This is a genomic window from Streptomyces albus subsp. albus, assembly GCF_000725885.1.
Classification (GTDB): domain Bacteria; phylum Actinomycetota; class Actinomycetes; order Streptomycetales; family Streptomycetaceae; genus Streptomyces; species Streptomyces albus.
Genome location: NZ_JODR01000010.1, coordinates 115,344 through 170,853 on the forward strand (window position 1 = coordinate 115,344; position 55,510 = coordinate 170,853).

Genomic DNA, 55,510 nt, shown 5'->3' on the forward strand with positions numbered 1-55,510 from the left:
GCACTTCGAGGTCGAGCTGGCCGGCGCCTTCCGCTTCCTGGCCGCGGAGCGCGAAGCACTGGTGCGTGAGCGCGAGTTCGCCCGGATGCGACGGCTGGTGACCGGCCACCGCGACGACGGTTTCTGGCCCCGCCTGCCCCCGCTCCAGCGGCTGCGCTGCCATCTGACGCACCACGGCTGCCTGGAGGAGCTGCTGGCGCTGGCGCACGCCGCCGAGGACCACATGCCCTTCCGTATCCGGCTGCACGGCGACCGCGCCCTGGCCCACTATCCCGGGCCGCCCGCAGCCGTGAGCCGGGCTCCCGCGGCGCGGTTCGACGTGACCGAACACCTCTCGCCGGTCCACCACATCTCGGCCTTCTCCCTCACCGGCACCCGCCTCCATGTGGCCGGGCGGGTACGGCTGCCGCACACCGACGAGGCCGGCAGTCCGGCGACCGAGGTGTTCCTGCGGCACCGGAGCGCCGGGGCCCACGAGCGCCACGCCCTCGTACGGCAGGAGGACGGCGGCTTCACCGCCGACTGGGACCTGCACGGCACCCCGCTCGCCGACGGCTTCTGGGACCTGTACGTCCGGGTGCGGCTGGGCGGCCTGGTCAAGACCGTACGGCTGGGAAACCGGCGCGACCCGCGGGCCGGCACCTGTCCGGTGACCCGGCTGGCCGGTGACGGCCGGGGCGGGATACGGGCGGCGAAGCTGTACGCCACCGCGTTCGGCAACCTCAGCCTGCGGCTGGAGGCGGGGGCCCGGGCCCTGCGCGAAGCCCTGTGGTGCGAGACCGACGCCGCCGACTGGTGCGGTCAGATGCTGCACATCCGCGGCAGGACGAACCTGACCGCCCCTCCCCCGGGCGCCGTCACCCTGCGCCTGGCCGGCGCCGGGCACCGCGACTTCCCCGCGACCGCCCTCGCGGACGGCCGCTTCGACGCGGAGATACCCGTGGATCTGCTGCCGCCCGGGCGGTGGCGGGCCGCGCTGCGGATAGCGGCGGCGAATCTCGACTGCGTCCGGCCGCTGCCGCGCCCGGCGGGGCTGGAGGCCGCGCGGTGGGGCGGCCGGCTGCGGACGCGGTACGCCAGGCCGCTGGACGAGCCGCAGCTGACGCTGCGCATCGACCGGGTACGCCTGCTGCGGGGCGCCCGGCACCGGCTGCCCGGGACCGCCCGACGCTGAGCGCGGCCCGGCACCGGCCCTTCGGCCCACCCGCGCGGCGCGGGCCGTGTCCCGGCCGGGGTCCCGACCGTGTCGGCGAGCGCGGTGGGGGCCGCCACGTAGCCCAGGACGGGCCCGGCGGCCCCGGGCGCCGCCGACGCCAGGACAGCGGCTGCCTCTCGCCGCCGCGGACCGGCGCACGGGAGCCAAGTCGGTGCCGGGTGCCGGGCAGGAGGGGGACGGGGACGAACCGGGCGCCCTGGGGTGCGGATGGCACAGCTGAGCGGCCGGTTCGTGCCGATGACGCCCGCGCTCCTGGTCTTCGCCGGTGACGGCCGGCCGCGTCCGCGGCGCGCACCCGCCTCGTATCCCGGGCGGTGCCGTGGACGCACGGGGCGTGCGCGGGCGCGTGCGCCGTTTGCGGTGCCCGCCCCTGGCCTTCTTCGAAGTACCGCGCTGCTTCCGCCGTCCGTCCCCCGGCGGCCTGGTCCGGCCAGGTCGCGGCCCGCGCGCGGGCGCGAACGGCGGGGTGGCCGGGGCGCCGGCGGACCGCGGCGGCGCCCCGCTCGGGCCGATGGTGGCTCGCCAAGAGGCGGGCGCCACTTGCCGTCAGCGGATCGGCATGCCCGAGAGGGTGCGGGCGATCACCAGGCGCTGGATCTCGCTGGTGCCCTCGAAGATGGAGTAGATCGCGGCGTCGCGGTGCATCCGCTCCACCGGGTACTCGCGGGTGTAGCCGTTGCCGCCGAGGATCTGGATGGCCTGGGCGGTGACCTTCTTGGCCGTCTCGCTGGCGAACAGCTTGGACATGGAGCCCTCGGCGGACTCGAACTTCCTTCCGCTGACGGCCATCCAGGAAGCCCGCCACACCAGCAGCCGGGCGGCGTCCACGCTGGTGCGCATGTCGGCGAGCTGGAAGGCGACGCCCTGGTTGTCGATGATGGGGCGGCCGAACTGCTCGCGGGTCCTGGCGTAGTCGAGCGCCACCTCGTAGGCGGCGCGCGCGGTGCCCACGGCCATGGCGCCGACGGCCGGACGGGACGCCTCGAACGTCGCCATGGCCGCGTTCTTGACCCTCTCCCCGCCGCCGCTGCGGGCGCGTTCGCGGGCGCGGGCGAGCCGTTCGTCGAGTTTGTCCTTGCCGCCGAGCAGACAGTGGCCGGGCACGCGTACGTCGTCCAGGACGACCTCCGCCGTGTGCGAGGCGCGGATGCCGTGCTTCTTGAACTTCTGCCCCTGGGAGAGTCCGGGGGTGCCCGGCGGGACGATGAACGAGGCGTGCCCCTTGGAGCCCAGCTCGGGATCGACGCTGGCGACGACCACGTGGACGTTGGCGATACCGCCGTTGGTGGCCCAGGTCTTGGTGCCGTTGAGCACCCATTCGTCCCTTGCCTCGTCGTAGACGGCGCGGGTGCGCATGGAGGCGACGTCGGAGCCGGCGTCCGGCTCGGAGGAGCAGAAGGCGGCAACCTTCACATCGTCGGGGTCGCCGTACATCTGCGGCACCCAGGTGCCGATCTGCTCGTCGGTGCCGTTGGCGAGGACTCCGACGGCGGCCAGTCCGGTGCCGACGATGGACAGGGCGATCCCCGCGTCCCCCCAGAAGAGTTCCTCCATCGTCATGGGGATGCCCAGGCCGGTGGGGTCGAAGTACTGCTGGGCGTAGAAGTCGAGCGAGTAGATGCCGAGTTTCGCGGCCTCCTGGATGATCGGCCAGGGAGTCTCCTCGCGTTCGTCCCACTCGGCGGCGGCGGGACGCATCACGTCGGCGGCGAACCCGTGGAGCCAGTCCCGGACTTCCTTCTGGTCGTCGTTGAGGTCCAGTGCGAACTCGGTCTCGGCCATCCTCGGGGTCCTCCGCCAGTCTCAGCAGTTCGTTACCATCGGTAATACCCAGTCTGTTACCCGCCAGTAGCGACTGTCAACTCCCGCTCCCCCGCACATCCGCGCACGTGAGGCGGGCACAGGAGTGCTACGTTTCGGCGGGCGACCGAGAAACAAAGGGGGCGGGGAGACACAGATGGGGACCACACGCCAGGAGGACCGGACCTCCAGCACCGCACAGCGGCGCCGGGAACTGCTGGAGGCGGCCGACCGGGTCGTGCTGCGCGAGGGGCCGGGCGCCTCCATGAACGCGATCGCCGCCGAGGCCGGCATCACCAAGCCGATCCTCTACCGGCACTTCGGCGACAAGGGCGGTCTCTACCGGGCACTGGCCGTCCGCCACACCGACGCGCTGCTGGCCTCACTGCGCGCCGCCCTCGACGCACCCCGCGACCGGCGCGAGCGCGTCGAGGCGACCCTCGACACCTATCTGGCCGCCATCGAGGACCACCCGCAGGTATACCGCTTTTTGATGCACCCGGCCGAGAACAGCGACGGCGCGGCCGGCAACGACCGCGGGTTCGACGTGGGGCAGCACTCGGCGCCCCTGCTGCGGCGGCTCGGCGAGGAACTCGCCAAGGTCATCGCCGAACGGCTCGACCTGGGCCCGGAGAGCGAGGAGCTGGCCCGGGTGTGGGGACACGGAATCGTCGGCATGATGCACGCGGCCGGCGACTGGTGGCTGCGCGAACGGCCCTGCGAACGCAAGCAGTTGGTCACACACCTGGCCGATCTGCTGTGGGGCAGACTGGCGGCGGCGGGCGACCGCGTGGGCGGCCCCGGCTTCTGAGAGCGGGCCCGCCTTCCCCTCACGGAAGTGCGGGCCGGGGTTTTCCCGGGGGTGCGGAAAAGCCCGTCGGACGCAGGCGGAGAATCACGCACCGCGCATTCATACAGTAGGGAAAGAACCCTTTCCGCAACCGGCGATTCCCTGGGGCACCACGGCGCCGTTGTGGATGCGCTGCAACGTTCCTAACGTCGGAAATCGAGGCGATGCCCGGGCGACGCGCTCGCGTCCACACCTCCAGACGAACTCAGGGAAGTGCCATGCCTCCTCCGCAGCGAACGACGATCGTCAGCAGCGACTGCATCGAGGTCACCGGGACCGGCGACCCCGCCACTCCCTACCAGCTGGAGCCGGTCGTCGAACAGGACGAGTGCAATGCGCTCGCCTGCACGGAGAACGGACTCCGCGTCCCGCGCACGGAGCTCGCGGGAATCGACCGGGGCGCCAACATCGGCCCCGCCCGGTCCGTGGACATCGACGTCACCGAGAGCGGAACGGGGGACTGCCCGGACACATGGACCATCGGTGCCCGGCTCACGCCCGTGTACGGACGCGCCGGAGGCCAGGACCGAACGCTGCCGCTCAACGGCGAGTGGACGGCCACCGATTGCGTGGCGACGCTGCCGGAGCCGGGCGTGTACCAGGTGACAGCCATGGCGGTGGGCCAGATCTGCGCCACCGCCAGGTACAGCACCAACGTATGGATCACCTTCGGTGTCCAGCGCGACGGCACCGGTTTCCTCTTCGGTTCCGGCCTCGTCCAGCACCAGTACGGCTTCCCCGCAGCCGGTAACGGCTACCAGGCGTGCCACACCGGCCAAGGTTCCATCACGGCCTACGTCGTCGTGGGCGACCAGGCCAACGTGCGCGTCGTGGGCCGGGCGAACGGCCGTGTGGCCGCCGACAGCACGGTGCAGAGCCTCCGGCTGCGGGCGCCCCGCATCTCGTGGCACAAGATCTCCGACTAGGGGACGGCATGAGCGACGACACTCCTCGGGCCCCGGCTGCCCGGCCGCGAACCCGCTACTTCGCCAAGGCAGGCGGTGGCTTCCAGGCCGTGCACAATCTGCGCGACACCACCGCCTACTGGAAACTGGGCTACGAGGAGATCGACGAACCGACGTTCCTCGCGAGTCTTCCCGATCCCGCCGATGACGTCTGCACGGAACATCTGACGGATTGACGGAAAGCTGCGGCGGAGTCCTCGCCGCCCCGGACATGCTCGCCCCGCGGAAGGCTCCGGCGTCGGCCGGGTGCCCGGCGGGGCGGGTTGCGTCCGCGTCACGCGTCGGCGGGCCGCCGGGCCGGTGCGGGTGGTTCCTGGGACCAGGACGCCCGGCGGACCGCGCGCAGTGTGCGCCAGCGGGCGAGACCGCCGAGCCGGTCGGTGTAGAGACGGCCTTCCAGGTGGTCGCACTCGTGCTGGAGGCAGCGGGCGAAGAACCCGGTGCCCTCGACGCGCAGCGGGTTGCCGTGCACGTCCTCGCCCTCGACGATGGCCACGTCGGCGCGGGGCGTCGGCGCCTCCAGGCCGGGCAGCGACAGACAGCCTTCCGGGCCGCGCACCGTGACGCCCTCGGTGTGCACCAGGCGCGGGTTGACGATGTGGCCGCGGTGGCGCCGGTCCTCGTCGTCGGGGCAGTCGTAGACGAACATCCGCAGCGGGACGCCGATCTGGCAGGCGGCCAGTCCCACACCGTGTGCCGCGTACATCGAGGCGAACAGATCCTCCACCAGGTCCGCCGTCGGACGGTCGCCGTCCCCGACGGGGCGGCTGGGCGCGTGCAGCACCGGATCGCCGTACGTCCGCACAGGGCGTACGGCTCCGGCAGAGCCCGGGATACGGCCGCGTCGCATGGCCGCCACCCTACGTGGGGGGCCACGCCGGTGATCCGCGCAGGGTGGCGCGGTCAGCGGCCCCTCGGGATCTCGGTAGGCTTCTCTCCTACGCGAGGGGCAAGGAGGTTCAGACACGATGGCAGGCAATGCGGAGCCCCTGTCGGCACGGTCCCGGCTGGCCGTGACGGCAGGCAAGGCCGCCGCGGCGGTGTCGCGGGCCGCTGGCCGCGGCAGCGGCTCGGTGATCGGCGGCAAGGTGGCACTCAGGCTCGACCCTGACCTGCTGCAACGGCTGGCCCAGCACCTGGACGTGGTCCTGGTGTCCGCCACGAACGGCAAGACGACGACCACCCGGCTGATCGCCGAGGCACTGCGCGCCAACGGTGAGGTCGTCTCCAACGCACTGGGCGCCAACATGCCCGCCGGGATCACCTCGGCGCTGGCCGGCGGCTCGAACGCCCGCTACGGCGTGATCGAGGTGGACGAGAAGTACCTGGCGACCGTCGCCCGGGACACGACTCCGAAGGCCATCGCGCTGCTGAACCTCTCCCGTGACCAGCTCGACCGCGCGGCCGAGACCCGGATGCTGGCCGAGCGCTGGCGCGAGGGGCTCTCCGGGCAGAAGGCCGTCATCGTGGCCAACGCCGACGACCCGCTGGTCGTCTGGGCGGCGTCCTCCTCCCCCAACGTGGTGTGGGTGGCCGCCGGCCAGGAGTGGAAGGACGACGCCTGGTCCTGCCCCGCGTGCGGCGGTGTGATGCAGCGGCCGGGCGACGACTGGTTCTGCGCCGAGTGCGGATTCCGCCGGCCCACCCCGACCTGGGCGCTCTCGGGCGACCACGTGCTCGACCCGCACGGTTCGGCCTGGCCCATCCACCTCCAGCTCCCCGGCCGCGCCAACAGGGCGAACGCCGCGACCTCGGCCGCCGTGGCCGCCGCGTTCGGGGTGCCGCCGCAGACGGCGCTGGAGCGGATGTACTCCGTCAAGGCGGTGGCCGGCCGGTACGACGTGGTGCAGTACCAGGGCCGCGACGTGCGGCTGCTGCTGGCCAAGAACCCGGCCGGCTGGCTGGAGACGTTCTCCCTGATCGACCCGCCGCCCGCCCCGGTGATCCTGTCGGTGAACGCACGCAGCGCGGACGGCACCGACACCTCGTGGCTGTGGGACGTGGACTACGGCCGGCTGGCGGGGCACCCGATCTGTGTGCTCGGCGACCGCAAGCTGGACCTGGCCGTGCGGCTGGAGGTGGCCGGTGTCCAGTTCCAGGTGTGCGACAGCCCCGAGGACGCGGTGCGCCGGTGCCCGCCCGGCCGGATCGAGGCCATCGCGAACTACACCGCGTTCCAGGACCTGCGCCGCGCCGTCGGCAACTGATCACCCGTATCTTGGGAGGCCGGGCGGTCGCGCACCGTGCCGCCGCCCGCCCGACCCATCGATCCGCGCAAGGAGAACTGGCGGCATGAGTGACACGAGTCTGCGTCTGGTCTGGGTCTACCCCGACCTGCTGAGCACGTACGGCGACCAGGGCAACGCGCTCGTGGTGGAGCGGCGGGCGCGGCAGCGCGGGCTGGACGTCCAGCGGGTGGACGTCCGCTCCGACCAGCCGATTCCCACGTCCGGCGACATCTATCTGATCGGCGGCGGCGAGGACCGCCCGCAGCGGCTGGCGGCCGAGCGGCTGCTGCGCGACGGCGGGCTGAACCGCGCCGTGGACAACGGGGCGATCGTCTTCGCGGTCTGCGCCGGCTACCAGATCATGGGCCACGAGTTCGTCAACGACCTGGGCGAGCGCTCGGCCGGGCTCGGGCTGCTGGATGTGATCAGCACCCGCGGCGAGGGCGAGCGCTGCGTGGGCGACGTGCTCGGGGACTCCGACGAGTACCTGGGCCTGCCCCAGCTCACCGGCTTCGAGAACCACCAGGGCATCACACACCTGGGCCAGGGCGTCCGCCCTCTTGCGCGGGTACGGCTCGGGAACGGCAACGGCACCGGTGACGGCACCGAGGGCGCCTGGCGGGACACCGTCTTCGGGACGTATCTGCACGGCCCGGTGCTGGCCCGCAACCCGCTGATCGCGGACATGCTGATCAAGCTGTCGCTGGATGTGAACGCCCTCACCCCGGTCGACGACACCTGGTACGACGCGCTGCGCCAGGAGCGGATCGCCGCGGCTACACAGCCCGCCTGACCCGTCCGGCACGGTACGGCCGCGCGCATTCGTGCGACGCACACCGGTGAACCGCCCGTGGTGGGCGCCCCGCTGAAGGCGCCCACCACGGGCGGTTCTAGTCTGGTGCGGGCGTATCGGACGGTTGCGGGAGAGTTCGGATGGATCACGGCGGGCACGGCATGATGATGGATCTGCCGCCCTTCACGGTCGCGCGGGGCCTGGAGTTCACGGGCGAGCCGTTCTTCCTGGTGGGGTGCCTGCTGGCGCTCGCGCTGTACGGCTGGGGAGTGGCGCGGCTGCGGCGGCGCGGCGACGCGTGGCCCGTGGGGCGCACCGTCGGCTTCGTGATCGGTGTGCTGACCGTGGCCCTGGTGATGTGCACCGCGCTCAACGACTACGGCATGGTGCTGTTCAGCGTGCACATGGTGCAGCACATGGTCATCAGCATGCTGTCGCCGATCCTGCTGCTGCTGGGCGCCCCGGTGACGCTGACCCTGCGGGCGCTGCCCTCGGCGGGCCGGGGCCGCAAGGGGCCCCGCGAGCTGCTGGTGGCGCTGCTGCACAGCCGCTACATGCGGGTGATCACGCACCCGGCGTTCACCATCCCGCTGTTCATCGCGAGCCTGTACGCGCTGTACTTCACCCCGCTCTTCGACTTCCTGATGGGCTCCAAGGTCGGGCACATCGCGATGATGGTGCACTTCCTCGCCGTGGGACTGGTCTTCTTCTGGCCGATCATGGGCGTGGACCCCGGCCCGCACCGGCCCGGCTATGTGATGCGGATGCTGGAGCTGTTCGCGGGGATGCCGTTCCACGCGTTCTTCGGCATCGCACTGATGATGGCGTCCGCGCCGATGGTGGAGACCTACGCCGATCCGCCGGCCTCCTTGCAGGTCAGCGCATTGTCGGACCAGTCGGCCGCCGGTGGCATCGCATGGGCGTTCAGCGAGATCCCCTCGGTGATCGTGCTGGTGGCGCTGGTCTTCCAGTGGTACGTGAGCGAGCAGCGCACCGCCCGCCGCCGGGACCGCCGGGCGGACCGGGACGGGGACCAGGAGCTGGCCGCGTACAACGCCTACCTGGCATCCCTCCGCACCCGGGAGCAGTGAGCGGCATCCCTCTGGGCCGCCGGGGGGCGCATCCCGTAAAGGGGCGTGCGGGGCCGGGGACGGGGCGTGCGGAATGGCTTGCGGAGGCTTTGAGGGGCGCAGTGGCGCGCGGGGCCGCGGACGGGTGACCATAGGGACCTGGCCGCGGCCCTTGTGTGTGCGCGACCCGTACGCCCGGGGCCGCCGGGAGGAGGGCAGAGCTGTGAGGGCTGGACTGACGCGCGTACCGGCCTCCGCGAAGGCGATGACCGTGTGCACGGTCGTGGGCCTCGTGGTGGTCACGGCGTACACGGTGGCACTGGGCAGCAGCGGGTGGCTGTGGTTCTGCTGGGTCGTGCTGTGCCTGGTCACCCTGGGGGTGTTCGCCACCCGCCGGTGAGGGCGCGGGGAGTCGATCGGGTACCACGGTCATGAGAGCGCCGGGCCCCGGTGCCGCACCCTTCGGGGAGGGCACCGGGGCCCGGCGTTTCGCGGGGGACCGTCTCGGCGAGGCGTACGGGCCGGTCGCCCCAAGAGCCCACCGGTCAGCCGGTCAGCCGCCGGCACCGAACTCGGCGAGGAACGCCTTGTCGAACGCTTCCAGATCGTCCGGCTTGCGGCTGGTGATCAGCTTGTTGTTGCCGTGGTCGCAGACCTTGACCTGCTCGTCCACCCAGGTGCCGCCCGCGTTGCGGATGTCGGTGCGCAGGCTCGGGTACGAGGTCAGCACCCGGCCCCGCACCACATCGGCCTCCACCAGCGTCCACGGCGCGTGACAGATCGCCGCCACCGGGAGGCCCGCGTCGAAGAAGCCCTTGACGAACGCGACGGCCTTCTCGTCGGTGCGCAGGAAGTCCGGGTTGGCGACCCCGCCGGGCAGCACCAGACCGTCGAACTCGGAAGGCTGCGCCTGGGAGACCAGCCGGTCGACGGGGAAGGTGTCGGCCTTGTCCAGGTGGTTGAACGCCTGCACCGTGTCCCCGTCGGTGGACAGCAGGACGGGCGTGCCACCCGCGTCCTTGACGGCGTTCCACGGGTCGGTCAGCTCGATCTGTTCGGCGCCTTCCGGCGCGACGAGAAAGGCAACACGCACGTACCTCACGTCCTTTCCGTCGTCTCGCGTGCGCCCGACGGGTAGCCGCTGTCCGCCCTTTCATGCACCGTGCGGCCCGCGCGGTGGCGCCGGCCGCACGGTGCCGCTCATGCCGCAGTGCCGTGCGGCCTGCGGTGGAGACGGGCGGCCCCCGCCAGGCAGAGGGCGGCGAGGGCGATGGTGACCACCGAGCCGACGGCGACGGTGTGGGTGGCGAAGTCGCCGCGGAAGACGTCGCGTACCGCCTCGACGGTGTAGCGGAAGGGCACGACGCGGGAGACTCCGTCGAGCCAGTCGGGGGCCAGGTCCATGGGCAGCAGCAGCCCGGAGAGCAGCATCAGCGGCAGCACCGTGGTGTTGGCGACGGCGGCGAACTCGGTGGTGCTGCGCATCCGCATGCCGAGCCCGTGGGACAGGGCGGCGAGCGCGGCGGACAGTACGGCGACGAAGGCGAGGCCCAGCACGATCCCGCCCACCGGGGCGCGCAGGCCGAGGGCGACACCGAGCAGCACGAGCAGCACCGACTGCGCCACCAGTTGCACGACGTCGCGCAGGGTGCGGCCGAGCAGCAGGGCGAGCGGGGCCACGGGGGTGACCCGCATCCGGTCGACGACCCCCGTGTTCCGTTCCACGAGCTGCCCCATGCCCACGTAGGACCCGCCCAGCAGGGCGAGTTGCACCAGGATGCCGGGCACCAGTGTCTGCCAGGACGAGCCCTGCCGTCCCAGGTCGAGGCCGGTCAGGAGCGGGCCGAAGAGGGCGAGGAAGAGCAGTGGCTGGAGCATGCCGAAGAACAGGCTCGTCTTCGAGCGGAGAGTGGCCCGCAGGCAGCGGCCGAAGACGAGAGCGGTGTCGGCCCACAGCCGGCCGCCGGGGTGCGGCAGGTCAGGGGCGGGGGCGGGGTGGACGGTGCTGGTGGTCATGGCGGTGTCGTTTCCGTAGCGGTGGCCGGCGGATGCCGGTGGGGTCGGCCGGGGTCGGTGGGGTGACTGCGGGGTAGGGGTGGGCCGGTGCCGGACCGGCCGCGCGGTCGGACAGCGCGGGAAGGCGGGGTGCCCGGACCGGCCGTGCGGTCAGACGGCCAGGGGCGCGTGGCGCGGGGCGCGGCCGGTGACGGCGAGGAACGCGTCCTGGAGGGTGGCGCCGGGCCCGTGGCCGTGGGTGCGCTTCAACTCCTCGGGGCTGCCCTCGGCGACGGTGCGGCCCCCGTCCACCACGACGATCCGGTCGGCGAGCGTGTCGGCCTCGTCCAGGTAGTGGGTGGTCAGGAAGACGGTGGTGCCGTGGTCGCGGCGGATGCGGCGGACCAGCTCCCACACGTCGGCGCGGCCGGCCGGGTCGAGACCGGTGGTGGGTTCGTCGAGGAAGAGCACCTGCGGCCGGTGGACGAGCCCGAGGGCAATCTCCAGCCGCCGCCGCTGTCCGCCGGACAGTGCGGCGACGGGCCGGCCCATCAGATCCGTCAGCCCCAGGTCACCGGCGAGTTCGTCGGCGCGGCGACGGGCCTCGGAGGCGGGCATGCGGTGCAGCCTGGCCTGGGTGACCAGCTCCTCCCGCACACCGCACGAGGGGTCGAGCCCGCCGGCCTGGGCGACGTAGCCGATGCGGGAGCGGACGGCGGCCGGCTGGGTCAGCAGGTCGTGACCGGCGACCCGGGCGGTGCCGCCGGTGGGGCGCAGGAGGGTGGTGAGCATCCGCAGTGTGCTGGTCTTCCCGGCGCCGTTCGGTCCGAGGAAGCCCAGGATCTCGCCACGCGGGACGGTCAGGTCGATGCCGCGTACGGCGTGCACGGGGCCGGTCCTGAGCGTGTAGGTGAGGGAGAGTCCGCGTACGTCGAGTGCGGGCTCGGGGCTGTGCGCCGGGGTGGTCGGGGTGTCCATGAGCCGATGGAAGCACAGTCGACTGCAAATCTGCAATGCAGTTCAGTTTTACAGTCGGGTTAGACTTCTGCCCATGGGCGAGGAAGGGCTGCGGGAACGCAAGAAACGGCAGACACGGCGGCGCATCCGCGAAGTGGCCATGCGGCTGTTCGTCGAGCACGGCTTCGACAAGGTGACGATCGCCCAGGTGGCGGCCGAGGCCGAGGTCTCCGTCAACACCCTCTACAACTACTTCGAGGCCAAGGAGGACCTCGTCCTGCCGCCGGACGAGGCCTCACCGCAGCGCCTCGCCGCCATCGTCCGCGAGCGGGCATCCGGCGTCTCGCCCGCCCGCGCCGTCCTCGACCGGCTCCGGCAGGAGGTACACGGGCGGGAGCGGCAGCTCGGCCTCACGGAGGGCTTCGGGGCGGTGTTCGAGATGATGCGGTCCGCCCCCACCCTCGCCGCCCGGCTGGAGGATCTCGGGCGGGAGATGACCGAGGCCCTCGCCGCCCAGCTCGCCGAGGAGACCGGCGACGAACGCGACGACCCGGTGCTGTGCGCGGTGGCCGGCCAGATCGGCTGGTTCCACTCCATGGTCTTCGCGGAGATCGGCCGCCGGCTGGTCGCGGGCCGCGGGCCCGAGGAGATCGCCGCCGACGTCCTCCGGCTCCTCGACGCCGTGGAGGAACTGCTGGGCGAGCGCGCTTTCACCTACGCCGTACGCGGCGCACGCGAGGACGGACCGCTCCCCGGCTGACCGGGCGCGGTCACCACCGCGTACACCGGACACGGATCACCGCCCTCCCGGTGGCTCGCTCGCGCCGTTGCCGTCGGAAGAAGCGGCCCGCGGCGCCTAGCGCTCAGCCGGGAGGGGTCGGCCCGGTCAGCGCTGGTACCGGCCGACCAGGGTGCCGTCGGCCAGCGCCGCACGCTCCGCGGCCTCCCGTACGTCGTCGGCCGTGGCGCCCTCGGAGAGCGGCAGCGACTCGGGCAGCGCGTACAGACGGAAGAAGTACCGGTGCGCGTCGTCACCCACCGGCGGCTGCGGACCGCCCCAGCCCTCCTCCCCGAACCCGTTGGTGTGCGGCCGGCCGCCCGGGGGCGTCTGCCCGCTGTCCACGCCCGTGGACAGCGGGTCGATTCCGGTCACGAGCCAGTGCAGGAAGGTCCCCGTCGGCGCGTCGGGGTCCTCGCACAACAGCAGCAGCTCCGCCGTGTCGCCGGGTACGCCGGACCAGGCCAGTGGGGGTGAGACGTTCTCGCCCGCCTTGGCATAGCGGTCCGGAAGGAATGCGTGATCGTTGAACGCCGCGCTTCTCAGCTCGATACCAGCCATACCGTCCGCAGTACCACCGCAGCCCGTGATGATGCCCGCCGGGCGCCCGGCCCACCGCAACGGCCGGTCGCACCACCGGCCGGCGCCGGTCGGCGAGCGGGGCCTCCTCCCGGCGCACGGCGGCCGGACGGGGATGACCGAGACCGGAGGCACGGCAGCCGGGCAGGTCCATCCGGCGCACGACAGCCGGGGAAAACACCCCAGGCCCCGACGGCCCGGCGAACGACAGCCGGGCGAGACGCCCGACCACCCGACGGCCGACACGCTGTGTCCGGGTGCGTGCCCGACCACCGCGCGCCCGGAACGCGCCAAGGCGGCACGAAACGGCAGCCGATCCCGACGCGGGAGACCGAAACCAACGTGGGGAACCCGACCACCGAGGGGCCGGCCGCGCCGATGCGGGAAACCGTAAGAGCCCGAGGGCAATCCGCATACCGGCGCCGGCCGGGGCCCGCCTAGCGTGAGGCGTACGCCGCGGCGGCACACGCCGCACCGGCCCCTCGAGCACGCTGGAGACACCCGAATGGACCTCATGGCCGCGCCCGTTCCCCTCGCCGCACTGCCCGACGAACCCGCCGGCGGCGCGGCGGGGTGGGCGGCCGACCTCGTGGAGACCCTGGGCGGTCCCGGAGCGGGCCTGGCCATCGCCCTGGAGAACCTCTTCCCGCCGCTGCCCAGCGAAGTGATCCTGCCTCTGACCGGCTTCGCCGCGGGCCGGGGCTCCCTCAGTCTGGTCTCGGCGCTGCTGTGGACCACACTCGGCTCGGTGGCCGGTGCCGTCGTCCTCTACTGGATCGGCATGCTCTTCGGCCGCGACAGAATGCACGCCCTGTGGGCCCGGCTGCCCCTGGTCAAGCCCTCCGATCTGGAACGCACGGAGGTGTGGTTCGCCAAGCACGGCACCAAGGCGGTGTTCGCGGGCAGGATGGTCCCGGTCTTCCGCAGCCTCATATCGGTGCCCGCCGGTATCGAGCGCATGCCGTTGCCGGTGTTCGTGCTGCTGACCACCCTGGGCAGCGCGTTGTGGAACACCGTCCTGGTGCTGGCCGGTTACTGGCTGGGAGACCGGTGGGACACCGTGGAGACGTACGTGGGTGTGCTCAGCAAGGCCGTTCTCGTCCTGGTCGCCGCGGCCGTCGTCCTGTACGTCGTCGTGCGCGTCCGCTCCCGCGGCGGCGACGCCCGGCACCGTCGCACCCCGTGAGGGACCGCGAGCCCGTGCCCGTCCGGGCGCCGGAGGAACGATCTTGCCGCGGGAGTGGGCCACGGCTACTCTCTCGCCCCGTGGGGGAGACGGCCGACGACGGGTCCCGCGGACCGCGCACACCGGCCGGCGCGGGAGAGCTGCCCGCGCCCCGGTTCCCCGAGCCGGCCGGCGGGTCCGGTGTTCCCGCGTCCGGTGAGCCCGATGCGCCGGCGCCCCAGCCCCCGCTGCCGCGGCGTGTCGCCGGGCTGCTCCTGGGCTGCCTCACCGCTCCGGTCGGCCTGTTGTACTTCGTCCTCGTCGGCCTTCCCCTCGGTCCCCTCCTGCTGTGGCCCCGTACCCGGCCGGCCGCCCTGCGGTGGCTCGGCCCGGGCGCTCGAGTCCTGGCCGCGGCCGAACACCGGCGCCGCGTGGTGTTCTTCGCCGACCGCTTCCCCGCCCGGCGGCTGCCCGACCACCGGCTCCTGCGCTACCTCGCGGCCCGGACGTGCACGGGCCTGGTGACCGGGTTCGTGCTGCTTCTGCTGGTGTTCGGCGCGGGACTGGCCGCGCTGCTCGCCGCCGGCCTGCTGCGGGGCAGCGTCACGTGGCCGCAGCTGCTCGGCCAGGCGCTGCTGGGCACCGTCCTGCTCTTCTTGAACGTGCAGGGCCTGCGCTCGCTCGCCGCCCACGACGCCCGCCTGGCCCGCGCGTGTTTCGGGCCGACCGAGCAGGAGGCGCTGCGGCAGCGGATCACCCAGCTGGCCACCAGCCGGGCCGCCGTGCTGCGGGCGGTGGACGGCGAACGCCGCCGCATCGAACGCGATCTGCACGACGGGGTGCAGCAGCGTCTGGTGGCGCTGGCCATGCTGCTGGGCCGGGCCCGCCGGCACCGGGAGCCGGCACGGGCGAACGAGCTGCTGCGGCAGGCCCACCAGGAGGCGCAGGACGTGCTGCACGAGCTGCGGGAGGTGACCTGGCGGGTGTATCCGGCGGTGCTGGACGACCTGGGGCTGCGCGAGGCGCTGGCGGGGGTGTGCGAACGGTCCGGCGTGCCCGTCCGGGTCGACTACGACGTCCCCGGGCCGCTGCCCGCGACGGTCGAGACCGCCGCCTACTTCGTGGTCTCGGAGTCGGTGACCAACACGACCAAGCACGCGTCGGCGAGCACCGTGTCCGTCAGTGTCCGGCGAAGCGGCGGCACGCTCGTGGTCCGGGTACGGGACGACGGGACGGGAGGCGCGGACCCGGCGGGCGGCGGCCTGTCCGGACTGCGGGACCGGGTGGGCGCCCTCGACGGCCGCCTGCATGTCGACAGCCCCTCGGGGGGACCCACCACCATCACCGCTCAGCTGCCGTGCGCGTGATCCTGGCCGAGGACTCGACCCTGCTGCGGGAGGGGCTCGTGCGGCTGTTGGCGGAGGAGGGGCACGAGGTGACGGCGGCGGTCGGTGACGCGGCGAGCCTGCTGCACCAGGTCGCGGCCCGGCCGCCGGACATCGCCGTCGTGGACATCCGGATGCCTCCCACCCACACGGACGAGGGCCTGCGCGCCGCTCTGGAGATCCGCCGGCGTCATCCCCGGGTGGGCGTGCTGGTGCTCTCCCAGCACCTGGAACGCCACTACGCGGCACAGTTGTTGGCCCCGGGTACCGAGCGGGTCGGCTATCTGCTCAAGGACCGGGTGGCGCAGGTCGAGGAGTTCCTCGACGCCCTCGCACGCGTCCACGAGGGCGGTACGGCCCTCGACCCGGAGGTCGTACGGCAGTTGGTGGTGCGCTCCGCGCACAGCGACCCGCTCGCCCGGCTGACCTCCCGCGAGCTCAGCGTGCTGGAAGCGCTCGCCCAGGGGCACACCAACGCGGCCGTCGCACAGCAGCTGCACCTGTCCCTGAGCACCGTCGAGAAGAGCCTCAACGCGGTCTTCGACAAGCTCGACCTGCCGCGCGCCTCCGGCTACAACCGCAGGATCCTCGCCGTCCTGCGCTACCTGGGGTCCTGACCCGGAAGGCGCGAACGGGCCACCCGGGGAGGGCCGAACGGCTGAGACGAGGATTGACGTGCGGTACACAAGGGGATGAACCAGGCGTATCGCCCCCGTGGAGAGGAGGGCACCCATGATGTCGCACGCCGGAATTGGGCACGTACCGCTGTCCGCCCTCACCCTCGCGGGTTCCCCGCGTCCGACCCGGCGCCGGGACGAGGCCGACCCCGTCTCGCGCTCCCCGAGGGAAACCGAGAGCGTGTCCACGCACGAGCAGACGCCGGGCAAGGCCGGGCCCTGGCGTGACTCCGCAGCCGTGACGCTCGCCGCCTGACCGTCCACCTCCCGCATCCGGCCTGCGGTCGGAGGGGCCATGGAGACCGTTGTCGCCGTCCTCAACGCACTGGGCGGCCTGGGTGCACTGTTGTCCGGCGCCGCCGCCCTCTGCACCGCGCTGCGTGAGCGGCGCGGACGCGACGGCACCGCACCGCCGCGCGAACCACCGCCACGTGAACAACCGCACGAACCGTCCTCGCCCGAATCCCCGCGTGAACCGCCCCGTGCGTTACCGCGTGAACCGTTGTCCGACGAGGAGGACCGGACCTGGGCCGGGACCTGATGGCCCATCAGGTCCCGGGCGGCGGCCCGGCCGCTCCGGTACCGAGCACCGGAGCGGGGAGCCGCGACCGGTCAGGGCGCGGGCACCTGCGCCTCGAAAGCCACCACCAGCCGTTTGCCGTCGTCGGCCCGCTCACCGATGGCCAGTACCTTGCCCGTCTCGTAGGCGTACAGCGCCCTGCTGCCGGACAGATAGGTGCCGTCGGGCAGCACCATCGTGCCGACGGGCTCCAGCTTCCCGGTGTCCGGGTCGAGTGCGCCGACCCGCGACCAGTAGGACTTCTCCGGATCGGGCTCGGCGATCAGCATGCGCCGGTGCGCGCTGTCGTAACCGACGAAGGCGCTGCCGCCGCCCTTCCCCTCCCACAGCACCCTGCCGCTCCTGAGATCTAGCGCCGCGACGGAGCCGTCGCGCAGCTTGCAGAAGTACAGGCCGCTCTCGGTGATGCCGTTGTCCTTGTCGTTGAACACCACGTCCGCCGCCTTGCCGGTCAGGTCGACGCTCCTGACCGACTCGCCGTCCTTGGCGAAATTGAGCACCCTGGGCGGGCTGGAGTCCCCCTCCCCCACCGTCGCCGCCACGGTGAGCGGATGGTCGGACAGGATGCGGAGCGGCTTGCCCTGCTGCTTCGAAACGGTGGTGGGCCGCCCTCCGTACTGGGTGTCGAGGACCACCAGTTCGTCACGGCAGTCGGGCTTGGCCACCACGTGCTGGGCGCTGAAGACGTAGCTGTAGCGGCAGTTGATGCGGGCCGAGGCCAGCGGGTCGGAGGGGGCGCCGCTGCGCACGTCGAACATCTGGATGCTCTCCGTCGAGTTGAGGCCGACGGTGATGTGCTTGGTGCCCGCGTACACCTGCGGAACGTTGGCGCCGTACTCGCTGGCGAGCTTCTTCGACCACGTGACCGCGCCCGTGTCCACGTCGATCGCCGCCAGATAGGAGCACTCGTCGCCCCCGGCGTCGAACAGCACCGCGCCCACCCCGTTGCCGCTGGCCTCGGGCGCCATCGCGCACGGTTCCCCCGCCCCCTCGGGCGGCTTCACCTTCCACTTCTGCCGTCCCGTGCCGGTGTCGTAGGCGCGCACGCCGTTCTCGTCGCCGAGGACGAGCGTGCTCCCCGCCAGCCAGCGGGCGGGCCACTGCACCGTGCTGCCGGACGACGCGGTCGAGCGCGGCAGGCCGCTCTTCCATGCGACCTCCAGCGCGTCGGAGGGCACGTCCGGCTCGTCGCCGCCGCCGGAGTTGTCGGACACCACCGAGAGGGCGAAGACCGCTCCGCCGCCGATGAGGGCCACGCCGAGCAGACAGGCGATCACGATGGCGGCGATCCTGCCGCCGGAGCGGCGGTTGCCCGGCCGGGGCGGCACCGGGGCTCCCCAGGGCCCGCCCGGACCGGTGGCGCCCGGCCCAGGGGGCGCACCCGGCCCCGGAGGCGCGCCGAATCCGGGAGGGGCTCCGGGACCGGGAGGGGCGCCGAATCCGGCGGGGGTGGTGGGGCCGGCCGGTGTCCCGGGGGCGGGAGCCGCGGGCGGCCCGGCCGGCGGTGGGGCGGGGGTGTGCCAGGCGCCGGGGTCGGGGGCCCCGAACCCCGCAGGGCCGGCGGGCCGGCCGGCGTCCGGCGGAGGGCCGCCCGCGGGACCGGGCGCAGGGCCGGGGGGCCCGGGCGGCTGCGCGGGCATGGGCGGCGGTCCCTTCACCGGCCGGCCGTCCGTACCGCCGCCGCCCGGGCCCGCGCCGCTGCCGCCGTCGGGGGTCGGTCTGCTGCCGGGTGTCCCTTCACCGTCCGGCCGGTTCTCCTGCGCCACGCATCTCCTCGATTCCTCAACTCCGGCAGGATCCGGAGAAGTTGCTCGCTTTCGAACGCGCATATGGTGACACGGGTCCGCGCGCGGTGACCGTCACAGAGCCTCATTCCTGTACGACCGGCCGCCGGAGACCCGTTCCCGTGCCCGGGTGTCGCGGCGGGGAGCGGACGGCGGGGGCCGGGTCGGGCGAAGGACGGTTCCGTGCGGGCCGGGCGGGCGTACGATCGGTGGCCCGGTCGCACTGCCTGTCGAGGGGGCGACGGAGTCAGCGAGGAGTCAGCATCAGTCCGACCGGCCCGGGCCCCCGACAGCCGGATGCGCGACACGGGAGGTGAGCCCAGGTGTTCTACTACGTGCTCAAGTACGTGCTGCTGGGGCCGCTGTTGCGGCTGGTGTTCCGGCCCCGGATCGAGGGGCTGGAGAACGTACCGGACGAGGGCCCGGCGATCGTGGCCGGCAACCATCTGTCGTTTTCCGACCATTTCGTGATGCCCGCGATCCTCAAGCGGCGCATCACCTTCCTCGCCAAGGCCGAGTACTTCACGGGCCCGGGCCTCAAAGGGCGCCTGACGGCGGCGTTCTTCCACAGCGTCGGCCAGATACCCGTCGACCGGTCGGGGAAGGGAGCCGGCCGCGCGGCTGTCGAGGAGGGGCTCCGGGTACTGGCCAGGGGCGAGTTGCTGGGCATCTACCCGGAGGGCACCCGCTCGCACGACGGTCGGCTCTACAAGGGCCGGGTGGGGGTGGCCTCGATGGCGCTCGGCGCCGGGGCGAAGGTGGTGCCGTGCGCCGTGGTCGGTACGTTCGAACTCCAGCCGCCGGGACGGAAGCTCCCCCGCATCGGCCGGGTGACCATCCGGTTCGGCGAGCCGCTGGACTTCTCCCGGTTCGCCGGCCTGGAGAACGAACGGACCGTGCTGCGGGCGGTCACCGACGAGATCATGCACGAGATCATGCTGCTGTCCGGGCAGGAGTACGTGGACATGTACGCGCCGGACGCGAAGGCCGCACAGGCTGAGCGGAACGCACGGGCCAAACGGTCCGCACAGGCGGCGCGGTCCGGCCGGGCGGGCCGGCCCGCCCGGCGGCGCCCGCCTCGCGGCTGACGCGCCCCGCCGGCGGGACGGAGCCGTGCTGCCGGGGGCGGGACACCACGGTCCGGGACCTGCCAGGACCCCGCGTCCCCTCCGGGACCGGGCGCGTCCGCGGCACGGCCGCTGCGCCCGCAGCGTAATCGTCGAGGGCGAAATCCCCTGTCGGCGCCGCACATTGGCCCTCTAGCGTGCCCGGCATGGTGAGTGGACGACGTGCCCTGGTGCTGGGCGCGACAGGACAGATGGGACGGCCCTCGGTGGCCGCGTTGGCCGAGGACGGGTGGGAGGTGACGGCGGCGTCCCGCGGCGGGGGCCGGGACGACCGGTGGCCGCAGGAGGTGCGGACGGTCGCGGTGGACCGTGACGAGCCGGGCGCCCTGGAGGAGACCGTCGGCGACGGCGTCGATCTGCTGCTGGACGTGACGGCGATGACCGCGCAGCACGCCCGGCAGATCGCCGGACTGGCCGGCCGGATCGGCTCGGCCGTGGTGCTCTCCAGCGCCGCGGTGTACGAGGACGAGAAGGGCCGGAGCTTCGCCACGCAGGACCGGCCCGACGGCTGGCCACGCTATCCGGTGCCCGTTCCCGAGACCTACGGGACGATGGATCCGGGCGAGACCTACGGTGCGCGCAAGGTGCTGATCGAGAGGGAACTGACGGCGCTGGGCGACCGGTTGCCGGTCACCATGCTGCGGGCGGGCGCCGTCCACGGTCCGTACTGCCGCACGCCGCGCGAGGCATGGCTGGTCAAACGGTGGCTGGACGGGCGGCGGGTGCGGGTGCTGGCGCACGGCGGGCGGAGCCGTTTCCACCCCGTCCACGTGGACAACGTCGCCGAACTGGTGCGGCTGGCGGCCCGCAGGCCGGGGTCGCGCGTCCTGAACGCGGCCGACCCCGAGGCACCGACCGTCGAGCGGATCGCGCGGCTCCACGACGAGGTGCTGGGGTGGGAGTGCGAGACGGTGCTGCTGGAAGGTCCCCCGCCGGCCGAGGCACCCATGGTGGGCTCGACCCCGTGGTCGCTCCCCCACTCCCTGGTGCTGGACATGTCGGCGGCCGAACGGGAGCTGGGTTACCGGCCGGTGACCACCTATGAGCAGTCCCTCCCGGCGACGCTGGAGTGGCTGGCCGGCGAGCTGCGCGGGCGGGACTGGCGGGAGGCGCTGCCGAAGATGGCCGCGGCCTACGACCCGATGGGCGACCTGTTCGACTACGCGGCGGAGGACCGCTGGCTGGCGGCGCACCGGCCGTGAGACCCACGGCGGGTGGCGGTGACGTGCGCCACGGATGAGGCCGGCCCACTGTGCCGTCGCCCATGGGTGAGGGGCGGGCCCGATTCGTCAGGGCCCGCCCCTCGTCGTCGTACCGTCCGCTCAGCGCGCGTCCGGTGCGCCGGGCAGGATGGCGGGGAGCGTCACGGGGTGAGCGCCGGGACGTCCGCCGCCTTCGCCTGCGCCGCCGCCTTGGCCGCGGAGGCGGCCGGCTTCGGCTCGGCGTGCGGGGTGCAGGTCACGTCCTTGGCGTCCACGGTGCCCTTGAGGAGGTAGGCGTCGACGCGCTCGTTGATGCACGGGTTCTTCAGGTTGGTGATGCCGTGCGAGCCCGCGTCCTTCTCGGTGATCAGCCGGGAGCCCTTGAGGCGCTTGTGCAGCTCGACACCGCCCGGGTACGGGGTGGCCGCATCACGCGTGGCCTGGATGATCAGTACGGGGTGCGAGGTGCTGGTGCGGATGTCGAGCGCCTTGTGCTGCTTGAGGGGCCAGACCGCGCACGGGTAGTTCATCCACGCGTTGGACCAGGTGAGGAAGGGGTACTTCTCGTGGAGCCGGGTGTTGTCCCGGTCCCAGGTCTTCCAGTCGCGCGGCCACTGGGCGTCGTTGCACTCGACGGCGGTGTAGACGGCGTTGCTGTTCTCACTGGCCTTGTTGCCCGCGACATCGGACATGTCGGGGCCCGCGGCCTCGATCAGCGGCTTCTCGTCGCCCTTGAGGTAGGCGGACCACACCGCGGCGACACTCGCCCACGCGGAGTCGTAGTACGGCGCGCTCTGGAAGAAGCCCAGCAGTTCCGAGGGGCCGACGACGCCGCCGATGGGGGTCTTCTTCGCGGTGGCGCGCAGCTCGCGCCACTTGGCCTCGATCTTCTCGGGGGTCGAGCCGATGCCGTAGACGTCGTCGTGCTTGGCGACCCACTGCTTCCAGTCCTCCCAGCGGGTCTGGAAGGCGACGTCCTGGTCGAGGTTGACCTCGTACCAGACCTTGCGCGGGGAGGGGTTGACCGCGCTGTCGGTGATCATGCGGCGGATGTGGCCCGGGAACAGTTCCGCGTACACGGCGCCCAGGTAGGTGCCGTAGGAGACGCCGAGGTAGTTGAGCTTCTTGTCACCGAGCGCGGCACGGATGACGTCGAGGTCGCGGGCCGTGTTGGGCGTGGTCATCTGGGCGAGGAGGGCGCCGCTGCGCTCCTTGCAGCCGTCCGCGTACTCCTTGGCGAGCTTGCGCTGGGTGCGCTTGTCGGCCTCGCTGTCGGGGACCGGGTCCAGCTTGGGGGCCTTGACCCACTCCTGCGGGTCGGCGCAGGAGATGGGCGCGGAGTGGCCGACGCCGCGCGGGTCGAAGCCGACGAAGTCGTAGGCGGTCGCGGCCTTGGCCCACAGGGCGTTCTTGGCGGGGATGCGGTTGGGGAAGGCCAGGCCGGAGCCGCCGGGGCCGCCGGGGTTGTAGACGAGGGAGCCCTGCCGCTCTTCCTTGCTGCCGGTGCTGCGCGCCCGGTCCACAGCGATCTTGATCTGCTTGCCGTGGGGCTTGGCGTAGTCGAGCGGAACGGTCACCCAGCCGCACTCGACGCCCTTCTGGAGGCCCCAGTCGGCCGGGCAGTCCTTCCAGTCGATGCCGGCGCGGGCGGCGCGGGCCGCGGCCAGTTGGACGCCGCGCGCCTCGGCGCTGCCGTGCCGCTTCGCGGTCTGCGCGTGGGTGCCGTTCCCGTCCGCGAAAGCGGACGGGACGGATATCAGGCCGGCCGTGAGCGCTCCGGCGGCGAGGGTGCCGGCGGCGGCTATGGCCGCCTTCCGTCTGGTCACGAATTCTCCCCCTTCGGGTGCTGCCGCGTGTGACGGCGGTGGTCGGTGACCACGGTGGTGGTGTCAGGGGGATCCTTGTCCCTCACAGGCAGTAAGGGACAGGGCAAGGATTGGTTCTTTACCAAGCCGTATCTTTGCGCCGCGCTCACCAAGAAAGCGAGGTCAACGCCTCGTCCAGCACCCGGCGCAGGCACAGCGCGTCCGGCGCCACGGCCGTCACCAGCACCGCCGGACCGGCCAGCGGAGTCACCGCCGCCGTCTCCCCCAGCACCCGCGGCGCGGCCGGTGCGTCCGCCAGCGCGGGGTCCACCACGAGCAACTGCCCCACCGCACGGTGACCGCCCAGCACAGCGCCGCCGTCCCAGCCCGGCGCGCCCGGCCCGAAGTCGAGCCGCTGGTCGAGCAGCGGGCGCCCCGCCCGGTACACCGTCAGCCTGCTGCCGAGCCGGCCCGGCTCCTCCCCCGCCCGGCCCAGCACCTGCTCGTCCCGCAGCACCAGTCGTGCGCCGGGCGCCAGTTCGGCGCGGATGCTCTGGTGCAGTTCGCTGCCCCGCACGGAGATCAACGGTTCGGGCAGCCAGTGCAGCCGGCCGCCCTCCCCCACGTCGAGCCGCACGTCGTAGCGCGCGGGCTCCGCCGTACGACCGGGCAGGGCCAAGGTGGCGGCGCTGCCGTCCACCCGCAGGGCGGCCCCCGGTTCGACGACCGTCTCGATCGCCAGCCGGTCCCCGCCCAGCGGCGCGCTCATCGCACCGACGAGTGTGACGCGGGCACAGGACGGGTCCGCCGAGCGGGTACGGCGCAGTGCGAAGGGGCCCTCCCCGCTGCGCAGCGGCAGGGCGGTACCGCCGCGCCCGTCGGGCGCGGCGGTGATCCGGGCCAGCGCGCTGACGCCGGTGGGCGCGAGGGCCGTCGTCATGCGGACCGGCCCGCCGACGCCGCCGGTTCGGCCGCCTGTCCCGTCCACGCGGTGAGCTGGGAACGCACCCAGTCGGCGACCGGCGTGACACCCGGCTCCTGCCGCAGCGACTGGAAGATCACCGGCAGTTCGCCCCGCTGCTGCTTGGCGTCCCGCTCCATGCCCGCCAGGTCGGACCCCACGTAGGGCGCCAGGTCCGTCTTGTTGACGACGAGCAGATCGGCGGTGGAGACACCCGGACCGCCCTTGCGGGGGATGTCGTCGCCGCCCGCCACGTCGATGACGAAGATCTGGACGTCGATCAGCCCCTTGGAGAACGTCGCGGTCAGGTTGTCGCCGCCGGACTCGACCAGGATGAGGTCGAGCGGCCCGACCTCGTCCTCCAGGTCCTCAACGGCCTCCAGGTTCGCGGAGATGTCGTCCCGGATCGCGGTGTGCGGGCAGGCCCCGGTCTCCACCGCGGTGATCCGCTCCGGCGGCAGCACCGCCTCGCGGAGCAGGAACGCGGCGTCCTCACGGGTGTAGATGTCGTTGGTGACGACCGCCAGCGACAACTGGTCGCGCAGCGCGCGGCACAGCGCCGCGACGGTCGCCGTCTTGCCGGAGCCGACGGGACCGCCGAGTCCGACACGGAGCGCCCGGCGGGTGCCGTCGGGACGGATCGCCGAGGCGCTGTGCCGCTCGGGGTAGGTGGTGCCGTGGTCGAGATGCATGATTTCTCCCAGTCGGTTCGTGGTTGTTCGGGCGCGGAGCACCGGGCGCGGCGGGGGTCAGGACGCGAAGAGGCGGACCGGCCACGCCGCGTGCTGCTCCGCGGTGATCTCCAGCAGCGGCGCGGAGGCCGCGGGCAGGTCGTCGACGGGCCCGTCGCACACCGCCGCCGCCCGCCGCGCCACCTCCTCGATCTCGGGCGCCAGCCGGGCCAGGACGGTGGTGGCGTCGAACGGGTCGAGACTGAGCAGCCGGACCACCGCCGTCGCCGGACCGCTCGCGTTCTCGTAGGCGGCGGCGTACGCGGCATCCAGCGGGCCCAGCCCGGCCGACCGGGCCGCCAGCCCCAGCACCACCGGCTGGTGGGCGCCCTTGGGGCGGGCCGCCGCCAGCGCGTCCAGCTCCGGCCCCGGCCAGGCCGCCCGCGCCGCCCGCATCATCTGCCGGCCCAGCTTGCGGGCCGTGCGGCGCAATGCCGGGGACGGGGTGCGGGCATCGGCGGCCTCGTCCAGCACGAGCGGATCGGTGCCGGCCGCGGCTGCCGCCGCCAGGGCCGCCGCGGTCAGGCCGGCCGTGTGCAGCCGGCCGGCGCAGAAGCGGTGCAGGCTCTCCGCGTCGCGGATGCGGCCCGCACGTACGGCCGCCTCGGCGCCTCCCGAGTGGGCGTGCCCGCCCGCCGGGAACCGCCCGTCCGCGAGCACCAACAGTGCGGCGCTGCCGCTCATGGGACCTCCAACTCTCTCCGGGCGCCGTACGGGCCCGGCGCTGCTGCACGGCGGGCCCGGCCGCCGAACGGGACGGGCGCCCCGCCCTTCCGGCGGGACCTCGGTACCCGCGTGGGCCCGCGCACCGGTGCGGGGCCCCGGAGGTCCCCCGCAACACGCCGGTCCCGATGAGCCGGGCACCGGTCGCGGGCAGTTGTCGCGCCGTCTTCCAGGACAGGAACCAGCGCTGCTCTCAGAACAGGAAGTAGCGCTGCGCCATGGGCAGGGTCTTCGCCGGGGACGGGTCGACGGGGGTGCCGTCGATCGTGACGGTGAAGGTGTCCGGATCGACCCGCACATCGGGACGGGCGTCGTTCTGGCGCATGTCGGCCTTGGTGACGGGCCGGGTGTCGCGGATGGCGACGAACCGCTTGCCGAGTTCGAGCCGTTCGGGGAGCGCGTCGTCCAGCGCGGTCTGCGTCACGAAGTTGACGGAGTTGGCCCCCGGCGCCCGCCCCGTCGCCCCGAACATCGGCCGGGGCAGCACCGGCTGCGGGGTCGGGATGGAGGCGTTGGCGTCCCCGAGCTGCGCGTAGGCGATCTGCCCGCCCTTGATGACGACCTGCGGCTTGACGCCGAAGAACGCCGGGTCCCACAGCACCAGGTCCGCGAGCTTGCCCGGCTCCACGGAGCCGATCTCGTCGTCCATGCCCTGGGCCACGGCGGGGTTGATCGTGTACTTGGCGACGTAGCGGCGCGCCCGCAGGTTGTCGGCGCGTCCGTCGCCGGCCAGCGCTCCGTACCGCTCCTTCATCACATGGGCGGTCTGCCAGGTGCGCAGCACGACCTCGCCGATACGGCCCATGGCCTGCGCGTCGGAGGAGAGGATCGAGATGGCACCGAGGTCGTGCAGGGTGTCCTCGGCGGCGATGGTGCTGGGCCGGATCCGGGACTCGGCGAAGGCGAGGTCCTCGGGCACGGCGGGGTTGAGGTGGTGGCAGACCATCAGCATGTCGAGGTGTTCCTCGACGGTGTTGACGGTGTGCGGCCGGGTGGGGTTGGTGGAGGACGGCAGCACGTTGGACTCGCCGACGACGGTGATGATGTCGGGCGCGTGCCCGCCGCCGGCGCCTTCCGTGTGGTATGCGTGGATGCCGCGTCCGGCGATGGCGGCGAGGGTGTCGCCGACGAATCCGGCCTCGTTGAGGGTGTCGGTGTGGATGGCCACCTGGGCGCCGGTCTCGTCGCAGACCGACAGACAGGCGTCGATGACGGCGGGGGTCGCGCCCCAGTCCTCATGGATCTTGAACCCGACGGCTCCGGCGCGGAGTTGGTCGAACATCGACTCGCGCGAGACGGTGTTGCCCTTGCCGAGCAGACCGACGTTGACCGGGAAGCCGTCCATGCCCTCCAGGGTGCGGGCCATGTGCCAGGCGCCGGGGGTGACGGTGGTCGCCTTGGAGCCCTCGGCCGGTCCGGTGCCGCCGCCGACGAGCGTGGTGATGCCGGAGGCCAGCGCCTCCCGGACGAGGTCGGGGCAGATGAAGTGGACGTGGGTGTCGATGGCACCGGCGGTGAGGATCTTGCCGTTCCCGGCGATGATCTCCGTTTCCGGGCCGATCACCAGATCCGGGTGGACACCGTCCATGGTGTCCGGATTGCCGGCCTTGCCCAGCGCGACGATACGGCCGTCGCGGATGCCGATGTCGGCCTTGACGATGCCCCAGTGGTCGAGGACGAGCGCGCCGGTGATCACGGTGTCGGGGGCGCCTTCGGCGCGGGTGGCAAGGGACTGCCCCATGGACTCGCGGAGGACCTTGCCCCCGCCGAAGACCGCCTCGTCGCCGGAGCGTCCGGGACCACCGGCCAGGTCGTCCTCGATCTCGATGACGAGCGAGGTGTCGGCGAGCCGCACGCGGTCACCGGTGGTGGGGCCGAACAGGTCGGCGTAGGCGGCGCGGGACAGCTCAAGCATCGAGGGGGCCTCCTGTGGCGGAACGCAGACCCGCGACGATGCGCCTGCCGCCGATGGGGACCAGGGCGACGTCGACGGGGATGCCGGGCTCGAAACGGACGGCGGTGCCGGCCGCGATGTCGAGGCGCTTGCCCCGCGCGGCCTCGCGGTCGAACTCCAGTCCGGGATTGGCCTCGGCGAAGTGGTAGTGGGAGCCGACCTGGACGGGGCGGTCGGCGGCGTTGAGCACGGTCAGCCGGGTCACCTCGGCACCCTCGTTGACCGGCACCGGGTCCTCGGCGTAGAGGATCTCTCCGGGAATCATGGTGTACGGCTCCTGGTCGGTGCGGTCAGGTGATCGGTTCGTGGACGGTCACGAGCTTGGTGCCGTCGGGGAACGTGGCCTCGACCTGCACGTCGTGGAGCATCTCGGGGATGCCCTCCATGACGTCGTCGCGGGTGAGGACCTGCCGGCCGGACTCCATGAGCTGGGCGACGGTGCGCCCGTCGCGGGCGCCCTCCAGCACGTGCGCGGTGATCAGCGCGACGGCCTCGGGGTGGTTCAGGCGCAGGCCGCGGTCCTTGCGCCGTTGTGCCACATCGGCCGCGACATGAATGAGCAGACGCTCCTGCTCATGCGGGGTCAATTGCATACTCTCCACCTCACCGTCGTCGCCGGGTTCGGGGACGCCCGGTTCACTCACGGCGACGACACACGTCGGTAGATGTATCACACATACGACACTCCGGGCTCAACTGCCCCGGAGATTACGGCGACGACACTTCGTTGCTGTGAACAACTCTTTTCGGAACCGTATCTTCCGCGGCCCTTCCCAAGAGTCTCAGACGGCCGTCAGCCGGCCGCCCCGGACCCCTCCCCCGGCGGCACCGTCATCGAGACCAGGGCGCGCAGCCCCCTGGCGAACTCCTCCGGGGCGATGCCGCCCCACAGCGCCTGCTGGACGAGGTACCCCTGGACCGCGCCAATAAGGGTGCGCGCCACGTGCACGGTGTTCGCCTGGCGGTCCACCCAGCCGCGCGCCTGGTACTCCTCGACCAGCCGGGCCCACTCCACAGTCAGCTGGGCGTACGCCTCGTTCACCGCCTCGGCCAGCTCGGCATTGCGCAGCGCCTCGCTCCAGATCTGCACCAGCAGCCGGGGGAGTTCCCGCGCGTCCTCGCCCGCCCCCATGGCCTCCTTCAGCCGGCCGAAGACCTCGACGAACAGATCGTCCGGCGTCGGCGGGATCCGGTCCGCGCCGAGCTGGTCGAAGGAGGCCCGGACCACCGCCAGCGCCTCTCGCGCCACCGCGACGACGATCTCCTCCTTGCCGGTGAAGTAGCGGTAGACGGCCCCCGCGGACAGTCCGCTCTCCCGGAGCACGTCCTGCATCGAGGCGGCCTGGAAACCGTCTCGCAGAAAGGCGCGGCGCGCCCCGGCGAGGATCTGACGGCGGCGGGCTGCGAGGTGTGCGGCGGGGACGCGGGGCATGGACCCACCCTAGAAGGAACGTTCTTTTTTCACAACGGGCACGGGCGCTCTCACTGACACCGGCACCGGGTAAAACGAACGGTCATTCTCCTTTTCGGTGCACGACCCCCGGCCCCTGACCCGCCACCCCGTCCGCCCCGCGGAGCGCGCCCGCTCCTCGCGAACACCCGTCCGCTATGCGCTCTTGACGGGCAGCTCCACCGCCAGCAACCTCATGTCCACGTCAACTCGTGCGGCCCGCTGCCGCGCGTCCACCCCCCACACCAACGGAGCCAAGCACGTGACACGTGGACACAGACACTCCCGCGCACCACACGGCCACCACCGCCGGGCCGCGCTGGCCGCCGCGTCGAGTGCGGCCCTCGCGCTCACCCTCCTCGGCGCCGCCGGGGCACAGGCCGACCCCGCCACCGCCCCGGCCGCCGAGGCACCGGACATCTCCGTCGCCGCCGTCCAACAGGACCTCAAGGACCTCCAGTCGATCGCCGAGGCCAACGGCGGCAACCGGGCACACGGCCGGCCCGGCTACCGGGCCTCCCTCGACTACGTGAAGGAGAAGCTGGACGCCGCCGGCTACCGGACCACCATCCAGGAGTTCACCAGCGGCGGGAAGACCGGCTACAACCTGATCGCCGACTGGCCCCAGGGTGGCACCGGCGAGACGGTGATGACAGGGGCCCACCTGGACTCGGTCACCGCCGGGGCCGGCATCAACGACAACGGCTCCGGCTCCGCCGGCGTGCTGGAGACGGCCCTGGCCGTCGCCGCGGCCGACCTCGAGCCCTCCAAGCATCTGCGATTCGCCTGGTGGGGCGCGGAGGAGCAGGGCCTGGTCGGCTCCCGCCACTACGTCGACAGCCTCGGCGAGGACGAACTGGCCGCGCTGGACACCTATCTGAACTTCGACATGATCGGCTCACCCAACGCGGGACACTTCGTCTACGAGGACGATCCCGCCGTGGCCTCGGTGTTCACCGAGTGGTTCCGCGCCAAGGGCATCGAGACGGAGGCGTCCGAGGAGACGGACGGGCGCAGCGACCACGCCTCGTTCAAGAGCGCCGGAGTCACCGTCGGCGGCAGCTTCACCGGCGCGGGCGCCGTCAAGACCCAGGCGCAGGCCGACAAATGGGGCGGCACGGCGGGCGAACCGTACGACTCGTGCTACCACTCCGCCTGCGACGACACGGCGAACATCGACGAGAAGGCGCTGGACCTGCACAGCGACGCCATCGCGCACGCCGTCTGGCAGCTCAGCTCCTGACCCGCGCGCCCGCGCGCGGACTCCGCGCCGGCCACGCGCGGAAAGCCCGCGCATCCGCCGCCGGCCGCCCGCGCGGGCTCAGCGCTCCTGGCCCGGCCGCCCGTCACCGGCGGCCGGGCCGCGGTGTTCGGCGGCGATGCCGAAGCGCCGAGCCTCGGGCCGGACGGCGCCACCCACCTCGCGGAACGCGGAGACCGTACTGATGATCTCCTCCGGTTCCTGCTCGCTCTCACCCGCCTCCAGGCGTTCCAGGTCCGCTGCGGAGACCAGCCCCACGATCGGCTTGCCGTGCCGGGTGACCACGACGCGCTCGTTGCCGTAGACGACCCGATTGATCAGATCCGCCAGCTCGGCCCGCGCCTGCGTCACCGGAATCTCGTAAGCCATGCGGCCATTCTAGGCGCGCTGCGAAACCGCAGGTCAGAGCCGTTTGCCCGGTCGCGCCACGCGCTGCTCCGGGGCCGCTCGCGCGGCGCGGCACCCCGGCCGGGCGAGGCGTCCGCCCTCTTCGCCGTCAGCGGAAACCCCCTTCGCCCCGGGGACGTTGACGGCGATTCATGGTTAGCTGCTCGGCGTACGTTCTGTACATCCTGTACGTTCTCTTGCGGCGGCAGCCGCGACGACAGTGGAGTGCGACGCCATGCGGAATCAGCCGACAGCCCGGTACGTCCTGCCCGAGTTCACGGAGCGCACCAGCAGCGGCCTGCGGACAATGGATCCGTACTCGAAGCTCCTCCAGGAACGGATCGTCTTCCTGGGCACGCAGATCGACGACACCTCGGCCAACGATGTGATGGCCCAGCTCATCCACCTCGAACACGCCGCGCCGGACCAGGACATCTCGCTCTACATCAACTCGCCCGGCGGTTCGTTCACCGCGATGACCGCCATCTACGACACGATGCGGTTCGTCTCCTGCGACATCGAGACCGTCTGCCTGGGACAGGCGGCCTCGGCCGCCTCGGTACTGCTGGCCGCCGGGACACCCGGCAAACGGCTCGCGCTGCCCGGGGCGCGCATCCTCATCCACCAGCCCTCCCTCGGCGAGCCCGCACAGGGGCAGATCGCCGATCTGGAGATCCACGCCCAGGAGATGCTCCGCACCCGCCGGCTGCTGGAGGAGCTGTACGAGCGCCACACCGGCCTGCCCCGCAACAAGATCAGCGCGGATCTGGAACGCGACAAGATCTTCACCGCGCAGGAGGCCGTCGAGTACGGGCTGATCGACCGGCTCACCACCAGCCGCAAGTCCGCGCCCCTCGGCCCGGCGCAGCGGTGAGGCCGGGACGGTGAGCCGGCCGTGGCCGCCCGAACCGCCGCCGCTGCCCGCCCTCACCCGGGCCGAGTGCGACGTGATCGACGCCTATCTCGACGCACTGGACCTGCTGGGCCGGATCAACCCGGCCCGCGGCCGTGACACCTACCGCGGTCTGCGGGCCGCCCAGGGGCTGGTGGCCGCGGTCACCCGGCTGCGGGACGCGCTGACGCTGATGCACGAGCGGGGTGAGAGCGAACTGCACGCGGCCACGCTGGAGCGGGCGTTGCGCGTGCTCGACGGAGAACGGCGGGCCGCCCTGGTCGGCCCGCCGGCCCCCCGCAGGCCGGACGAGGACGGGCCACGGCCGTGAACGGCGGGGTTCCAGCAGACGAGACACGGGTTGGAGGCCGCAGCGGAGCGGATTAAAGTGACGATCATGATTTCGGTGACGACGACCGTATCCCCGCCCGCCGCGTAAGGCGGGCCGCCACACGGAACCGCCGCGACGGAGACGCCCTCCGCCGCGGAGATCGGTGGTGCCCGCGGACGGGACACCATCCGTTCTCTCCTCACGCGGAGCGTTTTCGTGCCGACTTCATCCTTCGGCCTGCCCGTCGGGCGTGGCCTGTTCTACCTCGCCGTCGCCGGTGCCACCTGGGGCACCACCGGAGCGGCCGTCGATCTCCTCTACGCGGGCAGCGGCCTGGGCCCGCTCGCCGTCTCCTTCTGGCGCTATGCGAGCGGGCTCGCCCTGCTGCTGGCGGGCCGCGCGCTGCTGGCGGCCGTCCGGCGCCGGTCCGACAGGGCGGGGGCGGTGCGCTCCCGCACCCGCCTCACCCGCTCGCGGCTCACACTGCGGGTGACCACCGGACTGTGCCTGGCCGTCTTCCAGACCGCATACTTCGCGGCCGTACCGGCCACCGGCGTCGCGGTCGCCACCATCGTGACGCTCGGCGCCAGCCCGGTGTTCGTGGCGGTGGGCGCCCGGCTGACGCTGGGGGAACGGCTGGGCCGGGGCGGCGCCGCGGCCGTCGCCGCCGCCCTGACCGGGCTGGCCGTGCTGGTGCTCGGCGACCACGGGGGCGGGGTGCACGCGGACGGCGTCGCACTGGCACTGCTGGCCGCCGCCTCCTTCGCCGGGTCGGTCGTCCTGGCCCGCCGGGCGGGCAGCGCGCAGAACGCGGAGAACTCCTTCACCCTGACCGTCTGGTCGTTCACCGTCGGCGCCGTGGTGCTGCTGCCGTTCGCACTGGCCGAGGGCGCGCTGCCGCAGACCGACGGACTCGCGCGTGGGGCGCTGCTGTTGCTGTACGTCGCGGCTGTGCCGACCGCGCTGGCGTACCCCCTGTACTTCGCCGGCACGGCCGTCGTACGCGCCGCCACCGCGTCGGTCGTCATGCTGATCGAACCGGTGAGCGCGGCCGTCCTCGCCGTCGGACTGCTCGGCGAACGGCTGACGGTACCAACGTGCATGGGCACTCTCGTGCTGCTGACAGCCGTGCTCTTCCTGACACGGGCCGAAACGGCACGCACGGAGACGGCACCCTCCGCCTAGGCCGCCGCGACGGAACGCGAGCGCCGGCAACTCACCGGACCGGCCGCCGGAGGTCGAGGAATTCCCACGTCCCTGTCTCTCCCGTGCCGGCCGGGCGGCGGGCAGCGTCGATGCTGCCCGGCGTCCGGCCGGCGCCCGCTCGCCGACGCGGCGGGAGGCGGGAGTTCAGCCCGTGGGAAGTGGTTGCCAGGGGAGTTCCACCCAGACCGTCTTGCCGCCGTGCCGCGCCGGGGTGACGGCCATCCTGCCGCCGGACTCGGCGGTCAGTGAGCGGACGATGACCAGGCCGCGTCCGTTGTCCTGCTGCACCGCGGCGGGAAGGCGGCGCGGCCTGCGCGGGTGGCTGTCGGTGACCCCCAGCCGCAGCCGCTCGGTGCCCTCCAGCCGCAGCTCGACCGTGAAGGACGGCGACTGTCCGCAGGTGTGCTGCACGGCGTTGGTGGCGAGTTCGGAGACGATCAGCCGCAGCATGTCCACGGTCTCCGCCCGCTCGGACAGCCCCCAGGACAGCAGGACGTCGGTGACATGACGGCGTGCGGTGGTGACGGAGGCGGGCTCGCTCGGCAGGGTGAGCGTGACTTCCTGATTGTCTGCCATGGCGAGGGCGTCCCTTTCCCGGGGCCGTTGGCTCCTCTGTCGGGCGGCGCGGGCTCCTCCTGGTGACGGAGCGGCCCGGACAGCCGCTGCGCGACAGAGTGCCATTCCCGGCGCCGCCACGCGGCCGATCACCCCGCCCGGACGGCCATCTGTCGCCCGATGCGGTGAACTCTTGCGACATCGCCCCTATGTGACCTTCTCGGGGACGTATCACCCCCGCGCGTGCGGAGAGCGCCCGCCCCGCGTACGGGGACCGCGCGGGGCGAGGGCCCGTCGCGGGCGGGTCAGCCGCGGTGCGGTGCCGTCGCGACCACCAGTGCGACCGCACGGTCGATCTCGGCCTCGGTCAGATCGCCGCGCACGGTCAGCCGCAGCCGGGAGACGCCGTCGGGCACGGACGGCGGGCGGAAGCAGCCCGCGTGGACACCGGCCGCGCGCAGTGCCGCCGCCCAGTCCACCGCCGCGTGCGGGGAGGGCGCCCGGACGGAGACGACGGCGGCGTCCGGCCGGGCCGCCTCCAGTCCGGCGGCGGTCAGCCGCGCGTGCAGGCCGGCGGCGAGGGCCCGGGTGCGGGCGGCGCGCCCGGGTTCGCGGCGCAGCAGCCGCAGGGCGGCGAGCGCCGCACCGGTGGCGGCGGGCGCCAGCCCGGTGTCGAAGATGAACGTCCGCGCGGTGTTGACGAGATGGGCGATGACCCGCGCCGGTCCCAGCACGGCACCGCCCTGGCTGCCCAGCGCTTTGGAGAGGGTCACGGTCGCGACCGTACCGGGGCGGCCGGCCAGTCCGGTGGCGTACAGCGCTCCCCGTCCACCCTCGCCGAGCACGCCGAGCCCGTGCGCGTCGTCCACCAGGAGCCCGGCGCCGGCCCGGGCGCACACCTTCGCGAGCGCGCCCAGGGGTGCGGCGTCCCCGTCCACGGAGAAGACCGAGTCGGTGACCACGAGCGCCGGACCGCGCCCGGTGTACGCGGCGAGTTCCTTGGCGACGGCGTCCGGGTCGGCGTGCGCGGCGACGGCGGTGCGGGCCCGGGACAGCCGGCAGCCGTCGATCAGTGAGGCGTGGTTGCCGGCGTCGGACACCAGCAGCCCGGCGTCGCCGGGGGCGTTGGTGAGCGCGGTGACGGCGGCCAGGTTCGCGGTGTACCCGGAGGAGAGGACCAGTGCCGCCTCGAAACCGCAGAAGTCGGCCAGTTCCGCTTCGAGTTCGGCGTGGAGCGTGGTGGAGCCGGTCACCAGCCGGGAGCCGCCGGAGCCCGCGCCCCAGCGCCGGGCCGCTTCGGCCGCCGCCGCGGTGACGGCCGGGTGGCGGGAGAGGCCAAGGTAGTCGTTCCCGGCCAGGTCGAGCAGGGGTGAGCCGGCCGTGCGCGGGGTCAGGGTGCGCAGCAGTCCGGCCGAGCGGCGGGCGTCGAGGGCGGCTGCCGTCCACGCGAACGGGTCATGGGGTGGCCGAGTCGTGTCGGGGGCCATGGGCCTTCCTCCGGTCGCACGCGTCGTCGGGTTCCGGGCGGCTGTTCCATCAGGATCTTTTGTAGGCAGTCAATAGAACCTAACCTGCCATCTCGGACGGTGACGTGTGACAACATCCACACCTCGCTCCAGCGGCCTTGTAGGGTTCCTCCATTACTCGGCAGGGCCGCATGGGCCAGGATCGTCCGCATGGACGAGTTGCTGAATTCACTGGTGGAGACAGGGCTCCGCGGCGGGACGCCCACCCGAAGCGAAGCGCTCGCGGTGCTGCGCACGAGCGACGACGACCTGCTCGACGTGGTGGCCGCCGCCGGGAAGGTGCGCCGCCGCTGGTTCGGGCGCCGGGTCAAACTCAACTACCTGGTGAACCTCAAGTCCGGCTTGTGCCCGGAGGACTGTTCGTACTGTTCCCAGCGGCTCGGCTCCCAGGCGGACATCCTGAAGTACACCTGGCTCAAGCCCGAGGAGGCGGCCGACGCCGCGGCGGCCGGCGTGCGCGGCGGCGCCAAGCGGGTGTGCGTCGTGGCGAGCGGGCGCGGCCCCACGGACGGGGACGTGGCCCGGGTGTCACGGACGATCGAGGCCATCAAGGAGCGCACCGGCGGGGTGGAGGTGTGCGCCTGCCTCGGGCTGCTCTCGGACGGGCAGGCCGAACGGCTGCGGGCGGCCGGTGCCGACGCCTACAACCACAACCTCAACACCGCGGAGGCCACCTACGGCGACATCTGCACCACCCACACCTACGACGACCGGGTGGCGACGGTGAAGGAGGCGCGGACGGCCGGGCTCTCCCCCTGCTCCGGACTGATCGCCGGGATGGGCGAGAGCGACGAGGACCTGGTGGACGTCGTCTTCTCGCTGCGTGAACTGGACGTGGACTCGGTGCCCGTCAACTTCCTGCTGCCGTTCGAGGGCACGCCGCTGGCGGACCAGTGGAACCTGACACCGCAGCGGGTGCTGCGCATCCTGGCCATGGTGCGGTTCGTCTGTCCGGACGTGGAGGTTCGGCTGGCTGCGGGACGCGAGGTCCATCTGCGCTCCCTCCAGCCGCTGGCACTGCACATGGTCAACTCGATCTTCCTTGGCGACTACCTCACCAGCGAGGGGCAGGCCGGCAAGGCCGACCTGGAGATGATCGCGGACGCCGGTTTCGAGGTGGAGGACGCGGAGACGACGACGATGCCCGCGCACCGGAACGGCGCCGGAGGAGCCGCCGGCGGCGCCGCCACCTCCGCCACGACCGTCGCGCAGGAGGCCGCCGCCGTGCCGGACGCCCCCGTACCGGAGTCCGCCGTACCGGAGTCCGCCGCCGCCGGGCGGCCCGAGCGGCCTCAGGCGCGGGTGGCCGTACGCAGGCGCGGGGCGGGGACGGAGCTGCCGCCCAATGCCTGACAGCGTGACGTTGCCGCAGCCCGCCGCGTGGACGCCCGCGCCCCCGCTCGACCCCGAGGCGCTCCTCGCCCTGGACCGGCGGCACGTGTGGCACCCGTACGCGCCGATGCCCGGGACGGCCGAACCGCTGGTGGTGGAGTCGGCCTCCGGCGTACGGCTGCGGCTGGCCCGCCCGGCCCACGGGCAGCGGGAACTGGTGGACGGTATGGCGTCCTGGTGGTCGGCCGTCCACGGCTACAACCACCCGGTGCTCAACGCGGCGGCCGGCGACCAGCTCGGCCGGATGAGCCACGTCATGTTCGGCGGGCTCACCCACGAGCCGGCCGTGCGGCTGGCCGAACGGCTGGCCCGCATCAGCCCCGGCGACCTGGAACACGTCTTCCTGTGCGACTCGGGGTCCGTGGCCGTCGAGGTCGCGGTCAAGATGTGCCTCCAGTACTGGCGGTCGCTGGGCCGGCCGGAGAAACACCGGCTGATGACATGGCGGGGCGGCTACCACGGCGACACCTGGCAGCCGATGTCGGTGTGCGACCCGGAAGGCGGGATGCACCACCTGTGGTCCGGCACCCTGCCGGTGCAGGTGTTCGCCGAGGCCCCGCCGTCCGGCTTCGACGCGGAGCCCGACCCGGCGTACCTCACCCACCTGCACGAGACGGTGGCACGGCACGCGGACGAACTGGCCGCCGTCATCGTCGAACCGGTGGTGCAGGGGGCCGGCGGAATGCGGTTTTACTCCCCCGCGTACCTACGGGCGCTGCGCGAGGCGTGCGACGCGCACGGGGTGCTGCTGGTGCTGGACGAGATCGCCACCGGATTCGGCAGGACCGGCGAACTGTTCGCGGCGCACCACGCCGGGGTGGTGCCCGATGTGATGTGCGTCGGCAAGGCACTGACCGGCGGCTATCTCTCGATGGCGGCGGCCTTGTGCACGCCGCGCGTGGCGGAGGGGATCGCGCGCGGCCCGGTACCGGTGCTGGCCCACGGTCCGACGTTCATGGGCAACCCGCTGGCCGCCGCCGTCGCGGGCGCCTCCCTCGACCTGCTGCTGTCCCAGGACTCGCGGGCCGAGGTGCGGCGGGTGGGCGACGGACTGCGTGCGGGGCTCGCCCGGGCGGCCGGGCTGCCCGGCGTGGTGGAGGCGAGCGTGCTGGGGGCGATCGCCGTCGTCCGCCTCGACCACGAGGTGGACGTGGCCGCCGCCACCCGCGCCGCCGTCCGGGCCGGGGTGTGGCTGCGGCCGTTCCGCGACATGGTGTACGCGATGCCCCCGTACGTCACACCGGACGAGGACGTCGCACGGATCGCCGCCGCGATGTGCGCGGCGGCCCGGGAAGGCTGAGAAGGGTGACGAGGAGCGGAATGCGGGGAGTGGTGTGCGTCTCCGGCGCGGGGACGGAGATCGGCAAGACGGTGACCACCGCGGCGGTGGCGGCGTGCGCGGTGGGCGCGGGACGGTCGGTCGCCGTCCTCAAACCCGCCCAGACGGGCCTGGCCCCCGGGGAGCCCGGCGACGTGGCCGAGGTCCGGCGTCTGGCCGGCGAGGACCGGGTCACCGGCGCCGAACTGGTGCGGTATCCCGACCCGTTGGCGCCGGAGACCGCCGCCCGGCGGGCCGGACTGCCGTATCCCTCGGTGCACCGGATCGTGGAGGAGGCGGAGAAGCTGGCCGCCTCGCACGACCTGGTGCTGGTGGAGGGCGCGGGCGGACTGCTGGTGCGGTTCGACGCCGAGGGCGCCGGACTGGCGGACGTGGCACGGCTGCTGGCCGCGCCGGTGCTGGTCGTCGTCCAGGCCGGGCTGGGCACGTTGAACACGGCGGCACTGACGGCCGAGGCACTGCGGGCACGGCGCGTCGAGTGCGCGGGCATGGTGATCGGCAGCATGCCCGCCGCACCGGGACTCGCGGAGCGCTGCAACGTCACGGACCTGCCACGGTGCACCGGGTTGCCGCTTCAGGGCGCCGTCCCCGAGGGCGCGGGATCGCTGGAGCTGGCCGCGTTCCGCCGGCAGGCCCCCACCTGGCTGACCCCGGCACTGGGCGGCGCAGCCGCTCCCCGTCCTGACGCCCCCGCCGGGCCCTGCCCGCCCCCACCACGTGAGGGCACGGCACGGGGCCCGGCGGCCATCCGGGACGCGGGGCCCGTTCTCGGACCACGGGTCGCAGAACCTCGGCCCGCAAAGCCCGGACTCCCGCCACCCGGGTCACAGGCGCCCGGCCCGCAGAGCACCCGATCCCCGAGACCCGGGACACCGGCCCCCGGCGGGCAGGTCGCAGGCTGCCGGCCCGCAGGGCACAGGTTCCCGCCAGGCACGGCACAGGGCCCAAGCCCCGTACGGCACAGAGCTAAGGCGCGCCGTGAGGTGCGGGCGCGCCAGCCGACGGGTCGGGCCGCCGGCGGTGAACAAGCGGACGAATACGGCCGAAGCCGTCGCCCCGGGGGCGGCGGCTGCCTAGGATGCGAGGCGCTGCGTCCGTGCGCCGCCGACGGGCGGCTTCCCGGAAAGGTCCGACCATGCCCGGTCCCGTGCGTCCCTTCCGTTTCGGCGTCAACATGCTCGACTTCGGCTCCGGTCCGCAGTTCCGGCAACGCTGCCGCCGGGCGGAGGAGCAGGGTTACGACATCATCCACGTGCCCGACCATCTGGGCATGTGCGCCCCCTTTCCCGCACTGGTGGCCGCAGCGGAGGTGACCGAGCGGCCGAGGCTGGGCACCTTCGTGCTGAACGCGGGGTTCTGGAACCCGGCGCTGCTGGCCCGCGAGACGGCGACGCTGGACCAGCTCTCGGGCGGCCGGTTCGAGCTGGGGCTGGGTGCCGGATATGTGAAGGCCGAGCACGACGCGGCCGGGCTGCCGTTCGCCTCGCCGGGCGGCCGAGTGGACCATCTGGAGCAGGTCGTCGCCGAGGTGACACGGCTGCTGGCCGACCCCGGGCACACGCCCCGCCCGGTGCAGGAGCCGCTGCCGCTGCTGATCGGCGGCAACGGCGACCGGGTGCTGCGGCTGGCGGCGCGTACCGCCGCGGTGGTCGCGTTCACCGGCGCACAGCAGGCACCGGGGCAGCCGGAGGGCGCCATGCGGCTGATCACCCCGGCGGAGCTGGAGCAGCGCACGGCCGCGCTGGGGGCCTTCGCCGAGGGCCGCGCCGAGCCTCCGGAGCTGAACTTCCTCGTCCAGCGGGTCGTCTCCGCCACCGGCCTCCGCGCCGCGCTGGAGGAGCTGCGCCCGTACGGGCCGGCGATGAGCAACGAGGAGCTGCTGGAGCACCCGGCGCTGCTCGCGGGTACCCCGCGGCAGATGGCCGAGCGGCTCCGCGCGCACCGGGAGCGCTTCGGCCTGTCGTACTTCACCGTCATGGACTCCGCCATGGACGACTTCGCCCCGGTGATCGAGGAACTGCACGGCGGCTGAGCCGCCCGGTGCGTCCCACCAGGCGGAAAAGCGTCGCACGGCGGCCGGTGCGGGTGCTGGGATGCTCCGCATGGACGAGGATCTTGGAAACCGCGCGGACGGCCTGCGTATCCGTCCGGCGGACGAGCGGGACATCGACCGGGTGCTGGCCTTCTGGCGGGAGGCCGCCGAGGGCACCAGCGTCAGCGACGACGGGGCGGGCGTGGCCGCGCTGCTCGCCCGGGATCCCGAGGCCCTGCTGCTGGCCGAGCGGGACGGTGTGCTGGTGGGCACCGTGATCGCGGGCTGGGACGGGTGGCGCTGCTCCCTCTACCGGCTGGCCGTGCTGCCCTCTCACCGGCGCCGCGGCGTCTCCCGGGCGCTGCTGGCCGCCGCCGAGCGGCGCTTCACCGCGCTGGGCGGGCGGCGCGGGGACGCCATGGTGTTGGACGCGAACGAGCGGGCACACCGTGCCTGGGAGGCCGCCGGTTACGCTCCGCAGCCGGAGTGGAGCCGCTGGGTCAAGTCCCTCACCGGCTGAGCGGGAGGGCGCCCGGCACCGCACGGCGACGGGAACCGGACGGACCACCTGCCCGTTTACGATGGACAGCCCCGCCGGACCTGCATGCCAGCAGGTCCGGCGCAGTCATCACAATCGAAAGGTGTGAGCGTCCGCCCATGGGCGACCCTCCTAGTAGCGTCCCCCGGACCCGGTCCGGGCGGTGCCCTGAACGACACCGCGCGCCCCAGCGCCCCCTGGCCCAGCATGGGAGGGAGGTGAAGGAGCGTTGATGGAAGTCCTTCTGCTGCTCGTGGCGCTGCTGCTGGCTCTCGCCTGTGGTGGGTTCGTCGCGGCGGAGTTCTCCCTCACGACGGTCGAGCGCAGCGAACTGGAGCGCGCGGAGCAGCGTGGCGACCGGGGCGCGAAGAGCGCGCTGGCGGCTGTCCGCTCCCTCACCTTCCAGCTCTCGGGTGCGCAGCTGGGCATCACCGTCACCAATCTGGTGGTCGGCATGCTGTCCGAGCCGTCCATCGCGGCGCTGATCTCCGGGCCGCTGCGTTCGATGGGCCTTCCGCCCTCGGCCGCCTCCTCCGCCGCGCTCGTCCTCGGTACGGCGCTGTCCACGGTCGTTCTGATGGTGGTCGGCGAGCTGGTGCCGAAGAACTGGGCGATCTCCAAGCCGCTGCCGGTGGCCAAGGCGGTGGCCACGCCCCAGCGGGTGTTCTCCGCCGCCTTCCGCCCCTTGATCCGGCATCTGAACAACACCGCCAACCGCATCCTGCGCCGGATGGGTCTGGAGCCCACCGAGGAGCTGGCCTCGGCCCGCTCGCCGAAGGAGCTGGTGGCCCTGGCGCGGCACTCCGCGAAGGAGGGCGCGCTGGAGGAGGACACGGCGGACCTGTTCGTGCGCACCCTGCACCTGGCCGAGCTGACGGCGGAGAACGTGATGACGCCGCGGGTGCAGGTCACCTCGCTGGAGGTGCAGGCGACCGCGGAGGACGTGGCCAACGCCACGCGCGCCACCGGCCTGTCCCGTTTCCCCGTGTACCGGGGCAATCTCGACACCGTTGTGGGCATCGTCCGGATCAAGGACGTCCTGGCGATCCCCGCGGAGGAACGGCGGCTGCGCCCGGTGACGGAGCTGATGCGCGAGGCCCTGCTGGTGCCCGAGTCGCTGACGGTCGACCGGCTGCTGGACCAGCTGTCCGGCGGCGACCGCAGCATCGCCGTCGTCATCGACGAGTACGGCGGCACGGCCGGTGTCGTCACGCTGGAGGACATCATCGAGGAGGTCGTCGGCGAGGTCCGCGACGAACACGACCCGCTGGAGACGCCCGACCTGGCCGCCGTCGGCGAGGACGCCGAGGGCCGGCGTGTCTACGACGCGGACGGCGCCGCCCGTACCGACCAGCTGGAGGCCATCGGACTGCGCGCCCCGGAGGGCCCCTACGAGACGCTGGCCGGCCTCATCGCCACCGAGCTGGGTCGCATCCCCGCCACCGGTGACACGGTGACGGTCGCCGGGTGGCACATCGAGGTCACCGACGCGACCGGGCGGCGCGCCGCCCAGCTCCGGCTGACCGGCCCGCCGCCGGGCGACGACCCGGACCGGGCCGAGGCCGCGGACGACGAGTGGACGGAGGCACGGCGATGACCTTCGTGCAACTCTTCATCGGGCTGCTGACCCTGGTGGTGAACGCCTTCTTCGTCGGCGCCGAGTTCGCGATGATCTCCGTGCGCCGGGCGCAGATCGAGCCGCTGGCCGACGACGGTGACAAGCGGGCCCGCAAGGTGCTGTGGGGCCTGGAGCACGTGGCGCAGATGCTGGCCGCGGCCCAGCTCGGCATCACCCTGTGCACCCTGGTGCTGGGCGTGGTCGCCGAGCCGGCCATCGCGCACCTGCTGGAGCCGGTCTTCCACGCGGTGGGGGCACCGGACGGGGTGGCGCACGGCATCTCCTTCGTGATCGCCCTCGCGCTGGCGACGTATCTGCACATGCTGCTGGGCGAGATGGTGCCGAAGAACATCGCGCTGGCCGGTCCGGAGCGGGCCGCCCTGGCGCTGGGGCCGCCGCTGGTGGCGCTCTCCCGGGCGCTGCGGCCGGTGATCTTCGCGGTGAACTCGTTCGCGAACGGGCTGCTGAAGCTCATCCGGGTGGAGCCCAAGAGCGAGGTGGAGGCGGCGTTCTCCAACGACGACCTGGCCCAGATGGTCGCCGACTCCAGTGAGGCCGGACTGCTGGACGACCGCTCCACCGAGCGGCTGCGCGACGCCCTGGAGCTGGGCCGGCGCCCCGTGGGCGAGGTGGCGCAGCCGCTGCCGAAGGTGGTGGCCGCGGGCCGCGGCATCACCCCGGAGGGGCTGGAGCGGCTGTCGGCCGAGTCCGGGTTCTCCCGTTTCCCCGTCGTGGACGACGACGGCCGGGTGCTGGGGTATCTGCACGTCAAGGACGCGCTGGACGCCTCTCCCCGCCAGGCGCCGTTCCCGTTGACCGCGATGCGGCCCATCGCCCGGGTGCGGGCGTCGATGCCGCTGGACGACGTGCTGGGCGCGATGCGTTCCAGCGGCACCCATCTGGCGGCCGTCACGGGCGCCGACGGGCGGGCCCGCGGCGTGGTGACCATGGAGGACGTGCTGCGGGAGCTGGTCGGCCGGACGTGACCGCACCGCCGGTGCCCCCGCGCGGGGCCCGGCGGAGATAACCGTTGCCCCGAGCCGCAAAGTCGTTGCTCGGGGCAACGGGCTACCATGGGCCGCCGTGACCAGTGCAGCTCCCCACACTCCCGCCTCCGCCGGACAACCCCCCGCCGCCTTCCGTTCGTTCGTGGCGCTGGGCGACTCGTTCACCGAGGGCATGTCCGACCAGCTGCCCGACGGCAGCTACCGCGGCTGGGCGGATCTGCTGGCCGTCAGGCTCGCGGCACGCGAGCCGGAGTTCCGGTACGCCAACCTCGCGGTGCGCGGCAAGCTCATCGGACAGATCGCCGCGGACCAGATCGCCCCCGCGGCGGCGATGCGGCCCGATCTGGTCACACTCGTCGGCGGTCTCAACGACGTGCTGCGCCCCGGCTGCGACGTCGCACGGGTGTGCGCCCTGCTGGAGGAGTCGGTGGCCGCCCTCGCCCCCGCCTGCGGCACGCTCGTCCTGATGCGCAGCCCCGGGCGCCGCGGTCCCGTGCTGGAGCGGTACCGGCCCCGCATGGAACAGCTCTTCTCCTTCATCGACCAGCTCGCAGCCCGCTACGGGGCCCTGGTGGTGGACCTCTTCTCCTCCCCCGCGCTGGGCGACCCCAGGATGTGGGCCGACGACCGGCTGCACCTGACCGCCGAAGGGCACCGCCGGGTCGCCGAGGCCGTCTGGCAGCGCCTCGGCCTGCCCGCGGAGACGGACTGGAACACCCCGCTGCCGCCCGCCGCGCCCCCTTCCTGGCCGGCCCGCCGCGCCGCGGACCTGCGTTTCACCCGCGTCCACCTGCTGCCGTGGATAGGGCGCCGGCTGACCGGCCGCTCCTCCGGCGACGGCCGCGCCCCCAAACGGCCCGAGCTGGCCCCGCTGGCCTGCGGCGACACCCCCTAGGGCAGCCCCGTAGACTCGGTGGGCGTGAGTGACAAGCCGCGCATCCCGAACGTCCTGGCGTCCCGCTACGCCTCACCCGAGCTGGTCCGTATCTGGTCCCCCACCTCCAAGATCGTGCTGGAGCGGCGGCTGTGGCTCGCCGTGCTCAAGGCCCAGAAGGACCTGGGCATCGCCGTGCCCGACGAAGCACTGGCCGACTACGAGCAGGCCGTCGAGAAGGTGGACCTCGCCTCGATCGCGGAACGCGAGAAGGTCACCCGGCACGATGTGAAGGCCCGCATCGAGGAGTTCAACGCCCTCGCCGGGCACGAGCACGTCCACAAGGGCATGACCTCGCGCGACCTGACCGAGAACGTCGAACAGCTCCAGATCCGCCTCTCCCTGGAACTGGTACGCGACCGTACGGTGGCGCTGCTGCACCGGCTGGGCACCCTGGCGGGCGAGCACGCGGCCCTGGTGATGGCGGGACGCTCCCACAACGTCGCGGCGCAGGCCACCACCCTCGGCAAGCGGTTCGCCACCGGCGCGGACGAACTGCTGGTCGCCTTCGAGCGGCTGGAGGAACTGCTGCGCCGCTACCCGCTGCGCGGCATCAAGGGTCCGGTCGGCACCGCCCAGGACATGCTCGACCTGCTCGGCGGCGACGAGGAGAAGCTGACCGACCTGGAGCGCAGGATCGCCGAGCACCTCGGCTTCGGCCGCGTCCTCACCTCCGTCGGCCAGGTCTACCCGCGCTCCATGGACCACGAGGTGGTCAGCACTCTGGTGCAGCTCGCCGCCGCCCCCTCGTCACTCGCCAAGACGATCCGTCTGATGGCCGGGCAGGAACTGGTCACCGAGGGCTTCAAGGAGGGCCAGGTCGGCTCCTCCGCGATGCCGCACAAGATGAACACCCGTTCCTGCGAGCGCGTCAACGGCCTGATGGTGATCCTGCGCGGCTTCGCCTCCATGGCCGGCGAGCTGGCGGGCGACCAGTGGAACGAGGGCGACGTGTCCTGCTCCGTGGTGCGTCGCGTGGCACTGCCGGACGCCTTCTTCGCGTTCGACGGGATGGTGGAGACGTTCCTGACGGTGCTCGACGAGTTCGGCGCGTTCCCCGCCGTCGTCGCCCGCGAGCTGGACCGCTACCTGCCGTTCCTGGCGACGACCAAGGTGCTGATGGCGGCCGTACGGGCCGGCGTCGGCCGGGAGGTCGCGCACGAGGTCATCAAGGAGCACGCGGTGGCCTCCGCGCTGGCGCTGCGCGAGGGCGCCGAACGCAACGAACTGCTCGACCGGCTGGCCGCCGACGTGCGCATCCCGCTGGACCGCGCCGCCCTGGACGAGCTGATGGCCGACCGGCTCTCCTTCACCGGGGCCGCCGCGGCCCAGACCGCCGAGGTCGTCAGCCGTGTGCAGGAGGTGGCCGAGCTCCACCCGGAGGCCGCCGCCTACCGGCCGGGGGCGATCCTCTGAGTCCCCGCTTCACCAAGGAGGAGCTGGAGGCGGCCCGCGACCGGCTGGTGCCGGACGTGGCCGCCGAAGGGCTGCGGGTGCTGTTCTGCGGCATCAACCCCGGCCTGGTCTCGGCCGTGACCGGCCACCATTTCGCCCGGCCGGGCAACCGGTTCTGGCCGGCGCTGCACGCCTCCGGCTTCACCCCGCGCCGGCTGCGGCCCGAGGAGGAGCACGAGCTGCTGGAGTACGGGCTCGGCATCACCAATGTCGTCGCCCGGGCGACGGCGCGGGCCGACGAACTGTCCCGAGCGGAGTTCACCGAGGGCGGCCGGCTGCTGGAGGAGAAGGTCGCCCGGCTGCGTCCCCACTGGCTGGCCGTCCTCGGCATCACCGCCTACCGTGCCGCCTTCGACGAGCCCACCGCCAGGATGGGACCGCAGGAACGCCTGGTGGGCGGGGTGCCGGTGTGGGTGCTGCCCAACCCCAGCGGGCTCAACGCGCACTACACGCCGCCCGCGCTGGCCGAGGAGTTCGCCAAGCTGCGCCTGGCGGCCACTCCCGAGGACTGACTTTCCCGGCGGGAAGGGCCGGCCCTCCTCCGCTTTCCCCCGGCCGGCCTCTCGCACCGCCCCGGCCACCCGCCGCCTACGGCGGGGCACACGGCACCGGGCGGCCCTTTTCGCCCACCGCCGCCAGGAGTTGCGGCGGGGTCTCGGCGTCGCGGCGGGCCGTGCCCACACCGGCCCAGCGGTCCCGCACCGTCCAGACGGCGAGTTCGGCCACCCGCCGGCACAGGGTGCGCTCCGGCTCCGGAAGGGCGAGACCGTCGGCCGCCGCCAGCAGATGCGGGTCCAGGTCCACCGTCCGCGGCTCGCCCCACTGCTGGGACAGCAGGACCAGCAGCGCCTCGTGGTCGGCGCGGATCTCCTCCGCGGCCTCCAGCACGTCCGCCGGGTCACCGTCGCAGGGCGGCTCGGCCGTGCGCAGGACGAGGACGCGGGCGCCGGGTCCGCTCAGCAGCCTGCCGAGTTCGGTGAGGTGGTGCGCGAGGTGCATGGAGCCAGTCAATCCTCCGCCACTGACAGCCGGTTGGGCGCCCGCCGGCGGCGCGGGGGCGCCGGGCCGGCGGCCCGGGTACCCGCAACGCTCGCCGTGATCGCGCCGAGCGGTTACGATCCGGCCCACGCGCACAGGCAGGGAGGCGGAGCGTGAGCAGGCTGAGCGGACGGGACCCGTCCCTGCTGCGGCGGATCAATTCCACGGTCGTACTGCGGGCGCTGCGGGGCCCGGCGGCGTCCGGCGCCCTGACTCTCACCGAACTCGGGCACGCCACGGGGTTGTCGCGGCCGACGGTCGAGGGCGTGGTGGAGGACCTGGTCGGGGCCGGTCTCGTCGCCGAGGCCGAGGCGGACCCGGCCGACGGTGCGGGCACTGCCCGACGCGGCCGGCCGGCCCGCAGATTCCGGTTCCGCGCCGAGGCCGGGCATCTGCTGGGGCTGGAGATCGGGCCGCACCGGGTGGCGGCCGTGCTGTCGGACCTGACGGGCCGTATCACCGGTTCGCTGGCCAAGGAGGTCTCCGAGAGGGCATCGGCCGATGTGCGGCTGGACAGATGCCGGGGCACCGTCGCGGAACTGCTGCGCAGGACGGGCACCGCCCGGGACACCCTGCGGGCCGTGGGCGTGGGAACGCCGGGCATCGTGGAGGCCGACGGGACGGTGCACCTGGGTACGGCCCTGCCGGGCTGGACGGGGCTGCCGCTGGGTGAGCGGCTGCGGCGGTCGTTCAGCTGTCCGGTGCTGGTGGAGAACGACGCGAACGCGGCGGTGCTGGCCGAGCACTGGAAAGGTGCGGCGCGCGGCGTGGACGACGTGGTGATGGTGCTGGCCGGGCTGAGCCCGGGCGCGGGATCGCTGATCGGCGGCCGGCTGCACCGGGGGTTCGGCGGGGCGGCCGGGGAGATCGGTGCGCTGCACCTGCTGGGCCGGGAGGCCACTCCCGAGCGGCTGCTGTCGACCACGGACGAGCCGCTGCACCCCTTGGACGAGGCGGCCGTGGCGCGGGTGTTCGCGCAGGCCAAGGGCGGCGACGACCGGGCGCGGCGGGCGATGGACCGCTTCTTGGCCCGGCTGGTGCACGATGTGGCGGCCCTGGTGCTGGCGCTGGATCCCGAACTGCTGGTGGTGGGGGGCTGGGCGTCCGGTCTGGACGGCGTACTCGACCCGCTGCGCGCGGAGTTGGCGCGTTACTGTCTGCGCCCGCCGCGGGTGGCGCTCTCCCGGCTGGGTGAGACGGCGGTGGCGACGGGCGCGCTGCGGGTGGCTCTGGACCAGGCGGAGAGCGAGCTGTTCACCTGGGAGGAGCCCCCTCCCGCCCGTTGACCGGCCGGGGCCGGTACGCGGGGCGGAGGGGGCCGGGAGCTGCGGCCGGGGTGGTCAGCCCGCGAGGGGAAGGGCGTCGGCGTCGCTGAACGACAGCCGGCAGGTGTCGGCCCGGTAGGTCGCCACGGAGACCGCCGCGGTCCGGCCGTCGGCGATGTACCGGGTGGTGACGACGAGCACGGGGGCGCCCGGCAGCCGGTCCAGCCGGCGGGCGTCCTCGGCACGTGCCGAGCCCAGTTCCACGGTGCGGTCCTGGCCCTGGAGGTCGAGGCGGTGCAGTTCCCGCAGGACGGCGCGGGCGCGTGCGGCCCGCTGCGCCATGCTGTCGGCGGGGTCCTGGCCGGCGGGGAGCGCGGGCACCACGTCGGCGGGCACGTAGAGGATCTCGGCGGCCACCTGCTGGTCGCCGGTGGTGCGGCTGCGGCGTACGGCGTGCACCGGGGTGTCGGCGCCGGTGTCCAGCAGCCGGGCCACGGCTGCGGGCGCCGGGGCCTGTTCGTGGTCCTCGGTGTGCCAGGCGTCGCCGGGGGCGCCGGGCCAGCTCCGGGGGCCGCTCTCCGAGCCGACGTCCACGCCGACGCGGGGCGGCGCCACCGTCGTGCCGACGCCGCGGCGGCGCTGGAGGCGGCCTTCCAGTTCGAGCTGTTCGAGCGCCTGCCGGAGGGTCGCGCGGGCGACGCCGAACCGGGCGGCCAGCTCCCGTTCGTTCGGCAGGATCTCGCCGACCGCGAACTCGGAGTCGAGCGCCTCGGACAGGACGGTCTTCAAATGCCAGTACTTAGGTTCCGGCACCGTCTCCAGTTGCGTGGTCCCCACCCTTGCCTCCGCAATCCCCGTACGCCCGGCGGGCTGTGTGTGGCGGTCTTTTACGCGGCCTTGTTTTTTAAAGGTCCTTGCGTATGCCTTCCCGACCATAGGACGGCCCCCACCCTTGGTCAAGACCAATCGGCGCAGGCCGGACACCTTGCCGAGCGGAAACCGGAGTGCAATGATCGATCATCGATCAAAAGCGGCCGGATTCGGCCCCCCATTTCCGGAGAGCCCCCATGTCCCGTCCCGTCACCCCGTCCTCCGTGCGGCGCGTCACCGTCATCACCGGAGGGAGCCGGGGCATCGGCGCCGCCACGGCCCTGCGGCTGGCCCGCGACGGGCACCGGGTGGGCCTCGGTTACGCCAAGGACGAGGAGGCGGCGCAGCGCACCGCGCAGGCCGTGCGCGAGGCGGGCGGCGAGGCTGTCGCCGTGCGCATGGACACCAGCGACGCGGCGGACGTCGACCGCCTCTTCGACACCGTGCGCGACGCCCTCGGGCCGATCACCGGGCTGGTCAACAACGCGGGCGTCTCCGGGCCCCTGGGCCGCTTCACCGAGACCTCGCCCGAGGTGATGCGCCGCGTGGTGGAGGTGAACGTGACCGGAGCCCTGCTGTGCGCCCGGCGTGCGCTGCGCGAGATGTCCACCGCGTACGGCGGGAGCGGCGGCGCCGTCGTGAACATCTCCTCCGCCGCCGCCACACTCGGCTCACCCGGCGAGTACGTCCACTACGCCGCGTCCAAGGCGGCCGTCGACGCCATGACGGTGGGGCTGGCCAAGGAGTTCACCGGCGAGGGTGTACGGGTCAACTGCGTGCAGCCGGGCTCCGTGCTGACCGAGATGCACGCCGTGATGGGCGACCCGGACCGGCCGTGGAAGAAGGCCCGGATCACCCCGGCCGGGCGGCCGGGCGAACCCGAGGAGATCGCCGACGCCGTCGCCTGGCTGCTCTCCGACGAAGCCTCCTACACCTCCGGAGCGGTGCTCCGCGTCGCGGGCGGGCTGTAGGGCACCGCGTCCGGGCGGTGCGCGGACGGCTGCCCGGCCGCCCGGCCGTCCAGATGGGCGAGCTTGTCCGGGTTGCGGATCAGGTAGACGGCCTGGATGAGACCGTCCACGACGTCCACCGTGATCACCGAGTCGGGCCGGCCGCCGTCGACGGCCAGCACCGCCTGACCACCGTTGAGTTCCAGGAAACGGAAGGCCAGCCCGGCCTGCCGCCCCTCGGGGCCGACGGCGGCCAGGAACCGGCCGACCTTCTCCACGCCGGTGATGACGCGGCGCGGCGCCTTGGCCCTGCCGCCGCTGTCCGAGACCAGCCGCACGTCCGGCGCCAGCAGCCCGACCAGCCCGGTCAGATCCCCGTCCACGGCGGCCTTCAGGAAACGCTCGGTCAGCTCGCGCTGGAGCGCGGGATCGACGTCGAAGCGCGGCCGGCGCTCGGCCACGTGCCGCCGAGCCCGCCCCGCGAGCTGGCGTACCGCGGCCTCGCTGCGCTCCAGCGTCTGCGCGATCTCGGCGTACGGGAAGCCGAACGCCTCCCGCAGCACGAACACCGCGCGCTCCAGCGGGGAGAGGGACTCCAGCACGACCAGTACGGCCAGCGAGACGGACTCGGCCAGCATCGCCCGCTCGGCGCCGTCCTCGGTGTCGCGGCTTGCGCCCGGCAAAAGGTCGGTGACCAGCGGCTCGGGCAGCCAGCTTCCGACGTAAGCCTCCCGGCGGGCCTGCGCCTGGCGCAGCCGGTCGAGGGCGAGCCGGGTGGTGACGCGCACCAGATAGCCGCGCGGCTCGCGCACCTGCTCCCGGTCGGCCTTCGACCAGCGCAGCCACGCCTCCTGCACGACGTCCTCGGCGTCGGCCACCCGGCCGAGCATGCGGTAGGCGACACCGTCGAGCACCGGACGGTGTTGCTGGAAGACCTCGGTCGCGTCAGCGGTCACGCCGTCATCATGCCACCGGCCAACAGGCGGCGACGGCACAGGGGTTCCCCGGCGACGGGCCTTGCTGACATCGTGTCAACGAGCCGGAGCGGTTCCCCTCGCAGGAAGGCAAGGAGTCATGCCCGCCCTCTACACCCCGCAGACGCCCGCCCGTGTCTCCGCCACCACCGTCCGGGTGTCCCTGCCCGGCGGGCCCGGCGTCGAGATGGCGTACGCACGCCGCGGCGCCGGCGAGCCGATGCTGCTGCTGCACGGCGTCGGCCACCACTGGCAGGCATGGGAACCGGTGCTCACCGTGCTCGCCGGCTCCTACGACGTGATCGCCCTCGACCTGCCCGGCTTCGGCGCCTCCCGGGGGCTGCCGGACGGTGTCTCCTACGCGCCGGAGACCATGGTGCCGCTGCTCGCCCGGGCCTGCGCCGCGCTCGGCGTGGCACGCCCGCACGTGGCGGGCAACTCACTGGGCGGACTCCTGGCCCTGGAGCTGGGCCTGCACGGCCACGCACGGTCGGTGACCGCACTGGCCCCGGCCGGCTTCTACACCGTGCCCGAACGCCGGTACGCCTTCGCGGTGCTGCGCGGCATGCGGGCCGGGGCACGGGCGCTGCCCGACCCGCTCCTCGGACTCGTCGCGCGCAGCGCGGCCGGCCGGACGGCGCTCACCGGCACCATCTACGCCCGGCCCGGGCGCCGTTCGCCCGACGCCGTCGTCGCGGAGACCCGGGCACTGCGCGGCGCCGCCGGCTTCGACCCCGTACTGGCCCAAGGACGCCGGCCCGAGACCCGGTTCACCCAGGACATCACCGGCATACCCGTGACGATCGCCTGGGGCGACCGGGACCGGCTGCTGCTGCGCCGGCAGGGCGTCCGCGCCAGACGCACGATCCCCGGCGCACGCCTGGTACGGCTGCGCGGCTGCGGACACGTACCGATGAACGACGATCCGGCCGCCGTCGCCCGCGTCGTCACGGAAACGGCCCGCTCGGCGGAGCGGAAGGCCACCGAGGCCGTCCTCAGCTGAGCGCGTGCTCGATGCGCAGCTCCAGCGCGCCCGCCTCGCTCATCCGCTCGGCGACGGTGCCGTGCGGATCGGGCGTACCGTCCGGATAGGCCGCCCGCACCCGGGTCAGCCGGGTGACCGCCTCGTCGTAGCGGCCCAGGTCGGCCTCCAGCCCGGCGGCCCGCAGCTCCGCGCTCGTCGCCTCGTGCAGACCGGCCTCGCCGCAGGCGTGGAACGCCCGCACCGCGCGGTCCGCGTACTCGATCCCCCGCGCGTAGCAGGCAAGCACCGCCTCGCCCTGCTCGCCCGGACCGGGCAGCGGCACCGGCTCGATCAGCAGCTCGGCGGTCTGCCGGTAGGTGTGACCGGTCTCCAGCCGCAGCCGCAGCCGCTGCTCGTCGTCCAGTTCGCCCTCCGGGTCGCGCAGGGCCGTGGCGATCTCGTGCTGGGCGGCGTCCATGCACCGCAGCGACTCCTCCACCGGGGCGCCCGCCTCCATGGCCAGCCAGGCGCGGGCGTGCAGCGTACGGATGACCGCGTGCCGGTCCCCCTGCGCCCGCCACAACTCCTCCGCCCGCGCGTACAGTTCACCCGCCGCCGCGTACTGCCCGCAGGCGCGGTGCGTGTCCGCCGCCAGATGCGTGACGACAGCGTGCCCGTGCCGGTCCTGCCACGGCTGCGGCCACACCGCGGCACGGTGCAGCAGCCGCGCCGCCTCCCGCAACTGTTCCGGACGGCCGCAGCACTGGCCGAGCCAGACACACGCCTGCACGATGCCGGGCTCGTCGGCGGCGGCCAACAGCTCCTCCAGAGCCGCGACGAGGATCGCCGCCGCCTCGTCGGGCTGCTCCAGCACCAGCAGACAGCCGCCCAGCCGGAGCCGGGCACGGGTGGCCTCGCCCCCGTCCGTGCTCCGCAGCACGTGCACGGCGTGCCGCAGCGACTCGGCCTCCTCGGCCAGCAGCCCCTGGGCGGCGTGCGTATCGGCGTGCAGCAGGTGCAGCCGGGCCACATCGGCCGGGGCCCGGTCGGCCCGCCGCCCCCGGTCGTCCTCCAGCGCACCGCGCAGCACCTCGTCGGCCCGCTTGTGGTCGCCGGTCTCCATCAGCAGCCGCGCCAGCGCGATCTCGGGCGCGCTCGCGGCCCAGGGGCGGCCCGCCGCGTGGAAGAGGCCGGCCGCCTCCCCCAGCAGGTCGGCCGCGCGCGACGGATCTCCCCGCCAGGCGGCGAGCCGCCCCCGCGTCTCGGTCGCCTCGGCGATCCGGGCGAGCACCGCCGGCCGGTGCCCGTCCGGCTGGGCGAGCGCGATCAGCGCGGCGAGCTCCTCGTCGAGGGCGTCGGCGTCCGGCCCCGGCACGTGCGGCGCCCCGTTCGCCGCGTCGAAGGGCGTGCCCGTCTCGTCACGGTCGCAGTCGGCGCGGGCGCACAGCTCCCGGGCACGCATCCGGGCGCGGGTCAGCAGCACGGCCGTGGTCTGCCGCGTGTCGGCACTGCCCTCCACGTACAGGCGCCGCGCCTCGCTGCACAGCGCGTCGATGGACTCCGACGGTACGGCGGCTCCCGCCGGCGCGTAGGAGGCGGAGAAGACGGCACGCGCACGGCAGGCGAGGGCTTCACCGGGCAGGCCGGCGCTCGCGTACAGACGGGCAGCCTCCGCGAAGCGCGCGGCGCCGGACGCCGGGTCGGTACGGGCGGTCTCCATCGCCCGCTGGTCGAGGAGTTCGGCCCGCTGCGCGGGACCGAGCCGCAGCCCGGTGCGCTCGACGGCCTCCTCCACGGCTGCCCACAGCGCCGCCGCCCGCGGATGTCCGTCCGCACCGAGCCGCCGCGCCTCGGCGAACAGCTCCCGCGGGTCCCTCTCGACACGAGCACCACGCGGGGCCTGGGCACGGGGGCGCCCCGGAGCTTGGACGCGGGCGTCTTGCGGGGCCTGGGCGCGGGCGTGCGGCGGGGCCTGGGCTTCGGTGTGCTGCGTTGCCCTGGCTTCGGTGCCGGGCGGGGCCTCGGCGCTGGTGCCTTGCGGGCCCCCGGCGCTGGTGACTTGCGGGGTCCCGGCGTCGGCGTCCTGCGGGACCTCCGCGTGGGCGGCCCGCCCGGTCCCGGCTTCGGTGTCCCGGCGGGCCCCGGCACCGTCGCCGGGTCGAGCCTCGCCGCCAGCCCCCTGCGGCACCCCGGCGCGGGTGCCCGGCGGGTCGCCGGCGCTGGTGTCGTTTGCGTCCGGGGCCGTCGTCTCGGGCCGTTCCGCTGGTGCGGGCGCGCCGCTCGCTCCGTCAGCAGTCCGGAGCCGGGGCGCGGCCCCGATGTACGTGCCCTTCGTGCCGGGCTCCGCGGGCGGTGCCATCCCGCTTCCGGTTCCGGTTCCGGTTCCGGCCGTCGTCGGACCGGCCGCCCGGGGGCGGTCCGGTTCCGGAGGGAGGGCGGCGGCGCCGACGCCCAGGGGAAGGTACGGGGTGGACGGTTCGGCGGCGAGCCGCGTGCGGAGGGCGGCGCGGTGATGGGTGCCGTCGGCACGCCGGTCGAACCGCTCGGCGACGTCCTGCGCCTGGGCCTCGGCGTACTGGGCGAGCGCGGCGGCCGTCCAGCCGAAGCCCGGCGGTCCGGGCACGGCCAGCGTGCCGTGGCCGCGCGCCGTGATCCGCCGCATCAGCAGGGCCACGGCGGCCGACCAGGCGCCGTAGCCGCCCGGGTCCTGGTCCGGCCGCCAGCGGGCGTCGTCCTGCTCGGCCAGGATCTCCAGACCGCGCGGCTCGTTGCCGGTGCGGGCGCAGAACTCCAGGTGCCGGGCGACGGCGCGGCGTCCGGTGGGCGCGTCGCGTACCAGGAGGTAGCCGGCGACGTGCCGGCTGCGGGCCTCCTCGACGCGGCCGAGCCGCAGCAGGGGCAGCAGCGCGTCGGCCAGCAGGAAGGGCTGCTGGGTGGTGCACGGGTACTCGCCGCGCAGCACCGGTTCCCACATGCGCAGCGCCGCTTCGTCCTCGGCCGCGCCCGAGCCCGGCTCGGCGGCCTCGGCCCGTGCGGCGCGGGCCGCGTGCGCCCGGCCGCGCCAGGCCAGTTCACAGCCCAGGCAGTCGGCGCTGCCGTCCCGTTCGGCGGCCAGCCAGGCGCCGTAGGACTCATCCGCGCGTGCCTGGTCGCCGAAGCTGACGGCGGCCAGGAACTCCCGGGCGTGCACCGCGCGTTGGGACATGCCCGCACCGGCGTGCCGGCGCGCCATGGCGGCCAGCCACTCCTCGATGTCCGCCTGCGGGGTGCCGGGGTCGGCGAGCAGGTCCTCCACCGCCCAGCGCAGCGACCACACGAGCGCTGTGGCGGCGCCGTCCTCGAACGCGTCGGGGTGCGTCTCGCGCAGCCGCAGGGCGCGGGCCACGACCTGCGGTGTGGAGCGGGCGGCGGAGCCGAAGGCACGGCTGGCGGCCAGGTGCAGCAGCGCTTCGGCGAGTGCGGCGCGGCCCTCCCGTGTCCCTCCGTCCGCGAGGGCGTCGGCCTCGGCGACCAGTTCCTCCGCACGGGTGACACGCTCGGGTCCGTGCGGTGCCCGCCCCCGCGCCCGGATCTCCTCGCGCAGCTGTGCGGGGGTACGGCTGGTCGTCATCGGGCCTCCTGGGCCGGGATCGGCGTATCGGGTGGTATGCGGGCGGAGTTGTCCCGTGAAGCGGCATCTTAGGACGATCGGAGCGGCCGGACGGTACGAGTCGGTGCGTGGCCTCTTCTGCCGGGTGTGGCACCGGGTGTTCACTGAGGCTTCGTGTACCCGGCATCCGCAGCCGGTACAGCTGTGTCCGCGACGCCGAGACGCCCACGCTTCGAGGAGACCCCATGGCCCCAGGCGAACCGACGACAGGCCACACCCCCGGCAGACGCGCGGTGCTGCGCGGAACGGCCGCGGCCGGCGCGGCACTCTCGCTGCCGCTGCTCGGTGCGGCGACGTCCCCGGCCCAGGCACGGCGGGGACGCCCGTCGGCCGACTGGGGAGTGCAGGCCGGAGACGTGACGACCTCCTCGGGGCTGGTGTGGGTACGGTCGGACCGGCCCGCGCGGATGGTGGTGGAGACGGCCGCGACCGAGTCGTTCCGCAACGCGCGGCGCTGGCGCGGCCCCCTGCTGGGGCCGGACACGGACTTCACGGGGCGTACGGCCCTGCACGGGCTGCCGCCGGGCGAACAGATCCACTACCGGGTGACGC

55 protein-coding genes and 1 pseudogene (2 of these 56 only partly in view) are annotated in these 55,510 nt (G+C 73.6%); 34 read left to right on the plus strand and 22 right to left on the minus strand.

Features of this window, described 5'->3' with window-relative positions; genetic code table 11:
- Positions 1–1,174, plus strand: the 3' portion of a protein-coding gene (locus tag IO40_RS0113155) for a glycosyltransferase family 2 protein (protein WP_031175454.1). It extends 758 nt beyond the left edge of the window; only the last 1,174 of its 1,932 coding nucleotides appear in the window; the start codon falls outside the window, past its left edge; it ends in the stop codon at positions 1,172–1,174.
- A 588-nt stretch (positions 1,175–1,762) separates the two neighbouring features.
- On the opposite strand, the gene IO40_RS0113160 is transcribed toward IO40_RS0113155, so the two are convergent.
- Positions 1,763–2,998 (minus strand): acyl-CoA dehydrogenase family protein, encoded by a 1,236-nt coding sequence (locus IO40_RS0113160; protein ID WP_016467423.1) that lies wholly within the window; start codon positions 2,996–2,998, stop codon positions 1,763–1,765.
- Between the two features lie 175 nt (positions 2,999–3,173).
- On the opposite strand from IO40_RS0113160, the gene IO40_RS0113165 reads away from it, so the two are divergent.
- The 3 genes from IO40_RS0113165 (at position 3,174) to IO40_RS0113175 (ending at position 5,007) form a co-directional block, all read left to right on the plus strand.
- Positions 3,174–3,827, plus strand: a complete 654-nt coding sequence (locus IO40_RS0113165; protein WP_016467424.1) for a TetR/AcrR family transcriptional regulator — start codon at positions 3,174–3,176, stop codon at positions 3,825–3,827.
- 257 nt (positions 3,828–4,084) lie between these two features.
- A complete protein-coding gene (locus tag IO40_RS0113170) occupies positions 4,085–4,792 on the plus strand; it encodes a hypothetical protein (RefSeq protein WP_016467425.1) in 708 nt (235 codons plus the stop codon).
- Positions 4,793–4,800: 8 nt separating this feature from the next.
- Entirely contained in the window at positions 4,801–5,007 is a 207-nt protein-coding gene (locus IO40_RS0113175) for a hypothetical protein (RefSeq protein ID WP_016467426.1), read from the plus strand.
- A 98-nt stretch (positions 5,008–5,105) separates the two neighbouring features.
- Here IO40_RS0113175 and def read toward each other — a convergent pair whose 3' ends face one another.
- Complete coding sequence (gene def / locus IO40_RS0113180; protein ID WP_016467427.1) at positions 5,106–5,681, minus strand: peptide deformylase; 576 nt, start codon at positions 5,679–5,681, stop codon at positions 5,106–5,108.
- A 118-nt stretch (positions 5,682–5,799) separates the two neighbouring features.
- Here def and IO40_RS0113185 point away from each other — a divergent pair, with 118 nt between their 5' ends.
- The 4 genes from IO40_RS0113185 (at position 5,800) to IO40_RS37620 (ending at position 9,322) form a co-directional block, all read left to right on the plus strand.
- Positions 5,800–7,038 carry a MurT ligase domain-containing protein gene (locus tag IO40_RS0113185; RefSeq protein WP_016467428.1) on the plus strand — a complete coding sequence of 413 codons (1,239 nt, stop codon included), beginning with the start codon at positions 5,800–5,802 and terminating at the stop codon, positions 7,036–7,038.
- 85 nt (positions 7,039–7,123) lie between these two features.
- Positions 7,124–7,852: a type 1 glutamine amidotransferase gene (locus tag IO40_RS0113190; RefSeq protein ID WP_016467429.1), complete on the plus strand. Its 729-nt coding sequence runs from the start codon at positions 7,124–7,126 to the stop codon at positions 7,850–7,852.
- A 140-nt stretch (positions 7,853–7,992) separates the two neighbouring features.
- A complete protein-coding gene (locus IO40_RS0113195) occupies positions 7,993–8,943 on the plus strand; it encodes a cytochrome c oxidase assembly protein (RefSeq protein ID WP_016467430.1) in 951 nt (316 codons plus the stop codon).
- 202 nt (positions 8,944–9,145) lie between these two features.
- A complete protein-coding gene (locus tag IO40_RS37620) occupies positions 9,146–9,322 on the plus strand; it encodes a hypothetical protein (RefSeq protein ID WP_016467431.1) in 177 nt (58 codons plus the stop codon).
- A 153-nt stretch (positions 9,323–9,475) separates the two neighbouring features.
- Here IO40_RS37620 and IO40_RS0113205 read toward each other — a convergent pair whose 3' ends face one another.
- From IO40_RS0113205 to IO40_RS0113215, 3 genes are all read right to left on the minus strand, one after another.
- Entirely contained in the window at positions 9,476–10,015 is a 540-nt protein-coding gene (locus IO40_RS0113205; protein WP_016467432.1) for a type 1 glutamine amidotransferase domain-containing protein, read from the minus strand.
- A 107-nt stretch (positions 10,016–10,122) separates the two neighbouring features.
- Complete coding sequence (locus IO40_RS0113210; protein ID WP_016467433.1) at positions 10,123–10,938, minus strand: ABC transporter permease; 816 nt, start codon at positions 10,936–10,938, stop codon at positions 10,123–10,125.
- Positions 10,939–11,088: 150 nt separating this feature from the next.
- On the minus strand, positions 11,089–11,895 hold the full coding sequence (locus IO40_RS0113215; RefSeq protein ID WP_016467434.1) for an ABC transporter ATP-binding protein: 807 nt from the start codon (positions 11,893–11,895) through the stop codon (positions 11,089–11,091).
- Between the two features lie 73 nt (positions 11,896–11,968).
- On the opposite strand from IO40_RS0113215, the gene IO40_RS0113220 reads away from it, so the two are divergent.
- The gene (locus IO40_RS0113220) at positions 11,969–12,634 is read left to right on the plus strand and encodes a TetR/AcrR family transcriptional regulator (protein WP_016467435.1); all 666 of its coding nucleotides are present in this window, start codon (positions 11,969–11,971) and stop codon (positions 12,632–12,634) included.
- 126 nt (positions 12,635–12,760) lie between these two features.
- Here the strand turns inward: IO40_RS0113220 and IO40_RS0113225 are convergent, their stop codons facing one another.
- Complete coding sequence (locus tag IO40_RS0113225) at positions 12,761–13,213, minus strand: YbhB/YbcL family Raf kinase inhibitor-like protein (protein ID WP_016467436.1); 453 nt, start codon at positions 13,211–13,213, stop codon at positions 12,761–12,763.
- A gap of 523 nt (positions 13,214–13,736) precedes the next feature.
- Here IO40_RS0113225 and IO40_RS0113230 point away from each other — a divergent pair.
- The 5 genes from IO40_RS0113230 to IO40_RS0113250 all read left to right on the plus strand — a co-directional run bounded on the left by IO40_RS0113230 (position 13,737) and on the right by IO40_RS0113250 (position 16,999).
- On the plus strand, positions 13,737–14,417 hold the full coding sequence (locus IO40_RS0113230) for a DedA family protein (RefSeq protein ID WP_016467437.1): 681 nt from the start codon (positions 13,737–13,739) through the stop codon (positions 14,415–14,417).
- A gap of 80 nt (positions 14,418–14,497) precedes the next feature.
- On the plus strand, positions 14,498–15,763 hold the full coding sequence (locus IO40_RS0113235) for a sensor histidine kinase (RefSeq protein ID WP_016467438.1): 1,266 nt from the start codon (positions 14,498–14,500) through the stop codon (positions 15,761–15,763).
- Positions 15,754–16,398, plus strand: a complete 645-nt coding sequence (locus IO40_RS0113240; RefSeq protein ID WP_031175456.1) for a response regulator transcription factor — start codon at positions 15,754–15,756, stop codon at positions 16,396–16,398. Before IO40_RS0113235 ends, IO40_RS0113240 begins: the two co-directional genes overlap by 10 nt.
- A 115-nt stretch (positions 16,399–16,513) precedes the next feature.
- Positions 16,514–16,714, plus strand: coding sequence for a hypothetical protein (locus tag IO40_RS0113245; protein ID WP_016467440.1), 201 nt, complete (start codon positions 16,514–16,516; stop codon positions 16,712–16,714).
- A gap of 39 nt (positions 16,715–16,753) precedes the next feature.
- A complete protein-coding gene (locus tag IO40_RS0113250; protein ID WP_016467441.1) occupies positions 16,754–16,999 on the plus strand; it encodes a hypothetical protein in 246 nt (81 codons plus the stop codon).
- Between the two features lie 71 nt (positions 17,000–17,070).
- Here IO40_RS0113250 and IO40_RS0113255 read toward each other — a convergent pair whose 3' ends face one another.
- Positions 17,071–18,366, minus strand: a complete 1,296-nt coding sequence (locus IO40_RS0113255; protein ID WP_016467442.1) for an outer membrane protein assembly factor BamB family protein — start codon at positions 18,364–18,366, stop codon at positions 17,071–17,073.
- Positions 18,367–19,145: 779 nt separating this feature from the next.
- On the opposite strand from IO40_RS0113255, the gene IO40_RS0113260 reads away from it, so the two are divergent.
- Both IO40_RS0113260 and IO40_RS0113265 read left to right on the plus strand, forming a co-directional pair.
- On the plus strand, positions 19,146–19,910 hold the full coding sequence (locus tag IO40_RS0113260; RefSeq protein ID WP_016467444.1) for a lysophospholipid acyltransferase family protein: 765 nt from the start codon (positions 19,146–19,148) through the stop codon (positions 19,908–19,910).
- A 185-nt stretch (positions 19,911–20,095) separates the two neighbouring features.
- Positions 20,096–21,151 carry an NAD-dependent epimerase/dehydratase family protein gene (locus IO40_RS0113265; RefSeq protein ID WP_031175457.1) on the plus strand — a complete coding sequence of 352 codons (1,056 nt, stop codon included), beginning with the start codon at positions 20,096–20,098 and terminating at the stop codon, positions 21,149–21,151.
- Between the two features lie 161 nt (positions 21,152–21,312).
- Here the strand turns inward: IO40_RS0113265 and IO40_RS0113270 are convergent, their stop codons facing one another.
- From IO40_RS0113270 to IO40_RS0113305, 8 genes are all read right to left on the minus strand, one after another.
- Positions 21,313–22,977 carry an alpha/beta hydrolase gene (locus IO40_RS0113270; RefSeq protein ID WP_016467446.1) on the minus strand — a complete coding sequence of 555 codons (1,665 nt, stop codon included), beginning with the start codon at positions 22,975–22,977 and terminating at the stop codon, positions 21,313–21,315.
- A 145-nt stretch (positions 22,978–23,122) separates the two neighbouring features.
- On the minus strand, positions 23,123–23,896 hold the full coding sequence (locus tag IO40_RS0113275; RefSeq protein ID WP_016467447.1) for an urease accessory protein UreD: 774 nt from the start codon (positions 23,894–23,896) through the stop codon (positions 23,123–23,125).
- Positions 23,893–24,609 carry an urease accessory protein UreG gene (ureG, locus tag IO40_RS0113280; protein ID WP_016467448.1) on the minus strand — a complete coding sequence of 239 codons (717 nt, stop codon included), beginning with the start codon at positions 24,607–24,609 and terminating at the stop codon, positions 23,893–23,895. Before ureG ends, IO40_RS0113275 begins: the two co-directional genes overlap by 4 nt.
- A 57-nt stretch (positions 24,610–24,666) precedes the next feature.
- Complete coding sequence (locus IO40_RS0113285; RefSeq protein WP_031026781.1) at positions 24,667–25,332, minus strand: urease accessory protein UreF; 666 nt, start codon at positions 25,330–25,332, stop codon at positions 24,667–24,669.
- 232 nt (positions 25,333–25,564) lie between these two features.
- Positions 25,565–27,286, minus strand: coding sequence for an urease subunit alpha (locus IO40_RS0113290; RefSeq protein WP_031175458.1), 1,722 nt, complete (start codon positions 27,284–27,286; stop codon positions 25,565–25,567).
- Positions 27,279–27,590, minus strand: a complete 312-nt coding sequence (locus IO40_RS0113295; RefSeq protein WP_016467451.1) for an urease subunit beta — start codon at positions 27,588–27,590, stop codon at positions 27,279–27,281. Before IO40_RS0113295 ends, IO40_RS0113290 begins: the two co-directional genes overlap by 8 nt.
- 25 nt (positions 27,591–27,615) lie before the next feature.
- Positions 27,616–27,918, minus strand: a complete 303-nt coding sequence (locus IO40_RS0113300) for an urease subunit gamma (protein ID WP_030408081.1) — start codon at positions 27,916–27,918, stop codon at positions 27,616–27,618.
- Between the two features lie 200 nt (positions 27,919–28,118).
- A complete protein-coding gene (locus IO40_RS0113305) occupies positions 28,119–28,757 on the minus strand; it encodes a TetR/AcrR family transcriptional regulator (protein WP_031175459.1) in 639 nt (212 codons plus the stop codon).
- A gap of 280 nt (positions 28,758–29,037) precedes the next feature.
- Between IO40_RS0113305 and IO40_RS0113310 the strand changes: the two genes are divergently transcribed.
- Positions 29,038–30,018, plus strand: coding sequence for a M28 family metallopeptidase (locus IO40_RS0113310; RefSeq protein ID WP_041968874.1), 981 nt, complete (start codon positions 29,038–29,040; stop codon positions 30,016–30,018).
- Between the two features lie 78 nt (positions 30,019–30,096).
- Here IO40_RS0113310 and IO40_RS0113315 read toward each other — a convergent pair whose 3' ends face one another.
- Complete coding sequence (locus IO40_RS0113315; RefSeq protein WP_016467455.1) at positions 30,097–30,405, minus strand: type II toxin-antitoxin system Phd/YefM family antitoxin; 309 nt, start codon at positions 30,403–30,405, stop codon at positions 30,097–30,099.
- A gap of 253 nt (positions 30,406–30,658) precedes the next feature.
- Here IO40_RS0113315 and IO40_RS0113320 point away from each other — a divergent pair, with 253 nt between their 5' ends.
- The 3 genes from IO40_RS0113320 (at position 30,659) to IO40_RS0113330 (ending at position 32,831) form a co-directional block, all read left to right on the plus strand.
- Positions 30,659–31,297, plus strand: coding sequence for an ATP-dependent Clp protease proteolytic subunit (locus tag IO40_RS0113320; protein WP_016467456.1), 639 nt, complete (start codon positions 30,659–30,661; stop codon positions 31,295–31,297).
- Positions 31,298–31,307: 10 nt separating this feature from the next.
- On the plus strand, positions 31,308–31,646 hold the full coding sequence (locus IO40_RS0113325) for a PX domain-containing protein (RefSeq protein ID WP_016467457.1): 339 nt from the start codon (positions 31,308–31,310) through the stop codon (positions 31,644–31,646).
- Between the two features lie 216 nt (positions 31,647–31,862).
- The gene (locus IO40_RS0113330) at positions 31,863–32,831 is read left to right on the plus strand and encodes a DMT family transporter (RefSeq protein WP_016467458.1); all 969 of its coding nucleotides are present in this window, start codon (positions 31,863–31,865) and stop codon (positions 32,829–32,831) included.
- 165 nt (positions 32,832–32,996) lie between these two features.
- Here IO40_RS0113330 and IO40_RS0113335 read toward each other — a convergent pair whose 3' ends face one another.
- Positions 32,997–33,428, minus strand: coding sequence for an ATP-binding protein (locus IO40_RS0113335; protein WP_016467459.1), 432 nt, complete (start codon positions 33,426–33,428; stop codon positions 32,997–32,999).
- 284 nt (positions 33,429–33,712) lie between these two features.
- On the minus strand, positions 33,713–34,894 hold the full coding sequence (locus IO40_RS0113340) for an 8-amino-7-oxononanoate synthase (protein WP_031175461.1): 1,182 nt from the start codon (positions 34,892–34,894) through the stop codon (positions 33,713–33,715).
- Positions 34,895–35,083: 189 nt separating this feature from the next.
- Between IO40_RS0113340 and bioB the strand changes: the two genes are divergently transcribed.
- The 10 genes and pseudogenes from bioB (at position 35,084) to mug (ending at position 45,760) form a co-directional block, all read left to right on the plus strand.
- Entirely contained in the window at positions 35,084–36,286 is a 1,203-nt protein-coding gene (gene bioB, locus IO40_RS0113345; protein WP_031175462.1) for a biotin synthase BioB, read from the plus strand.
- Positions 36,279–37,625, plus strand: a complete 1,347-nt coding sequence (locus IO40_RS0113350; protein ID WP_041968876.1) for an adenosylmethionine--8-amino-7-oxononanoate transaminase — start codon at positions 36,279–36,281, stop codon at positions 37,623–37,625. Before bioB ends, IO40_RS0113350 begins: the two co-directional genes overlap by 8 nt.
- Before the next feature lie 20 nt (positions 37,626–37,645).
- Positions 37,646–38,338 (plus strand): annotated as a pseudogene (gene bioD, locus IO40_RS35840) (dethiobiotin synthase); the annotation flags it as partial.
- A gap of 461 nt (positions 38,339–38,799) precedes the next feature.
- The gene (locus tag IO40_RS0113355; RefSeq protein ID WP_031175464.1) at positions 38,800–39,696 is read left to right on the plus strand and encodes an LLM class F420-dependent oxidoreductase; all 897 of its coding nucleotides are present in this window, start codon (positions 38,800–38,802) and stop codon (positions 39,694–39,696) included.
- 70 nt (positions 39,697–39,766) lie between these two features.
- On the plus strand, positions 39,767–40,216 hold the full coding sequence (locus IO40_RS0113360) for a GNAT family N-acetyltransferase (RefSeq protein WP_016467465.1): 450 nt from the start codon (positions 39,767–39,769) through the stop codon (positions 40,214–40,216).
- 247 nt (positions 40,217–40,463) lie between these two features.
- Positions 40,464–41,831 carry a hemolysin family protein gene (locus tag IO40_RS0113365; protein ID WP_030408089.1) on the plus strand — a complete coding sequence of 456 codons (1,368 nt, stop codon included), beginning with the start codon at positions 40,464–40,466 and terminating at the stop codon, positions 41,829–41,831.
- Positions 41,828–42,838 (plus strand): hemolysin family protein, encoded by a 1,011-nt coding sequence (locus IO40_RS0113370; protein WP_031175465.1) that lies wholly within the window; start codon positions 41,828–41,830, stop codon positions 42,836–42,838. The genes IO40_RS0113365 and IO40_RS0113370 overlap by 4 nt, the downstream gene beginning before the upstream one ends.
- Positions 42,839–42,935: 97 nt before the next feature.
- On the plus strand, positions 42,936–43,754 hold the full coding sequence (locus tag IO40_RS0113375) for an SGNH/GDSL hydrolase family protein (protein ID WP_030408091.1): 819 nt from the start codon (positions 42,936–42,938) through the stop codon (positions 43,752–43,754).
- A 24-nt stretch (positions 43,755–43,778) separates the two neighbouring features.
- Entirely contained in the window at positions 43,779–45,209 is a 1,431-nt protein-coding gene (purB, locus tag IO40_RS0113380; RefSeq protein ID WP_030408092.1) for an adenylosuccinate lyase, read from the plus strand.
- 47 nt (positions 45,210–45,256) lie between these two features.
- Entirely contained in the window at positions 45,257–45,760 is a 504-nt protein-coding gene (gene mug, locus IO40_RS0113385; protein ID WP_016467470.1) for a G/U mismatch-specific DNA glycosylase, read from the plus strand.
- Positions 45,761–45,836: 76 nt separating this feature from the next.
- Here mug and IO40_RS0113390 read toward each other — a convergent pair whose 3' ends face one another.
- Positions 45,837–46,247, minus strand: a complete 411-nt coding sequence (locus IO40_RS0113390) for a hypothetical protein (RefSeq protein WP_030408093.1) — start codon at positions 46,245–46,247, stop codon at positions 45,837–45,839.
- A 152-nt stretch (positions 46,248–46,399) separates the two neighbouring features.
- Between IO40_RS0113390 and IO40_RS0113395 the strand changes: the two genes are divergently transcribed.
- Entirely contained in the window at positions 46,400–47,572 is a 1,173-nt protein-coding gene (locus IO40_RS0113395) for an ROK family protein (protein WP_016467472.1), read from the plus strand.
- 54 nt (positions 47,573–47,626) lie between these two features.
- Here the strand turns inward: IO40_RS0113395 and IO40_RS0113400 are convergent, their stop codons facing one another.
- On the minus strand, positions 47,627–48,388 hold the full coding sequence (locus IO40_RS0113400; protein ID WP_016467473.1) for a GntR family transcriptional regulator: 762 nt from the start codon (positions 48,386–48,388) through the stop codon (positions 47,627–47,629).
- Between the two features lie 230 nt (positions 48,389–48,618).
- Between IO40_RS0113400 and IO40_RS0113405 the strand changes: the two genes are divergently transcribed.
- Positions 48,619–49,392 (plus strand): SDR family oxidoreductase, encoded by a 774-nt coding sequence (locus IO40_RS0113405; protein ID WP_016467474.1) that lies wholly within the window; start codon positions 48,619–48,621, stop codon positions 49,390–49,392.
- Here IO40_RS0113405 and IO40_RS0113410 read toward each other — a convergent pair.
- The gene (locus IO40_RS0113410; protein WP_016467475.1) at positions 49,350–50,327 is read right to left on the minus strand and encodes an RNA polymerase sigma-70 factor; all 978 of its coding nucleotides are present in this window, start codon (positions 50,325–50,327) and stop codon (positions 49,350–49,352) included. The genes IO40_RS0113405 and IO40_RS0113410 overlap by 43 nt on opposite strands.
- A 118-nt stretch (positions 50,328–50,445) precedes the next feature.
- Between IO40_RS0113410 and IO40_RS0113415 the strand changes: the two genes are divergently transcribed.
- Positions 50,446–51,348 (plus strand): alpha/beta fold hydrolase, encoded by a 903-nt coding sequence (locus IO40_RS0113415; protein WP_016467476.1) that lies wholly within the window; start codon positions 50,446–50,448, stop codon positions 51,346–51,348.
- On the opposite strand, the gene IO40_RS0113420 is transcribed toward IO40_RS0113415, so the two are convergent.
- Complete coding sequence (locus IO40_RS0113420; protein ID WP_031175466.1) at positions 51,341–54,919, minus strand: hypothetical protein; 3,579 nt, start codon at positions 54,917–54,919, stop codon at positions 51,341–51,343. The two genes, IO40_RS0113415 and IO40_RS0113420, sit on opposite strands and share 8 nt — an antisense overlap.
- Before the next feature lie 224 nt (positions 54,920–55,143).
- On the opposite strand from IO40_RS0113420, the gene IO40_RS0113425 reads away from it, so the two are divergent.
- Positions 55,144–55,510, plus strand: partial view of an alkaline phosphatase D family protein gene (locus tag IO40_RS0113425; RefSeq protein WP_031175467.1) — the beginning only. The gene runs 1,220 nt beyond the window's last position; only the first 367 of its 1,587 coding nucleotides appear in the window; its start codon is at positions 55,144–55,146; its stop codon lies off the right edge, out of view.

What these genes read in the sequence shown, in the direction of transcription:
- IO40_RS0113170 (WP_016467425.1), top strand. Translation starts at nt 4,085, where the DNA reads ATGCCTCCTCCGCAGCGAACGACGATCGTCAGCAGCGACTGCATCGAG.
- IO40_RS0113340 (WP_031175461.1), bottom strand. Translation starts at nt 34,894, where the DNA reads ATGGCCCCCGACACGACTCGGCCACCCCATGACCCGTTCGCGTGGACG.
- IO40_RS0113360 (WP_016467465.1), top strand. Translation starts at nt 39,767, where the DNA reads ATGGACGAGGATCTTGGAAACCGCGCGGACGGCCTGCGTATCCGTCCG.
- IO40_RS0113370 (WP_031175465.1), top strand. Translation starts at nt 41,828, where the DNA reads ATGACCTTCGTGCAACTCTTCATCGGGCTGCTGACCCTGGTGGTGAAC.
- def (WP_016467427.1), bottom strand. Translation starts at nt 5,681, where the DNA reads ATGCGACGCGGCCGTATCCCGGGCTCTGCCGGAGCCGTACGCCCTGTG.
- IO40_RS0113215 (WP_016467434.1), bottom strand. Translation starts at nt 11,895, where the DNA reads ATGGACACCCCGACCACCCCGGCGCACAGCCCCGAGCCCGCACTCGAC.
- IO40_RS0113390 (WP_030408093.1), bottom strand. Translation starts at nt 46,247, where the DNA reads ATGCACCTCGCGCACCACCTCACCGAACTCGGCAGGCTGCTGAGCGGA.
- IO40_RS0113320 (WP_016467456.1), top strand. Translation starts at nt 30,659, where the DNA reads ATGCGGAATCAGCCGACAGCCCGGTACGTCCTGCCCGAGTTCACGGAG.
- IO40_RS0113350 (WP_041968876.1), top strand. Translation starts at nt 36,279, where the DNA reads ATGCCTGACAGCGTGACGTTGCCGCAGCCCGCCGCGTGGACGCCCGCG.
- ureG (WP_016467448.1), bottom strand. Translation starts at nt 24,609, where the DNA reads ATGCATCTCGACCACGGCACCACCTACCCCGAGCGGCACAGCGCCTCG.
- IO40_RS0113275 (WP_016467447.1), bottom strand. Translation starts at nt 23,896, where the DNA reads ATGACGACGGCCCTCGCGCCCACCGGCGTCAGCGCGCTGGCCCGGATC.
- IO40_RS0113315 (WP_016467455.1), bottom strand. Translation starts at nt 30,405, where the DNA reads ATGGCTTACGAGATTCCGGTGACGCAGGCGCGGGCCGAGCTGGCGGAT.
- IO40_RS0113295 (WP_016467451.1), bottom strand. Translation starts at nt 27,590, where the DNA reads ATGATTCCCGGAGAGATCCTCTACGCCGAGGACCCGGTGCCGGTCAAC.
- IO40_RS0113210 (WP_016467433.1), bottom strand. Translation starts at nt 10,938, where the DNA reads ATGACCACCAGCACCGTCCACCCCGCCCCCGCCCCTGACCTGCCGCAC.
- bioB (WP_031175462.1), top strand. Translation starts at nt 35,084, where the DNA reads ATGGACGAGTTGCTGAATTCACTGGTGGAGACAGGGCTCCGCGGCGGG.
- IO40_RS0113190 (WP_016467429.1), top strand. Translation starts at nt 7,124, where the DNA reads ATGAGTGACACGAGTCTGCGTCTGGTCTGGGTCTACCCCGACCTGCTG.
- IO40_RS0113160 (WP_016467423.1), bottom strand. Translation starts at nt 2,998, where the DNA reads ATGGCCGAGACCGAGTTCGCACTGGACCTCAACGACGACCAGAAGGAA.
- IO40_RS0113415 (WP_016467476.1), top strand. Translation starts at nt 50,446, where the DNA reads ATGCCCGCCCTCTACACCCCGCAGACGCCCGCCCGTGTCTCCGCCACC.
- IO40_RS0113250 (WP_016467441.1), top strand. Translation starts at nt 16,754, where the DNA reads ATGGAGACCGTTGTCGCCGTCCTCAACGCACTGGGCGGCCTGGGTGCA.
- IO40_RS0113420 (WP_031175466.1), bottom strand. Translation starts at nt 54,919, where the DNA reads ATGACGACCAGCCGTACCCCCGCACAGCTGCGCGAGGAGATCCGGGCG.
- IO40_RS0113285 (WP_031026781.1), bottom strand. Translation starts at nt 25,332, where the DNA reads ATGAGCGGCAGCGCCGCACTGTTGGTGCTCGCGGACGGGCGGTTCCCG.
- IO40_RS0113335 (WP_016467459.1), bottom strand. Translation starts at nt 33,428, where the DNA reads ATGGCAGACAATCAGGAAGTCACGCTCACCCTGCCGAGCGAGCCCGCC.
- IO40_RS0113185 (WP_016467428.1), top strand. Translation starts at nt 5,800, where the DNA reads ATGGCAGGCAATGCGGAGCCCCTGTCGGCACGGTCCCGGCTGGCCGTG.
- IO40_RS0113355 (WP_031175464.1), top strand. Translation starts at nt 38,800, where the DNA reads ATGCCCGGTCCCGTGCGTCCCTTCCGTTTCGGCGTCAACATGCTCGAC.
- IO40_RS0113220 (WP_016467435.1), top strand. Translation starts at nt 11,969, where the DNA reads ATGGGCGAGGAAGGGCTGCGGGAACGCAAGAAACGGCAGACACGGCGG.
- IO40_RS0113165 (WP_016467424.1), top strand. Translation starts at nt 3,174, where the DNA reads ATGGGGACCACACGCCAGGAGGACCGGACCTCCAGCACCGCACAGCGG.
- IO40_RS0113230 (WP_016467437.1), top strand. Translation starts at nt 13,737, where the DNA reads ATGGACCTCATGGCCGCGCCCGTTCCCCTCGCCGCACTGCCCGACGAA.
- IO40_RS0113245 (WP_016467440.1), top strand. Translation starts at nt 16,514, where the DNA reads ATGATGTCGCACGCCGGAATTGGGCACGTACCGCTGTCCGCCCTCACC.
- IO40_RS0113225 (WP_016467436.1), bottom strand. Translation starts at nt 13,213, where the DNA reads ATGGCTGGTATCGAGCTGAGAAGCGCGGCGTTCAACGATCACGCATTC.
- IO40_RS0113265 (WP_031175457.1), top strand. Translation starts at nt 20,096, where the DNA reads ATGGTGAGTGGACGACGTGCCCTGGTGCTGGGCGCGACAGGACAGATG.
- IO40_RS0113305 (WP_031175459.1), bottom strand. Translation starts at nt 28,757, where the DNA reads ATGCCCCGCGTCCCCGCCGCACACCTCGCAGCCCGCCGCCGTCAGATC.
- IO40_RS0113300 (WP_030408081.1), bottom strand. Translation starts at nt 27,918, where the DNA reads ATGCAATTGACCCCGCATGAGCAGGAGCGTCTGCTCATTCATGTCGCG.
- IO40_RS0113290 (WP_031175458.1), bottom strand. Translation starts at nt 27,286, where the DNA reads ATGCTTGAGCTGTCCCGCGCCGCCTACGCCGACCTGTTCGGCCCCACC.
- IO40_RS0113405 (WP_016467474.1), top strand. Translation starts at nt 48,619, where the DNA reads ATGTCCCGTCCCGTCACCCCGTCCTCCGTGCGGCGCGTCACCGTCATC.
- IO40_RS0113195 (WP_016467430.1), top strand. Translation starts at nt 7,993, where the DNA reads ATGGATCACGGCGGGCACGGCATGATGATGGATCTGCCGCCCTTCACG.
- IO40_RS0113175 (WP_016467426.1), top strand. Translation starts at nt 4,801, where the DNA reads ATGAGCGACGACACTCCTCGGGCCCCGGCTGCCCGGCCGCGAACCCGC.